This window comes from Virgibacillus byunsanensis (assembly GCF_042675965.1).
Lineage (GTDB): Bacteria > Bacillota > Bacilli > Bacillales > Amphibacillaceae > Virgibacillus_R > Virgibacillus_R byunsanensis.
In genome coordinates, this window is record NZ_JBHTKJ010000016.1 from 1 (window position 1) to 56987 (window position 56987).

Sequence of the window (56987 nt, forward strand, 5' to 3'; positions counted from 1 at the left end):
AATAACATTTTTGAATGCGAAACTTGGTCGCTTATCATTTAAGTTAGATAGGTTCCAAAAGCAGTTATTTTCTCTTGAAAATGACACGAAAAGTGCCGTTTTCGGTGGAAAGAAGTTGTTCAAACACCAATACACCTTGGACACTTATATTCAAAATCATGATAAGTGGAAAAGAGACTTTCATCAAAAACGATATAGTCGAATGACGATTAGTGGTCGTAAGGATGCAAAGGATGGAAACTTCGTTTTTCATTACAATACAGAGAGTAGCGCTCTTTCTTTTCAAACACCTGACGGTGTATATGTGGAGATTCCTAAGCTTGTATTTCCTTATGGACAAGAGCAAGTTAATAAAGCTATCGACACGCAAGTTTCGTTAAAAGATAAAAAGAAGTACGGAAAGCCTATTTCGTGGTCCGTCGAAGACCACGGTAATTATTATATTTTCAAGTGTATCGTAGATGTACCTGAAAAAGAAGGTAAAAACTACAGCAAAAGTGATGGAGTTATCGGTGTTGACCTGAATGTTGACCATATTGCATGGTCAAACATTAACGCCATTGGTCAGTTTATTAAAAGTGGAGTCCTCCGCTTTGAAATTGAAAATAAAACAAGTGGTCAAATGACAAAAATGATCGAAGCTGAAACCATTGCTTTGGTAGATATGGCTGTTCGTGAAAAGAAACCACTTGTATTAGAAAAATTAGATACGACAAAATCAAAAGTATCCCATGCATACGGCAATAAAAAAGCAAACCGTCGCATGACGGTTTTCGCATATGATAAATTCAATTCAGCCATTAAAAACCGCGCTGAAAAAATGAGGATTCACGTTTACGAAGTGAATCCTGCATACACCAGTCAAATCGGTAAAATGAAATATATGAAACGTTTCGGCATTTCGATTCATCAAGCAGCTTCGTTTGTCATTGCTCGAAGAGCAATGGGTTATAAAGAAAAACTTCCACCAATGTTGCATTCTCTATTACCAGAGAAGATGATAGGTCTGCATCACTGGGCGCAATGGAAGAAAGTCACTACCCTCCTGAAAGACATTCGTACGAGTACATACTATCAATCAGAACTTTTTGACGAAAACCAGTTTCGCGAAAGTGGACTCTTGTTTCGAGGGGCTCTTACAGACTACGAAACAAAAGGAATGGCTAAGTTGAAAAGTAGAAAAACCACAGCCTAGTTGAGCGGGCTATGGTATTCTAGGAATCTACTTGGGTTCTTAGTTTTCTCCTTTTGGGAATCCCCTTCCTCAAAATTTCGTTAGAAATTTAGGTGGGGGGGTAGTTCAATCCGAATACCTGTTACTGAAGTTACAATTCACTGGTTCTTTGCAAATTGTACAAAATAGTCTAATGAATTTGCGTTACTCAATGACCCCTTATTGACTACATTTTCAAGGGATTTTCCCATTAATATCTTTTTTACTGGGATTTCTAATTTTTTGCCGTTCAATGTTTTTGGTAAATCAGAAACTTCATAGATACCTGTTGGAACATGTCGCGGTGTGCATTGTGTACGAATGTGTGATTTTATAGTTTTTTGAATAGCCTCTGTCAATTCTTCACCCTCGGTCATTACGACAAATAGTGGTACGAACGAATCACCGTTTTCTCCTGGAATATCTACTATTAGACTGTCAGCGACTTCTTTCACTTGATCAACTACACGATAAATTTCACTTGTTCCAATTCGAATTCCACCACGGTTAATCGTTGCATCTGAACGTCCGTATATAACACAAGTTCCCCTGTCAGTTATTTTTAGATAGTCCCCATGACGCCAGACACCAGGGAACATATCGAAATAGCTGTCATGCAAACGAGTCCCGTCTTCATCATTCCAAAAATAGATTGGCATGGATGGAAAGGGTTCTGTTAACACTAATTCGCCTACATTCTCTATTTCTCGTTCACCGTCATCGTTATAGCTTTCGATTTTTGCACCAAGTCCACGACACTGTAGTTCACCAGCGTATACCGGAAGGGTTGGGGATCCCAATATAAATGCAGTACATACATCCGTTCCGCCACTTAGAGAGGCAATCCATAGATCTTTTTTTACATTTTCATAGCACCATACAAAACCCTCAGGTGGTAATGGTGAACCTGTTGAGCTAATATTCTTCAAATGACTTAGGTCGAACTCTTCACTAGGTTTAAGTTCATCTTTCATGCATGCAGTAATATAACTTGCACTTGTGCCAAAAACGGTCATTTTTGTTTCCTCAGCAAACTTCCAAAGCATCTTTTTATCGGGGTATGTAGGATTCCCGTCATATAACGTAATGGTAGTTCCTGTTAAAAGTCCTCCTACTAGGAAGTTCCACATCATCCAACCTGTTGTCGTAAACCAGAAAAAGCGGTCATCCTCACCCAAATTAGCGTGAAACGTTAACGCTTTTAAGTGCTCAAGTAATATTCCACCCTGGCTTTGTACGATTGGTTTGGGTTTCCCAGTTGTTCCGGATGAAAAGAGCACCCATAACGGATCATTGAATGGAACATATTCATATGTGAGTGTTAGTTCTCTGTTTGTGTGAATGGCATCCTTCCATCGTATTACATTTTTAAATTTGCTATCATCAGCGCTTTCATTTAAGTAAGGAATGACAACTGTTGCTTCTAACGTTGAAAGCTCGGACTGAATTTTTTCTATGATTGGAGTTCGATCAAAACTTTTCCCACCATAGCTATATCCGTCAACCGTAATCATTACTTTTGGTTCGATCTGTTTAAAGCGATCGATTACGCTTTGGGTACCAAAATCAGGCGATGCACTTGACCATATAGCACCAAGGCTTGCTGTAGCAAGAAATGCCACAACTGATTCATAGATATTAGCAACATAAGCAACGACCCGGTCACCTTTAGTAACACCGATTTTTTTTAATGTTTGTTGGAAGGCGGCTGTTTCCTGATAAAGTTGCTTCCACGTGATTTCAGTTGTCTGGCGTGTTTCGGAAGCATGGATAATAGCTGATTTATTTTCATCACGGTTTCTAAAGATATGCTCTGTATAATTAATCGTTGCTTCAGGGAACCATTTTGCACCAGGCATTTGGTGAGAGGTTAATATTGTTTTATATGGACTTTTGGCTTGAATTTTAAAGTATTCCCAAATGGATTCCCAAAAATGTTCTAGTTCATTCACCGACCATTCCCATAGTGAGTGATAATCCTTAAAATCTAATTTTTTATGTTCCTTTAACCATTTCATATAATCGTGTAGATTGGATTGTTCTTTCCAACTATTACTAGGTTCCCACAACAAAGTTCCTTCTTCTATACGGCTCATCCTAACCCTCCTGAACATTTGGACTATTATAACTATTATATGGAACCGCTTACTATGTGTAAAGTCGAGAGCAATTTGACGGGTTTGCATAGACAAAAAAGCGGCACTATTATAGGGTTTACCGTTTTGACATATTCATTAGCATCTTCAGGAATCGGACAGCTGATCACAACCATCCGGAAATTAAGTCTCTCATCTATTATTATTGTTATTATGGAACTTATTTTTTTGCAGGCCGTATTGTTTTGTTGAATATGCTCATCATAATAACAAAACATAGATTCTGAGGTGTTATTTTGAAAAATGTAACGAGCGTATTTTGGTATGCAATTGCAATTTGTGTAATCGTCGTTATTTGGGGTGCGACGGCTCCCGTTAATTTAGAGTCAGTTTCGGCAACGGCGACAGCGGTAATCTCAGACTATTTTGGCTGGTATTATATGTTGGTCGTTTTTGCGATGATTGTTTTTTGTTTATACTTGGTTTTTTCTAAGTTCGGTAAGATTAAATTAGGAAAAAAAGAGGATAAACCAGAATTTAGTTTACCAGCCTGGTTCGCCATGCTGTTTAGTGCAGGGATGGGAATAGGCCTTGTTTTTTTTACGACAGCTGAACCTATTTCACATGCTTTCACAAGTACACCCGGAGCAGAACCTGGATCAGCTCAGGCGATACAGGAGTCATTACAATACTCGATATTTCACTGGGGACTTCATGGTTGGGCGATCTACGGGATTATAGCATTAGTACTGGCGTATTTTAAATATTATAAAGAATCACCTGGGTTAATTAGTGCAACTCTTGTACCACTTTTTGGAGAAAAAGCAATGCATGGTACATGGGGGAGAGTAATTGATACACTTGCTGTATTTGCCACGATAGTAGGGGTTGCTTCTACACTTGGTTTTGGATCAGCGCAAATTAACGGGGGCTTAACATTTTTATTTGATGCACCTAAAACGTTTTGGTTTCAGCTTTTAATACTTGTTGTAGCAACAGCCTTATTTATTCTATCAGCATGGACTGGTCTTGGAAAAGGTATTAAGTATTTAAGTACGATCAATATGGGCTTAGCTACCATTTTAGTAATAACGTTGTTTATCGTAGGTCCTAGCATATATATCCTAAATATGTTTACGAGCACGATCGGTAATTACTTGTCGAATATTCTTGATATGAGTTTTCAATTAAAGCCTTTAGATGATGAAGATAGAGGGTGGATTGATAGCTGGACTATTTTTTACTGGGCTTGGTGGATTTCATGGGGACCTTTTGTAGGTATGTTTATTGCTCGAGTATCAAAGGGGCGTACAGTAAGACAATTTATTACTGGAGTGTTATTAGCACCTACATTAGTTACAATTATCTTTTTTTCAGTGTTTGGAGTATCTGCATTAAACTTAGAGCAAAATGGGATTGCAGAAATATCAAGTTTAGCTACAGAAGTCGCTACATTTGGTACATTAGAACATTATCCATTAGGTGAGATCATGTCGTTTATTACCATTTTGGTCATTGCTATCTTTTTCATCACTTCAGCTGACTCAGCGACGTTTGTATTGGGTATGTTCTCGACAAATGGCAGTTTAAATCCCAAAAATACAGTAAAGGTTATTTGGGGACTAACATTAGCAGCCATGGCAGCAATTGTAGTTTACTTTGGAGGCATACAAGGTTTCCAAAACCTCCTAATCATCGTAGCACTACCATTTTCCTTCATCCTAATCCTGATGAGCGTATCCTTTTACATCACAGCCAAAAAGGAACTATAGTAGTGCCTTCGAGATTTATGTCGAATCCAAAAACCCCTCGCAATGTGCGAGGGGTTTCCGAGTTTATTCTGCTAATTTATCAGCAAACGCTTTAACATATGGTGGTAAGTCTGGTGGTCGACGGCTTGATACAAGGTGTCCATCAACAACTACTGCTTCATCGACCCATGTTGCTCCAGCGTTTGTCATGTCATCTTTAATACCTGGTGTACTCGTAACCTGCTTGCCTTGTAAAATATCAGCAGAGATAAGTACCCAGCCTGCATGACATATTTGGCCAATTGGTTTTTTGGCTTGGTCCATCATGCTAATAAATTCTAAAACTTCCGGATAGCGTCTTAATTTATCAGGTGCCCATCCACCAGGAACTAGAATCGCATCATAGTCGTCTGCTTTAATATCGGTAAATGCATACGCTGATTCAGCTGGTACACCATACTTACCAATATATTTCTTATCAGCCTCTTTTCCGACTAGATGAACTTCTGCACCTTCCTCTTGTAGACGTAATACTGGATACCAAAGCTCAAGATCTTCAAAGTCGTGATCGACAAGTGCAATTACTTTTTTAGTCTTAAGTCTCATACAAAGTCTCCCCACACATATTTTGCCCTAGTGTAACAGAGAGAAATCGAGATATCGAAAAAAGTGTTTGTCATGATGATTGATACCTAATTCGAATACTCGGCATATTTTGCAAATGAATTCTCATCCTCAATAAGGCCACAGGAACCACATTGTATTCTGTACTTTGGACCATTATAAGCTACATGAAAAACCTCTAAGTCACCATTTTCATAACTGTTCGTTACCTCACCCGTTTGTGGATCTAATTTTACTGGGCTTGCAACTTGCTCAATTAGGTTAAACCGCGACCGATTTGTTTTACAATTTGGACATCGATATTGTTGTGCCAGTAGAAACACCTCCAAATCTCACTTTCCTCTTATATTGCCTTATGTGATGATTTATATTCGAGATGTTCTAAAACGCTATGTAAACCAACGTTTTATTCTGGAAGAGAATGTTTCTTCCTGAGTATTTTTTTCTTCTTCACTTTCCTCTTTGATAAAAATATCTTTTTTATCGATTGCATAATCATAAGTCAATACAGCCCCAATATCTGTGTCACTTTCCTCGTTTGTAATTGTCGTATAGGGTATGTTTTGCTTAGTTGCTAATGCTTTTTCTTCTGCTAAAAACTTATACGAAACATGCCCATTAATTAATAACTCAGTGTTTGGATGCTTTTGCATGGCCTCTTCTAACTTCACAAGACCTTTATCTGACATTATTTGCCCTTTCGTTAGTACAATTACAATACGTTCTCTCAGAGTGCCTAGATATTTTTTTCGTTCTGCTTGTTTTGGCTTTCTTGCTCCATATATTCCTTCTGTAAGATAATCATCTACATCTTTTTTGCTCATATCTATTCCTCGCTTTTTTAAGTAGATAAGAAATAAAACTTTCTTATCTGCATAAGTGCAACTAGGTCATTCGCCATATAGGCTTTGCGAATGCCAAGTTTTCTAAGAAAATCTACATTAATTGTACTAAGTTGGACTTTTAGAAGCAATTAAAAGTATATATTAAAAAACCTTAAGCGATTCACTTTTTACATGAATCGCTTAAGATTATGCTAGGAATTAACTTCGTTTTACGCGTCGATCAGCTGCACGACTTCTTGCCTGGGCTTCCTTGTCGTCATGATCAGCAAATTCTTCCGAAAACTCCACATCAATACCATCTTTAATTTGATTCTTAGGTGTTTGTGCAAGACGGTTTCTTCCATTTGAATTGTTGTGTTCGTCTCTTCCCATCGTATCCACCTCTTTTAAAAGTAGTTACATGGATAGTATGTGTAAAAAATAAAGTTGTACTACAGAAAAATGTTATTTGCGATCTCCGCCTAAAATATCAAATAATCCTCCAGCTACACTGCCTTCTCCTTTAGAACCACCTCTTTCTGGTGCAGCAGCAAATACTCTGCTTGCAAGTCTGCTGAATGGAAGAGATTGAATCCAAACAGTACCCGGGCCACGTAAAGTTGCGAAGAACAGACCTTCGCCACCGAATAAAGCAGTTTTGACACCGCTGACAAACTCCACATCATAGTTGATGTCTCCGGTCATGGCAACTAGACACCCAGTATCGACTCGTAATGTTTCTCCAACTCCCAGCTCTCTTTTATGCATGGTACCGCCAGCATGGACAAAAGTCATTCCATCTCCTTCAAGCTTTTGCATAATAAATCCTTCACCACCAAAGAACCCCGCACCAATTTTCTTTTGGAACTCAATTCCTACAGAAACACCTTTAGCAGCTGCAAGAAAAGCATCTTTTTGACAAATTAACTTACCATCAATTTCACTTAAATCCATCGGAATAATTTTTCCTGGATATGGAGAAGCGAAAGACACGTGTTTTTTTCCTGTACCTTCATTGGTAAAAGTGGTCATAAAAAGGCTTTCACCAGTGAGAACACGTTTTCCAGCACCAAGCAATTTCCCCATAAAGCCTCCGCCCTGCTCTTCAGAACCGTCACCAAAAATCGTATCCATACGAATTTGGTCGTCCATCATCATTAAGCTTCCTGCTTCTGCAATTACGGTTTCCTGTGGATCAAGCTCAACTTCAACAAATTGCATGTCATCACCGTGTAGTTTGTAATCAATCTCATGGTTATTCAATTTTTTCAACCCTCTCCAATGTGTATTAATAGATTGTACGTATAAACCATAAATTAGATTCGTTTATTACGTATCTTCACAAATAATTATATGCTTTATTTCATATACTAGGATAGTATACGTAAGTATAAATAGGAGGATAAGTTATGGCACAGAACATTACGCAAAAATTAATAAAAGACCATCTTGTAACAGGGGAGATGACCCCGGGTGAGGAAATTGGGCTTAAAATTGATCAGACATTAACCCAGGATGCAACAGGAACTCTAGTTATGTTAGAACTAGAAGCAATGGAATTGGAACGTGCTAAGACCGAAGCTTCAGCACAATATGTAGATCACAATGTGATACAAGAAGACAGTAAGAACCCAGATGATCACTTATTCTTACATAGTGCTACTCGAAAGTTTGGAATGTATTATAGTCGACCGGGAAATGGGGTAAGTCATCCTGTTCATATGCAACGGTTAGCGAAACCAGGTAAAACATTACTCGGCTCTGACAGTCACACATGCGCAAATGGGTGTATGGGGATGCTTGCAATGGGTGCTGGTGGAATAGATGTTGCTTTAGCTATTGCAGGAGAACCCTTTTTTGTTAAAATGCCCAAAGTTTGGGGCATAAAGCTAACAGGTGAGCTTCCTGAGTGGGTAAGTGCTAAGGATATGATTTTAGAGCTACTTCGTCGTTATGATGTAAAAGGTGGGGTTGGGCGAGTTATTGAATATTACGGTCCTGGAATTGAAACGTTAAGTGCAATGGACCGTCATGTAATAGCAAATATGGGTGCTGAGCTCGGAGCAACTGGAACTGTATTCCCTTCAGATAAAGAAATTAAACGATTTTTAAAAGAGCAAGGCCGTGGTGATGATTGGATGGAACTAGTTGCAGATAAAGACGCAACGTATGATATCCATGATGAGTTAAACTTGTCTGAAGTGGAGCCGATGGTAGCTAAGCCTTCTAGTCCTGGTAATGTCGTGACTGTTAAAGAGATTGCAGGAACACCAATATACCAATCCTATGTGGGCTCTTCTGCAAATCCAGGATTTCGGGATTTTGCAATTGCTGCAAAAATAGTCAATGGCAAGCAAATTGCGCAAGATTTGTCATTTGATATCAACCCGACATCAAGACAAATGCTGACAGATTTAGTGAAAGAAAGCCATATCGCGAGTCTTCTTCAATCTGGTGCTCGTTTACATCAAGCAGGTTGTAATGGATGTATTGGTATGGGGCAAGCGCCTGCTACTGGGAGAAACAGTTTGCGGACTACACCAAGAAACTTCCCTGGACGATCTGGAACACGTGAGGATAGTGTGTTTTTATGTAGTCCAGAAACCGCAGCTGCCTCAGCTCTAACAGGGGAAATTACAGATCCAAGAACTTTGAAAATGAATTACCCAAAAGCGAGAGATCCAAAGAATCCAACCATAGACGTTAATTTGCTTGATGAACCATTACCTTTACAAGAAGCAAAGAAAATAAAATTGGAAAAAGGGCCGAATATTGCTTCCATCCCACAGATGGACCAAATGCCTGATGAAATAGAGCTGCCGATTCTGTTAAAAATGGGAGATAATATTTCCACAGATGAAATACTTGCAGGAGGGGCGCGTGTGCTACCGTACCGTAGTAACCTTCCTGAGATTAGTAAATTCACCTTTGAGATAATTGATGATACGTACTATCAACGTGGAAAGGATTCAGTGGAAAAGGGAGGACACGCAATAGTTGGTGGATTTAATTATGGTCAAGGTTCAAGCCGTGAGCATGCAGCCTTGGCGCCAAGATACCTTGGGCTTCGTGTTGCGTTAGTGAAAGATTTCGCTCGGATTCACTGGCAAAATCTCGTTAATTTTGGAGTTCTTCCATTAACGTTTGTTAATGAAGAGGATTATGACCTTCTTAGCCAAGGAGATGTAATTGAAGTAAAAGGGTTAAGAGAAAAAGTAAAACAGGGGACAGATTTCTCGGTTAATATAAAAGGTAAAAATCAAGAAATTAAAGTGAAAGCAGCATTATCGGATCGTCAAATCGACATTATGTTAAAAGGTGGAATAATAAACTGGGCAAAAGATCGACAAAAGATCTAATAGCCATATGAGGAGGGTTGTAAGTGGATAGACAGCATACATGTAAGGCATGCGAAGGAACTGGAATGCTTTCAGATGATGAGGGCTGGCAATACAAGTGCAGTGTTTGCAATGGAGATGGATCGTATAGTCAAGCTGATACGACCAGATCTGCAAGAGTTATGTCAGTGGATGAAAATAATCGATTGCTTGACTAGAACATAAGAAAAACTACCTGTTCACATATGTGGGCAGGTAGTTTGTTTTTCGTAAGCCATGTTGCAGTTCACTTTTGATTTAATGTGGCATAGTTCCTTGTATTGGTGCAAAGCTATTCATAAGACCTTGCATGTCTTGCTGTTGTAATTGTGGAACTTGATAATATTGATTTTTGTTTTGGTATAAAAATACTTCATAAGCCATTTCTACTAGGTTAGGTACGCTGTCTGCGAATACTCTTCTTAAAACAGGATTGGTAGTCTCAAGTGACGCCATGGTAAAAGCAGAAGCTGAAGATTTCAGTACACCCATCATATAGCTTGAAACACACTGGTCGTTTATTTCATTGACAGATTGAGCAGGTGCTTTTGGTTGAGATGGCTGCATGCCGTATACAACATCATTATTTTGAGCCATGTGATAGGTTTGCGTTTCTACTTGTGGCTCCTGTCCTGTTTTTAACGTCTCGACGCATGTGTTGTATAGCTGGTTTAAAAATGCCCGGTGCTGTTGAAGCATGGATTTTAATTCTGGGTCCTGAATGTGCTGCTCATACAATAAGTATTGTTCTAATCCCCCAGTTAAACCTGACATCGCTTCATGGGCATCAAAAAGCTCATGCCCTCCGTGACTTTGGTTAGCGGGCATTTGCGATGATCCCTGTAGATTTTGTTGATTTTGATTTTGCACTATATATAACCTCCTAAAGTATAGTCTTAGTTATTTTGAGCTAAATTGATGAAGTTATTCATGTAGTCATAATCCAAAATCTAATTTCTACAGCATGACGATTGAAGAAATTTTTGGGATATATAAACGTAAAATAGGGTTATTTTGATTTGCTTGTTAGGTAGGATTAGCGGACGTGGAGAAGTGTGTTTTTAGTATATAGAGGGAGTATAAAACTTTCTTATCTACATAAGTGCAACGTTGTCTTTCGCCATTAAGGCTTGGCGATAAGCCGAGCTTTCTAAAAAGTAAAGAAAGTATATAACTTAAAAGTTTTGTACATTTATCTACAGAATCAGCCACGTCCAGCTCCAGCGCCCAACGACTAGTGGGCTTCCTGATCCTCCTTACGATAAGTCAACATCGATTCGCTTACGCTCTTCGTGTTTCCTTTATCTCATGCGGATAAGTCCAGCCCATACGTCGCTATACGGGCGCTTGCGCTTTTGTCCTTGTCTAGGAAACTATAAAATTTTATGGTTGTGGATAACTTTTTGTGTTATGATTCAGGCATCATATCATGGGAGAAGTGAAATGGCTAAAAATTCTGGGGTAATAAAACAAATGCTTCAAGAACATTTTGCAGGTTTTTGGTATCTGAACTGCGATCGTTTTCCTGAAAATTATCGCGATGATATAAAAGAAACAGTTGAGAAAACAATGAGTTGTGGATCAAGAGATATTGGTTATGCTCGATATGAATGTTTTGGGTGTGAAAATTCGATTCCTAAATTTGTCTGTTTTACTTGTAAAAGCAGATTTTGTCATCGTTGCGGAAAGAAATATACAGACGATTGGGCAGATAAACAACAGGAAATGATCTTTGATGTTCCGCATCGCCATATGGTATTCACTATCCCAAAAGAATTACGTCAGTTATTTTATGATGATCGTAAGCGGCTAAATGAATTAAGTAAACAAGTTGCGGATGTATTTCAGTATCATCATGATCAAAGAAATAAAGAAAAAGGTTTACGTTCAGGTGTCATTACAGTTATCCATACGTTTGGAAGAGATCTTAATTTTAATCCACATATACACGCTCTAGTTACAGAAGGAGCATTAGATAACGAGAACAACTGGGTACATACTGGATACATACCATATGAGTATTTAAGAAAATCATGGCAAAAAGTTGTATTAGATTTGGTGAAAGAATGGTTTCCAATGGACCTAAAAGTTAGAGAGCTAATCGATGATTTATATCGAAGATATCCGAATGGTTTTTATGTGAATGCAGAAAAAAAGATGAAGAATGCAAAACAAGTAGCGAAATATATTGGGCGTTATTTAGCACGTCCAGCAATTGCAGAGTATCGTATCGTTGAGTATGATGGGAGAACCGTTCACTATTGGTACGAAGATCATCGCACAGGAAAACGGGTAGAAAAAAAGGCATCCGTATATAAATTCTTATTTGAATTACTTCAACACATTCCCCCAAAACATTTTCGGATGGTTGGAAGGTATGGATTATATAGTAGAAGATCTCATCGTAAGGCTCAACAAATACTAAGTTTACATGAATTTATGAGAACCAAACAAATTACATTATTACTGCAGACGAAACGTAAGAAAAAAAGATATCGTGAACGTATGATAGAGTCTTTTGAACAAGACCCTCTCAAGTGTCCACGTTGCCATCAGGAGATGGATCTTGTAGGGATATGGCATAAGGATTACGATTGGATGTTTCACTATATGGAGGACATAGAAAAGGAGAGATGTAAAAGATATGGAATTTCCAAAAGACAAAAAGCAGGATGACTCCTCTAAAGACCTAGATTGGTTAAATGAGGAAGACCCTTTTGGTTTAGACGAAGAAATGGAAATTGTCACATTTAAATGTTTAGACTGTAAGAAAACGGATGAAGTACCTGAATACATCATCGGTGAATTTAGTGTGGATTTAAACAAAGGGGAAGAAGTAGAACTTCATTGTCCTTACTGTAATGGCACTATGATAGAAGCGAGAGACGTCCCAAGTGATTAGTTCTCACTTGGGACGTGATAGAGGCGCGTTAGCGCTTTTGTTCTAGTTGTTTGGACTCTAATTGTGGGTTGTAGTAATAGCACCAAGGATGATGCTATGACAGATACACTAACCGGTATGTGGGAGGGTGTGATTAATATACCTAAACAACCGCTAAACATTATGGTTAATTTTGGAAAAACGAGGAATGGAAAGAGACGATTAGTATTCCCGCTCAGGGGATAAGTCACTACCCGTGGATACACCAGCATTTTGTTTTCGATGAAAATACAAGGAGAACTCATCACATTTAATGGAAAACTAGATGACACAACAATAGAAGGTACGTTTAAACAGATCTTCCTTTAGCTGGAGAGTTGATAGAGGGCATTGTGGGTTTTTTAAGTAATAGTAATTTTAAAAAATAAGTATAAATATTAATTTTATCGTGTAAAGCATGTTTGAAATTATCATTTTGGTCTTGGGGAAACTTCTATTACTATATTCAAAACAACTTGGAAAATATTATTTTGCTCATTCGTTAATAAATTAGTTCCTATGTATAATTTTCTGTAATCATGATAGAAGGTAGTGTTCATGAATTACGGATGAAAGGAGCGATTTATGTGCATTTAAGTGAAGAGGAATTTGAGCGCGCAATGAAATGGTATGAGGGGGTTGATAAATATGAAACAAGATGCTTTAAGTGTAAAGAAGTAGTTTGGGAGTCGGACTGCACATTAGTGACTGATGGAAAGGAGGTTTTTCTGGAAGTATGTAAAGAGTGCGTTGGGTATTATATTGACCTTAAGAAACAGCTTGAGGATGAACAAAAAGAGTCATTGTAAAATCTTTATCAAAAATAGACGATAAAACCCCCATATTCAAGGAATGAGAAAGGCGTCATCCCAGTAAGTAAGCGGGGGATGAATCGTCTTCGGACAAGGAATGACTTTTGCCATCTAATAGGTCGGACATACAACCAGAAGAAACAAACGTCTTTTTCTGCCTCCTTTTTGGTATAATTGGATAGAGGGGGTGAAAATCACTTTCCTCTAATAGTCGAAAGAATTTAGGGTTTGGATAGATGTAGGACTAAATGACTTTGCTACTCTTTCAGATGGTACAGTTTAAAGCCATTATCTGGCAAAAGCAATTAGTGAAGTATCATGGTCACAATTTTAGAATAATGCTAGAATAAAAAGCGAAATGGTACGGAAAAGAAGTCGTTACCGTAGCTAAAAACTTTGCATCAAGTCAGCTATGTTCTAATTGCGGTCACAAACACAAAGACGTTAAAAATCTTGCTTTGCGTGAATGGACGTGTCCAACGTGCAACAGTCATCACCAAAGAGATATTAACGCAAGTATCAATCTTCGTAATGAAGCATTACGATTAACCGCAGGAAATGCGGGGAAAGCCTAAGCAGACCGATAGGTTGGTGTTCTTAGGAATCCCCTACTTTAATCAGACCGTAAGTCGATAAGTGGTGGGTAGTTCAAGGTACCATGAAAGAAAGTGATTCAGGAAATACTTTATAAACATGGGGGAGGTTAAAATCATGCATGAAAAAGAACCCACTCAATTGGATAACAGAATACATTTAATCGATGGGTTTGATTTGACTGTACCAGAACGTACAGGTACATATGTCATTGATGAAGCGGAATTAACCATCGTAGAAACGGGTCCAAGTCCGTCTGTGAAGTACATAAAAAATGGGCTGGATTCATTAGGGTTTTCACTTGATCAAGTGAAATATATTATTGTGACGCACATACACCTTGATCACGCTGGTGGGGCAGGCTTATTAATAAAGGAATGTCCGAATGCGGTTGTTGTTGTTCATCCAAAAGGGGCCAGACATTTGGAAAACCCTAAGAGATTGGCTGCAGGTGCTCGTGCCGTATATGGTGACAGCTTTTCTGAACTATTTGATCCAATTATCCCTGTCCCAGAAGAGCGCTTATTGATAAAAGGGGAAGGCGATACACTTGAAATTGGAGCAGATTGCACACTGCAATTTTTAGATACACCAGGACATGCAAAACATCACTTTAGCATTTATGATCCAGTAAGCAACGGTATGTTTACTGGTGATACTGTTGGGATCAGGTACGAGCAATTGATTCGGGAAGGAGTTCCCTTATTTTTGCCATCGACCTCACCTAACCAGTTTGACCCCGAAGCAATGCAAGCGGCTATTAATCGAATGCTAGCTATGAATCTTGATCGAATCTACTATGGGCATTTTGGTATGACCAATAAGACAGAAGGTGCATTGTGTCAAGTATCCCAGTGGCTTGAGGTGTTTGTGGAAGTAGGAGAACAGGTTGTTGCAGAACGAAAAGGGTATGATGAACTTTCACAACGGTTGCTTGAACGTGTAAAAAGGCATTTACGCACACTTAACGTACCCGATGAACACGAAGTTTATGTTTTGATTAACTTAGATATGCAAGTTAGCGCACTTGGAATTATTGATTATTTTAAGACTTTAAAGCAGTAGATTTGAAGCTATATATGAGAAAGCCTGTCGTTTGTCAATATTTGACAAGTGACAGGCTTTCTTTACTTTTGGCTGTTTTTGTAAAGGTTGTAGCTTTTGAGGGAATAGATATATAATGCGATTTTATTGCCGCAGATTGATTCAGAATTCCCAGCGTCTATGTCAGGTAAAATTATTCATGATCTTTTAAGAGAGAAGTTAGGTTATAGTGGTGTTGTAATCACAGATGATATGACGATGAAGGCTATAACAGATAACTTTGATATTGGAGAAGCATCCGTTAAATCTGTACACGCTGGGAGCGATATAATTATGGTTGCTCATGATTTTCAAAAAATAATGTATGTATTTGAAACACTAAAAGAGGCAGTTGAAAATGGAGAAATAACTGAAGAAAGAATTAATGAAAGCGTAAACAGGATTCTTCGATTGAAAAGTGAATATAATATTGCAGATCTAGACTAATTACCTGTCACACGATTCGCATGTGACAGGTTCCTATCAATCTTCAGTTCTTGTAAACGTTAAAATTAAAAAGAATAGGAAGCTTAATAATAAAATGGATCCTCCAACGATAAAGAATACAGTGATAAAAGGCTCAGGGATGTCGAATGGTTTTAGATAATAAAGCCACATGCCAACTGTTAATCCAATTGAACCAATGATTGCTGTAAAGACATGAAACGTGGCAAGAAGCTTATTCGCTGGTGTAAATAACTTATAGTATACGGCCCAAGCGAATAGGGTAAGCCAACCGACAACTAATAGGTGTGCATGTACGGTTCGAAACTCATAACCACCAGCACCTGCCATATGTGATCCTAAAAATGCTCCTATAAATGCAAAGACTGCAGAAAAACGAAGCAATGTTTTACTATACGAATTCAAAGTTATTCTCCCCTTCATTCCAACAAGCTTTATATGTTCAAAGCATAACCTATTATAGGGACGCTTGTCATTCTCAAGAGATTATTTTCAAAATACCAGTTGACTTCTAAAGTGTATTAAACGTATAATACACCTCAAGGGTGTATGAAGCTATTAATACATGGATTATTTTGCGGACGGTGTATTAATCGCCTAATACAGTTTTCGGGATAAAAGAGGTGTAGGAGTTGTGTATATGAAGGTGAATTTTAATAATAGGGATCCTGTTTATGTACAGGTTGTTCATCATTTTAAAGAACAGATCGCAACAGGGATGCTAGAACCAGGACAGGAGATCCCCTCACGTCGAGAATTAGCTAATAAGTTGAAAATCAATCCAAACACAGCACAGCGAGCATATAAAGAAATGGAGGAACAAGCTTTGATTCATACAGAGCGAAATTCACCAAGTCGTATTACGAAAGATGAACAAATTTTAAGCTCAGTCAGAGAGGAGCTTATTATACAAGCGGTGGATACCTTCATAAACTCCATCCGTTCGATAAACGTCCCAGTTGAGGAAGTGGTGGAAATGGTCAAAGAAAAGTATGCGAAAGAGAACAATGAATGGAGGGAGAAACATGATTGAAGTAAAAGATATTATAAAGAAATTTGGTCGAAAAAAAGTGTTAAATGGCGTTTCATTCACAGCCAATAAAGGCGAAATCACATGTCTTATTGGAATAAATGGAGTAGGCAAGACAACCATTCTAAATGCTATCATGGCGCTTACTCCCATTAATAGTGGAAGGATCACAGTTAACGGTGAAAAGTTACATAAAGACAGTTATGAAAATATTACCTTTATTCCTGATGCGATTACCATGCTCCCTCAGATGACGATAGCTGAATCGATGCAATTTATGCAGGATTTTTATCAAAACTGGAATCAGGATCGAGCAGTAGAATTACTTGGATTCTTTAAGTTAAAGGAAGATGAAAAAATTGCTCACTTATCAAAAGGTAATACGGCAAAGGTTAATTTACTTCTTGGCCTTGCACTGGATGTTGATTTTCTCTTAATGGATGAGCCATTTTCTGGTATAGATATTTTCAGTCGTGAACAAATTGCCGAAGTATTTACAAGTCATTTGGTGGAAGGCCGTGGTGTTATTATCACGACACATGAAATAAGTGATATTGAACATTTGATTGATAAAGTAGTGTTACTTGATAACGGAGAAGTATTAAAAGAATTCAATAGCGAAGAGGTTCGTGAAAAGGAAGGGAAATCCGTTGTTGATGTGATGAGAGAGGTGTACAGACCATGAGGAAATATCTAAAACTTGTAGACTTTGAACTAGGTCGTTTTTTTAAAATTTATCTTGTATTAATAGCAATCACAATCGTAACTCAAATTGCAGGCGTCATCGTTAAATCAAACAAATATTTGAGTCAGGCTGATAAGCAAATTTATGAAGAACTAATACCTAAAGCACAATTTCTAGAACAGTATGGGACGATGTCATTTATGCAAGTGATGACAAGTGCTTGGTTTATGGGACCAATTGCATTATGTATTGCTGCACTCATCTTTTATATATTTCTAATCTGGTATCGCGATTGGTTTGGAAAAAACACATTCATCTACCGGTTATTAATGCTTCCAACTGCACGATTAAATGTGTTTCTGGCTAAGGCAACTTCTATATTTTTAATGGTTCTTGGCTTAATATCGGTGCAATTATTATTGTTACCAGTTGCAAGCACCATTTTAAAGTGGATGGTACCTAAGGACTTTAGAACGGACTTAACTGTAGGTGCTATTACAGATTTTGATTACTTACAAATGCTTATACCAAATACGTTTATTGAGTTTGTAATAAATTATGGTCTAGGTTTTATGGCAGTAACTGTATTGTTTACAGCTATTTTATTTGAGCGAAGCTTTCGCTTGAAGGGAATCTTGTTAGGGATAGCGTATAGTGCTATCGCAGTTATCATCATTATTTCGCCTTTGTTAATACAAGAATTCCTGTTGGGTGGTTTTTTCTACCCGATTGAACTGCTGATATTGGAAGTAGTAATGGTTATTATAGTGATTGCTGGCTCTATATGGATAAGTAATTATCTACTAAATAAAAAAATAAGAGTGTAGTGGAGGAGATTATAAATGGAGCGTTACTGGAAATTAATTTCAATTGTGTCAGTTGCCGTTCTAACGATCGGGACATTTTATATCCATTCAGTGATAGCAGCTGAAGACTATCCTGAATTTGTCATTACAACAAAAAGTGGTGATGAAGAATTAATAAATTCCTTAACCCTGCGTGGTGATTACGGAGAAGGTTCTCGCAATCGCTTTGTGGGGGAGACCCTTCAATTGTCAAATGAAGGGACAAATTATGCTAGCGAAGCATCTTTTGTGGATAGATGGATCGGAGTAATGTATCAAAATGAAGAATTGAAACGACTTCAGGAAGATTACCGTAATTTTATGAGAGGAAAGAGTGACATTTCAGCAATCTATGAAGATCAAGACAACGTAATATATGCTAATGCTCATGCTACCGTCGTGAATTCGAGTGATTTTTCATTTGACGTGGCAACACTAGATAAGAATGATAATTCTACAACATCATTTGAATTAAAAGTACCGGATTTAAAATACGGATATGTTTATGTAGAAGATGTACAATTGGTAGATGAGAATATAAAAATAATTACGCGTAATTATCCAAAGTATCAGTCAGGGCCTAACACTGAATTTCATGCCTATACTATTGATGTATCTGAGCAAAAAATAGTAAGTGATGAAGTAATAATGGCTGTTGAAGAAAATAATAATAATAGGCATTCGTCTATTAATGCCGTCCAGCAAAGTAACACGACCGGGTCAAGTAACTATATTATTTTTACCAAAGAGGTAATCGAAGAAGCTCAACATGGAGATGGGACGTACACTGCAGAAGTAATTGAAAATGAAGTAATTGTGTACAACATAGAAACTGGTGAACAAGAAGAGCTAGAATTACCTGTGAAGATATCCGGTGCCGTTCCAGAAAATCAAAGAGCAGCCATAAATGGATCAACTGTATATTTTAATGAATTAAACCAAGAGGGTCTAATGATCACAGGCTATAGTCTAGAAAGTAAAGAAATAGAAACTAAACAAACGTTTGATCTAGAAAAAAAAGATAACGACCGAGGAATGGAACAACCTCTAATAAAGATAACGGAGGGTAAAGTTTTTATAGTAAATCGATATAAGGATTTAGATACAGAAGCAACTATTGTTGTGGCTGAGATCGAATCTGGAGAAACATTATTTGAAGGCAAGATCGAAATGAAATATCCAACTCCGGATCAATCTGATTATTCATTGTATTTTTATGATATGGAGATAGCGGGGGATCATCATTGATTGAAGTAAAACGACTGAGTTATGATTTTACATTAGGGAAGGGCAAAAAACAACGGTGCCTGTACTAAATAATGTTTCGTTTCTGAGAAAGGTGAGATTGTATCTGTTGTAGGGAAAAGTGGCTCAGGAAAATCAACGCTATTAAATCTAATTAGTGGATTATTCGTCCAACAAAGGGTGAAATATGGATAGAATCTCAAAAAGGGAATGATTTTTCAGAAGCAAATTTTGCAGACTTAGGCTGAATCATATTGGGTTCATCTTTCAAAGCTTTCAGTTTATTCCTAGTATGACTGCTTTTCAAAATGTTGAATTACCATTAATTTTTAAAGGGGAAAGCGAGTCTAATAGAAAGCAGCAATGGCTTTTGAAGAAGACCTTCCGGAAAGATTGCAATTTTCTTCCATACCATTAAGCCTGGTGCTTATTTCAGTTGGAATTTGTTTAGTTGTTACCATTTTAACTGGTTTTAAAAGCAATGAGGTGTGAGATTTAATAATAATTGTCGAATGTGGTTGGATATGCTAATCGTATCCAACCACATTTTTGTATACTTTATATAGATACTACAAAAAACCAAAGACTATAATCAAATAGCCTTTGGCAGATAATTTTTCATAGTTAACCTGGGAATTCAGAAGAAGGTAGAGGTGTAACTGGGTCTATACACTGAATAGCACAGAAGCAGTCTAAGTCAACTGTTAAACAGATTCCCGTTGCAAGGAAATCGCGTCTGCTATTACCAGGGAAGAAGTCACAAACTCGATCTCCCTCTTCTACAAACGCACCACCCTCTGTAACGGCTACTAGCAATTCTAATTTCACGCAACATTCATCTTCATCAACAAATTTTTTAGCACGGAAAATAGGTGTTTCGAAGCAACCAAAAAAGGTATTACCTGATCTTCCTAATTCATCTTGGAATACTCCACTTGCAATAAATGGAAGGCAATCACCTTTACAATAAAGTATAAACGGAATCGTTGTAGCACCATTTCCATTTCCGTTTGTTGTTGGGGACAGAAGTTGGTCGATTGAACGCTCGCAACTAGTAGAACAGCAGTTATCGTTATTAGTAACCTGATCTTGTGCATCTATGATATCTCTTACCACATCACAAACACAATTCTCATTCTTACTTTTAGTTTTACCACCACTAGCACCAGCTACATTTTTACTACTACAGCCCATTGAAAATCACTCCTTTAGTAATTTTAATTTAGTTTGTTCACTTACTAATGTATGTAAATTGTTGAAGACTGGTTGTTTAAATGGTCTAGTTCTATAAAAATAATTAAGTTGTCTCTATGTAAAAAATGTACACCCGCGTCGGGTGATATGACTGATGCAGAGCAATGATTAGCAACATATAAATATTATGAATCTTCTATACAAGTCTTGTAAGAGATTCAATCTATCAACCCATGAACCACTCCTTTGAAGGCCAACTGATCACTGGCTTTCTTTTTTTGCTAAAATTGAGTCAGATAACTTTAATAACTCCACCTAAAAATGCTTATCACTATCCATGGCTAGTGATAAGCATTCCTATCCTCGTCTAATAGACTAATCCAATTGATCAAACGTTTGATTAATAGATATTCTTCCATTTTCCTTGGTGATTCATTGCTAAAGTACTCCATCATACCATTTAAAGTAGCCTAGTTTAACAGATAATAATACTGCAGATGTAAAGACTACTAGCATAATCAATGGAAAGAGCCAATCTGATGTTGAAGTGTTAAAGCTGCGATAGAAAGTTCGCTGTTTATTACCGGTAAATCCTTTTGACTCCATTGCCATTGCGGTTCGTTCCGCCTTACGGATTGCACTTGCGAGTAAAGGGATAGCAAAACGTTTGTATTGGCTAACCTTTTCTTTAAGCGTACGGGCCTGATTAACCCCTCTTATACGATGAGCAGAGTTAATGATTTTTAATTCATCTTTCATCATTGGTAAAAATCGGTAACCTGCTAATACACCATAGGCAATTTTAGGTGGTAACTTTAGTTGTTGGATTAAACTTAAGATGAAATCTACAATATTTGTAGTAAAAATAAACAACAATGATAACGAAGCAACACTTAATACCCTTAACGAGAGTGCCATTCCATTTAAAAATGATTCTTTAGGGATATCAAGTCCTAAAAATGTAACAATATCATTCGGGTTTTCTGGTGCATCAGCAAAAACGATAGTAGTCCAAAGCATTCCAAATGCCAAGACGGTGAAAGGCAGAAAATACAACAGATATCTTTTCCATTCGACCTTTCCACCAATAAAGGTAACAGCGATTGTACAAATCATAAAGATCAGTGGTGTAATGGGGTCGAAAATCAATGCCAGTAATAAAACAAGTAATACAATGGTCAATGCCTTTATACTTGGATTAAGATGATGTAGAAACATAGTAAGCTTCCTTTTCACTATTTTTTAATTGAACAAAAACTGGGAGGTCTAACTGCCATTGCTGTAATAGACTTATTGATTTCTCCCATAATTCAAGAGGGGAACAATCAGCAACTACTCTTCCCTCGTTTAATACAACCACCCTTGTAGCATAATGGTGAACAATTTCCATATCATGGGTTATCACTACCATTGTTGTCCCTTGACTGTGGCGATCTTCTAAAAGTTTCATAAGTTCTAAGTTTGATTGTGCATCCTGGCCAAAAGTCGGTTCATCCAACAGCAGCATATTTTGATTATCAATCATCATGGTCGCAACACTCAGACGGCGTTTCTGTCCCTGACTAAGGGAATAAGGATGATCGTCTTTATGTTGTGAAAGCCTGCATGTTTCCAATATACCCTCGACTTTTTCTGAAATGTCCTTTTGAGGATATTCTTTTAAACGCAGGCTAAAAGCAACTTCATCAAAAACAGTATTGGTAATAAATTGATGCTCTGGATTTTGAAACACATAGCCAACTTCCGCGCGTAAATGGGATTCCTTCCAGCTTTTTAGTGCTTTTCCTCTAACATGAATTGTTCCAGTTGTAGGTTTTTGAATACCAGCTAATATACGAGAAAGGGATGTTTTTCCACTTCCATTTGCGCCTATTATGGCGATGAATTCTCCCTTGTATATTTGTAAGGAAACATCTCGTAAAATATCACGGTGTCTGTTTGACCATGAAATAGTGGAAGCATCTATGAAAATATCATTTGTTTGACGTACATTTTTTACTGTTTCCCAACCAGATGAATCGAGGTGATAAGGGCGGTCTAAAAACTCCTGAATAGTTAAAGGGATAAACTGATTAGGAAAGCCCTTTTGGTTTAAAACATATTGTGTCACTTTCGGAAGCCAAACCCCTTGTTCTTCTATTTGCGGTAACATCGAATCAACTGCATGTCTTAATGAACCATCGTAAAAAACCTCACCATCCCGATTTAATAGAAGACTTCTATCAGCTAATTCAACCCAACCATCTAACTGATGTTCAATAATAATGAGCGCGCAATTAGTTTTATTCTTTAAAGCATGGATAGTTGAAATTAAGTCCTTTGATGCAATAGGGTCTAAGTTTGCAGTTGGTTCATCTAAAATAAGAAGTGACGGCTCTAGAGCTAGAATACATGCTAGGGCAAGCTTTTGTTTTTGACCTCCGGAAAGGGAAGTTATGGTTGATCTTTTATAGGAAAGCATATTAACAAGACGAAGTGCTTCATCAACCTTTTCATCCATCACCTCGTGGGGAACACAAATGTTCTCTAAACCGAATGCCACCTCATCTTCAACAGTTAGCATACAAAACTGTGTTTCCGGATCCTGAAAAACAACTCCAACAGACTGGCTAATTTCACCTGGTCGGTAGTTTGTTGTTTTTCGACCATTTATAAAGATATCCCCACCCATTTCGCCATCTAATTCACGTGGATAAAGCCCGTTTAGACAAAATGTTAATGTACTCTTTCCACACCCACTGGGACCAAGAATAAGCATACTTTCGTTATGTTCCAATTGAAAACTTACATTTGACAAGGTGTTCTTATTTTGTTGATTCTCAAAATGTAGATAGAGGTGGTCAACTTTAATCAATGGATTCATGCTGAACGTTTCATCTTTCGGTATTCTTTTCCTAACGCAAAGTTTGATAAGACACCTGTCCTTGCTAAACCATCACTTAATGCTTTACCTAATAGACCTGCTATCAATGCACCGCTTACCATACGAACGATAAACATCGCTAGTACATAGCCGCTATCTAATGCTGCAAATCCACTTATGAAATAGCCGTAAACAAAACTAGTTATAGCGGCACCAACACCGGCACCCATTAATACCCATAATGAGTAATTTTTCCATCTTGTTGCCGCAAATGCAGCCTCGGCACCAATCCCCTGAATCATTCCAACAATAATTAACATCGGTCCAACTACACTTCCGAGTAAGACTTCGACCATAGCTGCTATTGTTTCGGATAAAAATGCTGCACCAGGTTTTCGTATAATATAGGCAGCGATAATGGAAACGATAAACCAAATACCAAAAATGAGATCGTAACCAATTGGACCAAAGAAGCCAACTAAGATATTACCAACTGGAAAAAAGGCTAAATATACAACACCAAAAACAACTGCAAGTGCAGCCATAACAACGATTTCTTTAAAGCGCCAATTACTCATTGAAGACACCTCCTTTATGTGATGGACTATTTGCTGAAATGGAAACGGTCATAACCGTATGGCTGGACCCTCCTTCAACAGTTGCTGTAAAGACACGCTCTAGTCCATCGAATATAGAAACTGCTTCTCCATCTAGACGAGTCGAATAGTGAGCAGAAGAAACAGTTACATGTTGTTTCATTGCTTCGATTTGTTCATAAATAACATCCATATAATTTCCACCACCTAACGGGTAAAGCGAAAATTTTGCACCTACCGGTTGTTTCATTGTTTTCACTTTTTCTGTATTAATGGTCTGTTCATCTTCTGCCATATAAGCATCACCCGAGGAATCACCAGGACACCCTAATGAGTAGGTTGCTTGAAATGCTACATGTTCACCGGTCTTGGCAGCATGCATGAAAGTAGCTTTTGTCACATCAAATACATGTGTGAGCTTTCCGCGAACCGTCGTGGTGACATCGTCTGTTTTCATATAAACCTTTGATGTGTCCACCTCTTTTAAAGCATCTTTAATAATATCTACAAAGCCGTCACACATTGGGTATACCGAAAAGCTCACTCCAGCAATGTTTGTAGTTCCACAAGTTTGTTCTGTCATACTAAACTCCTCCTGTTTTATGGAAAATTTTCAATATAAAAAGACTGCATCCCGTGGGGAATGCAGTCTGGTTGTATGTTTTGATTGCTTAAAAAGTATAGATACCATACGACGACTGCACTTCCCCACGCTAGTATTATCTAGTTCGGGTACAAAGGGTCAGAACATAACAGTTCTTCTCAGCCGTTGTTTCACAGCTCCCCTAGTGCAACATTCTTTATGCAGTTTTCCTACATCTATCTTAACGAGGATAGTAAACATTGTAAAGCATATTAAAATTTTTACTTTAAAAAATGTGACCTGCGTCACGGAAATGATTGTAAGCTCTTCTTATACTGAAATTAGAAACAATGTATTTGGAGGTGGCTTCATTGAAAAAAGTACTATTCATTAGTAGTAATGAAGACCGTAAACAAGATTTATCTGCATTGTATTTGAATCCGCAACACATTTGTAAACAGGTTCAAGAAGAATATGAGGTTTTAGCCCTGTTAAGGGAAGAAATTTTTGAAATAGTTTTACTTGACCTGACGATGGTGGAAGTGAATATATCGAAGTTTTGCAGTAAAATCAAAGACGTTTCTGATATTCCTATAATGATTGTAGCGGCATGTGAACAGCAAGACAAAATTGTTAAAGGCTTACAATCAGGTGCAGATGATTATATTATTAAGCCATTTAGTGCAGAAGAATTGTTAGTTAGAATAGAGATATTGACACACCGGAAAAAAACCGATAATCACATTGAAATAAATGGTTTACTATGGGATGAAGATCGACATGTTTGTTCTTACCATAAAAAGGCGATTAAGTTAACACCTAAAGAATTTACTATAATGGGTCACTTAATGAAGCATACGAATCAAGTATTTGCTAGAGAGCAATTAATTGACTTGATATGGGGCTATAATTCAGTCACAGATGGTAGAACAGTAGATTCACATGTACAAAATATGAGGGTGAAGATTAGGAATTCAGGCTTTCCAATTGATGATTATGTTAAAACGGTATGGGGTGTAGGGTATAAATGGACTAATCGAACGGATATTAATAATATAAAAAGAGCTGTTCCTAGTTGAGCAGCTCTTTTCTTATCTATCGTAATTATACAACAACCAATGTAGTTACCATTTCGCCATGTCCTTCTCCACACATGATGTTACAGTAGATTTTATATTCCCCTGGTTCTTCAGGTGTAAATGTTGCTTGACCTTCGCCATCGATTTTTACATCAAATTCATCGATACTAATACCGTGGTGACCTTCTTCATTTGTAAGTGTTATGGTAACTTCCTCGCCAGATTGTACTACATATTCTTCTTGGCCTAAATCAAAGTTAGTTGCTGTGATGTTAACTTCGTTGTTAGCTTCAGCTTCTAAAGAACTGTTGTCGTCGCTTTGCTCTGTAGTATCTTTATCTGATTTTTTAGTATCTGCGTTAGCACCACTGTCATCTCCGCCACACGCTGCAAGTACTAAAATTAAACTTAAAAATAATGTTAATAATAAACTTTTTTTCATCATTATTCCCTCCAATTAATTTCTTATTTATTACCTTTACAATAGTGATTATAGAATAAAAGTATCCATTTTTTATGGAGAAAATGAGACGAAAAAATGAACAATAATAAATTATAATTAAATACCTAAATTTACCTGTTACAAGCAATTAACAATTCATTCATCTATATTTTTTAGGGGTAAAATTCATTTATAATTGAATTAGAATAATATCGGCTAAGTTAATTTTTATCAAAGCAGGTGAAATAGTGAAACAGATGACAGTAATCATTACAACAATCCTAGCTCTGAATATAATGTTCGTGCCAAAAGCCCTAAGTTCACCGGACACAAATCCGCCACTGGTAAATAGTGAAGCGGCGATCATGATAGATTCCGATTCTGGTACAGCACTCTATGAAAAAAATGCAACTGCTCAAATGTACCCAGCTAGTTTGACTAAAATCGCTACAGCTATCTTTGCAATCGAATCTGGTAAACTAGATTCTGTTGTCACAGTTAGTCGTAATGCTAGAGAAACAGAAGGAACGAGAGTCTATTTAGAAGAAGGGGAAAAAGTGCCCTTAAAAAAACTTATACAAGGTCTGTTGATTAATTCCGGAAATGATGCGGGAGTAGCGATTGCAGAACATATGAGTGGAAGTGTTGAGGCGTTTTCTGCAGAAATAAATGATTATCTGGAAAACGTAGTCGGCATAGAAAATACGCATTTAGAAAATCCACATGGACTTTATGATCCTGACCATGTCACTACTGCAGAAGATTTGGCTAAACTGACCCAATATGCAATGAATAATGAAATATTTCGGGAGATTTTTGGAACAAAAGAATTGAAGTGGAACGGAGAGAAGTGGGACACGTTGCTTATTACGCATCATAAATTAATGCGGGAGATGCCCTATGAAGGAATAACAGGTGGAAAGACTGGTTTTGTTAGTCAATCAGGTTTTACATTAGCAACGACAGTAGACAGAGAAGATCTAAGCCTGATTGTAATTACTTTGAATAGTAATATGCAAAAAGTAGCCTACAAGGACACCACTAGTTTATTAGATTTTGGATTTGAAAACTTTAAAACAGGTAGTATTTCAGAGGGAATAACATTTATGGTTGGAGACCAAGAATACAGAACTCCCGAGGAACTATTTTTTACACATACTAAAAATGAGCAGGTGAATAAAGAAATAACAGAAGATGGGGATTTAAAACTTATCGATCAAGATGGAACTGTACTAAATTCCTATCATTTAGATACAGTAAAGAAAGATAAAAGAGATGACCCAAAAATGACCATGTCAAAGTCGCAGGATGTTCAGACAAGCTCTTTGTTCGGAGATGATTTTTCCAAACTAATCCTTGTTGTGGTGATCTTAACTATTGGAATAGTTGGTATAATTTACCGACAAGTTCGTAAATCTGAGGAATAATTTCATGAAATATTTTTAGGGTGCAGATAATTATCTGCACTCTATTTTAATTAAGCCCTAAATACACAAGTGCAATTATGAATAGTAACCAAAAAGGATAGTTCAAAAAGGGGAATATTGATTTATTAGATTCTTTACGTATAGAGTTATCCGCTGTATATAAAACTAGAAGTAAAGTCATCGTAACTATTAACGACAATATTCTAATCATGGCATCAGGATTGGACATCGCAACCATCTCACCAAGCATGGCACCCATCATGCCTCCCATTAATCCAGAAAGCGTACCGTCAATAACTGCAAGAAGCCCAAAAGGAATGCCTGCAATAAAACCAATGGTAAACCCAATTATGATAGAATATACAGTTGATTCAAACAGGTTACCGTGTAATACCACTCCAAGAATGGTACCAATTAGTATTCCTGTTGTCATACCTAATGCCATTGAAATGATCATTCCATTCATTTTTGAGATCCACATTCGGTAATATGTTACAAAGAATAAAATGGAAATACTTTGTATGGCAAAAATTCCGAGGATAAAGATAAGCGTATATGACATAATTCATCTCCTAATATAATTTGTCCACTAATTATAGATATTCCATGAAAACAGAAGATATGATATACCCGATGGGGGTTTTACATCCCTTGAATCTGTGCTTAAAACATAAAAGAAACGGATATGGTAATAGTGGAAGGAGGTTACGAAATGTCTATATTAGCTGAAAGTTATATTAGATTTGGGTTGTCCATTATTATTGCAATTGTTCTTTTAGGAATTTTGTTACGATTTAGAGCTAAAAGAAACCCGAAAAAAAGTTCACTTGATATATTAAAAGAACGACTGGAAAAAGGTGAAATCACAGAACAAGAGTATGAAGAAGCAAGGAAAAAACAAGAAATAGAACATTAAATTAATAAAATTAGAAAAACAGGTATAAAGTTGTTGCACATTGCGTAGTATTGGAATATACTCTTCATATAAACTATCTAGTCAGTTTTTATCCTACTATACAAAAAGCAGGTGTTTTAGATGCCGAAAATTTCAGAAGAGGCAAAGGAAGAAAAAAGATTAGCGTTGCTCGAAGCGGCATTGGAGTGTTTCTCGACCAAAGGATATTATGCATCCTCTGTTGATGATATTGTGCAATATTCTAACTTGAGTAAAGGGTCTGTATATAATTACTTTAAAAGCAAAGAAGAAATGTTTATTACCCTACTGCAATATCAAACTAAAACTTCTTTAGAAAACTTAACAGTAGTATTAAATGAAATTGAAAGTCCACTAGAAAAACTAAAATATTGGATCAACATGGATATTCCATATAACTTGAAGAAAAAGAAGATGATGCGCGTACATTTGGAGTTTTGGTTATATTCAACGGATTCACCAGAAATAAAACGCGTTCTAACCGATCGGTTTGATATTGTACTAGGAAAAGTGAAGGATATTATTGCTGAAGGCCAACAAGCAGGTGAATTCAAAAAAGATATCGATCCCGAGAAAGCAGGTGCCATGTTTTGGTCTTTACACGACGGGGTTTGGTTACATGCACTAGTTCGATATAATGAAAAAGAGTTAGAAGCGCTAATAAAAGAGATGGAAAAAACAATGCTATCTTATTTGTTGTAAACAGGCATTATTACTTTTAAGATTTCATAAACTAAACAGTCAGTTTAAAAAAAGAAGGTGAGAAAATTGATTTCCATTAAGAGATTATCAGAATGTAGCTTAGATGATGCACTAGCAGCATGGAATTTGGGTTTTGAAGATTACTTTGTAGATATTTCATTTACACTAGATGTTTTCTTAGGAAGAATGGCAATGGAAGACTTATCCCCGAATTTATCAATTGTTGCATTTGATGGGGAAAAACCAATCGGAATTGTTAAAAGTGGTATTCGTGAAATTAACGGTAATAAATTTGCCTGGAATGGCGGAACAGCAGTAGCAAAGGATTATCGTAAACGTGGTGTTGCAAAGCGATTAATGCATTACCTGCTAGCGATGTATACGGAGGAAAATGTAACTTCAGCAAGCTTAGAAGCTATAAAAGAAAATAAAATGGCGATAGCGCTGTATAAGGGTTTTGGATATGTAGAAAAGGATGAACTTGCAAATTTTTCACTAAAAGGTTCCAAACCCGTTCGGTTGTCGTATGCTCTGCATGAAGATGTTTCTATTATAGAAACACTGCCACAAAAGGTAGGGGAGATCTCATTTTATAAATCGTCCTATTCATGGCAGACCCAATGGCAAAGTGTACAAAATGGGGAAGCAATTATTGCAATAGATAGTTCGCAAAGAGAAATAGGCTATGCCTATTTCAAGCGAATCTTTAATAAAAAGTTTCAACATACCACAACAGTACTTTACCAATGTGAAGCAGACCCTTCCCATAGTAATAGGGAAGAGGTGACTAAATTTCTCTTAACAAAAGTATTTGGAGATTTCTCAGATGATATTAATAGGATTGTAGTTAACCTACCTCGAAAAGCAGGAGCAACGACATATAAATTAATTCAGGAAATTGGATTTGAAATAACGGTTAAACAGGTTTTTATGAAGAAAGAGTGGAGTTGATTTTTTTGTTAATAAAAAAACCGACTAGTCACTTTAATAGAGAAGGGAGGAATTGTAATGCAATTAAGCGAATATAAAAATAGTGTAAAGAGCTTCGCGGTTCATAGCTTTGTTAAAACAATTTTAACGTGTATGCACAGTGTAATTAAAGTTCAATCAAAATCAATAAAAAGTGACCATAAAAATAATGCATCCTATTTGTCAAAACACGAAGAACAGATGATTAGAAATAAGGTTATGATGGATTACGAACAAATTCGTGCAGGTTTAATTAACAGGTATTAATCAAAAATCAAAAAAAGTGTCTGCCATTCTAAGGTGTCCCCAAGTTGGATTTCATACTAAATTTTGGGGTACAACATTCCAGGCAGACATTTTTTTATCGAACTTAGGCGAGAAGACTCCTTCCTCAAAACACGTCAGTGTTTAGGTGGGGAGGATGTCAAATACTTTCTTCAATTAATTTCTTAATTTCCTCTGATTTATCATTATGAAATAAATCGACAATCTTACTTCCTACGACAACACCGTCACAATACTTTCCAAGATCATTTGCTTGTTGTGAGTTGGATACACCAAATCCAGCTAACACTGGTGTTTTAGTCATCAATTTTAAGTTTTGCAGATATTCTTTAACTTCATCTTTATGTGTAGCTCTTGCTCCTGTAGTCCCGGTTACAGATACAGCATATAAAAAACCTTCCGTACGTTCAGTTATTTTGTTCAGCCGTTCTTCAGGGCTTGTTAGCGCGGCAAGTCTAATTAAAGCGATGGAATGGTTCTGAAAATGCTCGACGATAAGTGCTTCTTCCTCTAATGGCAGGTCTGGAACAATAACGCCATCAACACCAGATTTCACACAGTCCCGAGCAAAAGCTTCGATTCCATATGTGTAGATAGGGTTAATATAGGTCATGAGAATAATTGGAATAAAACGCCTTTGGCAACTATCTTGTAACGTTTCTAATACATTTGTAAGGGTGGTGCCATTTTCTAATGCACGTTTCCCTGCTTCTTGAATAGTCGGTCCATCTGCAACGGGATCAGAAAAAGGGATACCCAGTTCGATTGCAGAAGCACCGCATTCCTCTAAAAACGTTATCCGTTCTTCTAAAATATTCAATCCACCGTCTCCGGCCATTATATAGGGAACAAATAACTTTTGCTGGTTATCCAGTTTTTCTTGAAATGTACTTGTTAGTAGGTCTCTACCCATTTGACTCACTCCCTATTAATAGATCTTTGACTTGTTCCACATCTTTGTCACCACGTCCAGATAAACAGATCACCAACGTTTGATTATGTTCCATACTCTTTGCTAGCTTCATAGCATATGAAACGGCATGAGCACTTTCAAGTGCAGGTATTATTCCTTCTGTCCTGGATAGAAATTGAAATGCCTCAAGTGCTTCTTGGTCTGTAATCGATGTATATGTTACTCTTGATGTTTCATGCAGGTGGCTGTGTTCCGGCCCCACACCTGGGTAATCAAGGCCCGCAGAGACAGAAAATGCTTCTTCAATTTGTCCGTGATTATCTTGTAATAAATGGGTCATGGTACCGTGTAAGACACCTACTTTTCCACTTGTTAATGTTGCAGCATGCTGATTTGTTTCAATACCAGCACCACCTGCTTCTACCCCATATAGTTTTACAGATTCATCATTTATAAAGGGATAAAACATTCCCATTGCATTACTACCACCACCAACACAAGCAACAACGGCATCAGGTAATGCTCCAGCTTGTTTCTGGATCTGTTCACGTGTCTCCTCACCAATTACTGATTGGAAATCACGCACGATTTTCGGAAAAGGATGTGGTCCAACGACTGAGCCAATTATATAATGTGTATCATCCACATGACTTACCCAATAACGAAGTGCTTCGTTTACCGCATCCTTCAATGTTCCACTACCGTGTGAAACACTCTTAACTTCAGCACCTAGTAACTCCATTCGAAATACATTTAGTTTTTGACGACGAATATCTTCTTCGCCCATAAAGACGACACATTCCAAGCCTAGTAAGGCACAAACAGTAGCTGTTGCAACCCCATGTTGGCCTGCACCAGTTTCAGCAACCACTTTTCGTTTCCCCATGCGTAGTGTTAATAAAGCTTGCCCAACCGTATTATTAATTTTGTGCGCCCCTGTGTGGTTAAGATCCTCGCGTTTTAAATAAATTTGAGCACCCTCTAGTTTTTTCGAAAGGCCTTCTGCATAGTAAAGCGGTGTTTCCCGACCAACATATTGCTTTAAATAACAGTTCAATTCATCTATGAAACTAGGATCTGCCATCGCTGTTTCATATGCTTCTTCTAATTCAAGTAAAGCAGGCATAAGCAATTCTGGAACGAATCGTCCTCCGTAAGTACCGTATCTCCCTTGTGCATCAGGCATATTATATGGTGTCAATTGAATCATCCTTTCGTGTCTTTTTTGCATTTGCAATGAAGTGCTTGATTTTTTCGTGGTCTTTTTCGCCGTTTGTTTCAATACCACTGGAAACATCAACACCAGTAGGGTTGACGATTTGGATTGCTTGTTGAACGTTTTCAGGATTTAATCCACCGGCTAGTAGTATTCTTTTGGAATCTAGTGATATCTTTTTAAGCAAATTCCAATCAAATGTCGTGCCATTTCCTCCTCGGTTTCTTCCAAATGGACTATCAAGTAAGTAATAGTCGCAAGGGTAATCCTGAATCATTGCAAGTGACTTCGTTTCGACTGGGAAAGCCTTAATGATTTTATATGGTAACTGTTCAGCTATCTCAGGTGGTTCATCACCATGTAATTGAATGAAATCCAGACCTACTTCTTTTGCCGTCTGTAACATTTCTTCTAAGCTAGCATTGACGAATACACCTACTTTTTTTACAGATGAGGGAATTGTCTTGGCAATAGTTGCCGCCTCCTCAGGTGTTAGTTGTCGCTTACTTGGAGCAAAAATGAAGCCGATAAAGTCTGTCCCTGCTTCAACTGCATAACCGGCAGCCTGTTTTGACTTAATACCACACGTTTTAACGAGCATAATTACCGTACTCCCTTCACGTTAAGTGGTATTTTCAATTCCCGGAAAGTAGCATCTAGATTAGTAGAACGCATTAACGTTTCACCAACTAAAATACTTTGAGCTCCTGCATGTGCCACCCGTATTACATCATCACGACTTTTTATTCCACTTTCACTTATAACAATCGTCTTAGGGTTATTAATCATAGATACAAGTTTTTCGGTTGTTTGGATATCTACTTCAAATGTTTTTAGATTACGGTTATTAATACCAATAATTTCAGCTCCTAGTTCAACTGCGCGAATCATTTCATCCTCGTTATGAACCTCGCATAAAACTTCCAAATTTAAGCTTTTGGCATATTCATATAATCTTTTTAATGAGGCATCAGGTAACGCAGCTACAATTAGTAAGATAATATTCGCGCCATTTGCATTTGCCTGATCAATTTGGATAGGGTCAATTATAAAATCCTTACACAATATGGGTACGTTCACTGCTTGACGTACTGCACGTAGATCATCCATAGATCCATTAAAAAAGGTTTTATCTGTTAAAACAGAAATAGCTCCAGCTCCTAATTCTTCATATTCAATAGCTTGTTTTACTGGATCAACATTCATCTGAATAGCTCCCTTTGATGGGGAAGAACGTTTGATTTCTGCAATCACATTCATTGAAGTTGATGCAGTTACTGTAGCCTTGAAACTGGTGTTGTTAGGAACGTTTATGGGTTCAAAGGTTTGTTTTTTTAACTGTGCAACTTCTTTTTCTTTTTCTACTAAAATCTTCTCTAAAATAGACATCTATATCACCTCACTGGGGAGTTCTTGACTATACGTAACTAAGTGTTGTAATTTTTCTAATGCTGCTCCTGATTCAAGACTTTCTCTTGCCATGGATACACCGTCACTGATTGTTTTTGCTTTACCGTTTGTATATAACCCAAGTCCTGCATTTAAAAGTACAGTATCGTAATATGCTCCAGGTTTTCCGTTTAAAACATCTAGTAGAATAGCAGCGTTTTCCTTGGCATCACCGCCCTTGATTTGCTCGTTTGAATAAACGGGTAAGCCAACCTCTGAGGGATGGAGGGTGAATGAGGTGATTTCACCTTTTTCTAATAATGTAATATGGTTCTCACCAGCAAGGGATGCTTCATCCATATATCCAGCTCCATTTATAACAAGAGCTCTTTTTCTGCCTAGCTGTTTCAGCGTTTCTGTAATCATTGGTAACATGTCACGACGATAAACTCCGAGGAGCTGCGTATCTAATGTCACTGGATTTGTTAATGGCCCAATCACATTAAAAATAGTTGGGATTCTCAAATCCTGTCTAACCTTCATGAACCGTTTCATACTTTGATGAACATGTGGTGCAAATAAAAATGCAATGTTATTCTCGTGCAGTAATTTTTCCACATGGTCTTTTGAAAAAGCTAAAGAAACTCCGAGATGATCGAGAACATCAGCACTACCCGTTTTGCTTGAAATACTGCGATTCCCATGCTTTGCAACTTTAACACCAGCTCCAGCGAGTACAAAAGCTGCGGTTGTACTGATATTAAAACTATGTGAACCATCTCCACCTGTACCACAGTTATCCATTACGTCTGGTATACTGGTTAGGTTTTGATTAGATTGTGACCTGATAACCTGAACAAGGCCAGCTATTTCTTCCGGCGTTTCTCCTTTTGCTCGTAATCCTGTTAAGAATGCAGCGATTTCACTATCCGTAATTTCATTTGTGAAGCAGGTTGCAGCTGCTTGTTTCATTTCCTCTGAGGAAAGATTTTCTTGGTTCAGTAATTTTTCAAGATACTGTTTCATGTCGAAACCCCTTTCTGATTTCATCTAGAAAATTTTGAATCATGCTCTGTCCGGTTTTCGTGCCAATTGACTCGGGATGAAATTGGACGCCATATACAGGATACAACTGGTGTTTTATGGCCATTACCTCGTTATCATCCATCGATGTTGCAACAACTTGTAATTCTTCTGGTAATGTCAATTTATCGATGGAGAGTGAATGATACCGCATTACTTCGAGTGGCTGTGTTAAATAACTGAATAATCCTTGGCCATCGTGTGTAATAAGCGATGTCTTCCCATGTTTGATTGTTTTCGATTGTATAATGTCACCGTTTAATGCAGCGGCAATTATTTGATGACCTAAGCATATGCCGAGAATCGGAATCTTTTTATAAAAGGTTCTTACAATCTCTATACATTCGCCTGCTTGTTCTGGAACTCCTGGACCAGGTGAGATAATGATTGCTTCTGGATTTAGATCAGAGACAGCATCGATACTAAGTTGGTCATTCCGAAACACCCTTACTTCGAGCCCAATTGATGCAAAATAGTGATAAACGTTGTACGTAAATGAATCATAATTGTCGATAAGTAAGATCATAGTTTATTTACCTCCATTAATGATTTTGCTTTGTGTAACGTCTCGTTATATTCATTTTCTGGAACTGAATCATAAACAATGCCTGCACCAGTTTGTAAGTAAGCTTGATGATCTTTTACAACCAGAGAGCGGATGGTTAAGGCCATATTTAAGTCGTGATTCACGTTTATATATCCAATTCCACCACCATAAGCACCGCGTTTTTTTTCTTCCAAATCATTTATAATTTGCATTGCTCTAATTTTAGGCGCCCCTGAAACAGTTCCAGCAGGTAAACATGAAATTAAAGCATCAATACTGGATAAATCTGCACGTAATTTTCCGTGAACCTCCGAAACCATATGCATAACATGTTGATACTTTTCAATCCCCATATATATCGGAATTGATATACTGTTTGGCTCACAGATACGACCAATATCATTTCTGCTTAAATCAACTAGCATGTTATGTTCTGCAATCTCCTTTTCATCTCTAAGAAGGTCATCTATATGTGCTTGGTCTTCCTGTTTTGTTTTACCTCGAGGTCTTGTTCCGGCAATTGGATTGGTAATGACATTCCTTCCAGTTGTCTGAATTAAACTCTCAGGGGAAGCACCTAATATTAAATAGTCGTTAAAATCGATATAAAACATATATGGCGATGGATTAGCTTTTCTTAGTTTTCGGTAGAAAGAAAATGGGTCACCAGTAAAATTTGCTTTCATTCGTTGTGACAATACAACTTGAAATATATCCCCATTTATAATATGTTCTTTTGCAGTTTCTACATTTTGCATAAACTCTTGTTTGTTCATATCAGGTGTGAAATGAACAGCTTCATCATCAAAAGTTTCCACTGTTGAAGAAGTGGTTAACGACTTTTTAAGTTCTGCCAGCCTTTTATCTAAAATGTGCTCAGGATGATCGTCTGGGTTTAATGTAATTAAATAAACAGACTCATCACTGTGGTCAAAAACGATAACATTCTTGTATAACATCAGGTGAATATCTGGCATATCAAGTTCATCCTCGAGTACTTCACCGATCTGTTCATAACTGCGTATTGAGTCATAACCGATGTAACCAATCGCCCCACCGACAAAAGGAAATGGTAGATCTACTTCTTGCTTGGGCATATACTGCTGTAAAATAGATAAAGCTGGTTGTTCTTGTTGTTCGGTTGTTTGACTTTCGTGGTCGATAATGGTTGTTCTTCCTTCTTTACTAATTATCTCTTCATATGGATTTGCACCAATAAATGAAAATTTACCTTTTTCTTCATGTTCAAAGGAACTTTCCAAAAGGAATTTTTTCACACCTCGAAGTCCTTTATATATTCCGATTGGAGTTAATGTATCCGCATTTTGCTTAATCATTTTGTGTGGAATTGTTTCCTGTGTTTTCAGTTGCATAATATGTTAAACCTCCTTTAATTTTATTGAGTATTATTATCGAGCGACAGCTTATTAAATTGATCAACGATTCCTTAAAACCGATCAAGTACAGCCGATTTTCGATCAACAGGCAGTAATTTCGAGCGACAGCAAACATTTTCGGATCAACAGCCACTATTTCGATCGACATCATCCCTATTTCATCCCCGAAAAATGAAGGTATAAAAAAGTCCTCTATAAACACATGGATTATGTGTTTATAGAGGACGATTATGACCGCGGTGCCACCTCAGTTGAAAAGAAACAAATTCTTTTCATCTTATTCAGATACAGGATTTATTACAAGTAATTATAATCCGATATCCTATCCGTGTAACGGCGGAACACCGTGTTTCCCTACTTAACATTCAGGAAACCTCTCGTAAGGCCATTCAGCTTTTATTCACGTACCGGAATTTCACCACCACCGGTTCTCTGCAACGCTTCATGAAAGCATACTCTTCTTACTCATTGATTTTCGTGTATATAAGTTTTAAAAAAATACAAAAAAGCCCCCCATCCGAAAAGGACGAGGAACCCGTGGTACCACCTTTATTAGCTGAAAATTACAGCTCACTTTAGCAATATCAAGCAAGATTGCTTAATATTCGTCTCGTATAACGATGAGACTTGATCGCCAAAGCCTACTGAATTGTTAAGTTCGGTTTGGAAGCTCAGAAGTCCATTCATCTAACCTTCACACTGATTTACACCAACCACCAGCTCTCTTTTGTGAACTATTAGATTACTACTCTTCATCATAGCTTGAATCGATTAAGTTATTGAAATCAATATTAAATTAGATTTCAGGTGATGTCAAGATTTATTTTAGATAATCGTTTGACAAAATTCGAGAAGTGCCTGTCACTTGTCGAATAAAAACGCTTGAGGTGTCTGGATTCAATAATTCTTTTCACTAAATACTGTTTCAAACAAGCTAATTTATGCTATTTTAAATATATAAGATTTTTCAATAAAAGGGAGTTCTGATGATGAAAAAAACAAAGGTTGGTATTATTTTTGGTGGGAAATCTGCAGAACACGAAGTATCTTTACAGTCAGCTAAAAACGTTGTAGACGCAATTGATCGAGATAAATATGAAGTAATTCTAATAGGTATTGATAAACAAGGGAAATGGCATGTTAATGACCAATCTTCTTACCTGATAAATGAAGAAAATCCAAAGCTTATCCAATTAAATAAATCAAATGAAACGTTGGCTGTGGTACCGGGACAAACGGATAACCAGTTTATCTATAAGTCAAACGCTAATGCGCTGGATCAATTAGATGTTGTATTTCCGATAGTGCATGGCACCTTGGGAGAAGATGGTAGTTTGCAAGGTATGATGCGGATTGCGAATCTTCCATATGTCGGTACGAATGTCTTAGGATCTTCTGTATGTATGGACAAAGATATAGCAAAACGCCTTCTTAAAGAAGCAAACATTAGTGTTGCTAACGGTCTTGCGTTTTCACGTTCTAAACGCAACCAAATTAATTACAAGGAAGCTAAAGAAAAATTAGGTGTCCCAATGTTTGTTAAACCTGCTAACCAGGGATCTTCTGTAGGTGTTAGTAAGGTGACAACGGAAACTGAATTTGAAGATGCTGTCGATACAGCATTTCAATATGACCATAAAGTTATAATTGAAGAAAATTTAAATGGTCGGGAAATAGAGTGTGCGGTGCTAGGAAATGAAGATCCAAAAGCTTCTATTCCAGGTGAAATTTTACCGCAGACAGAATTTTACTCGTACGAATCAAAGTACATTGATGAAAGTGGGGCAAAGCTTGCTGTACCAGCTGACCTTTCTGATGAAATTGTTAAAAAAGTTCAGGAAGTGGCGGTTGAAGTGTTTCAAACGCTTGAATGTGAAGGTTTAGCGAGAGTAGATTTCTTTTTAACTGAAAACGGAGATATTTATGTAAATGAAGTTAACACTTTACCTGGTTTCACACGTATCAGCATGTACCCTAAACTGTGGGAAATAAGTGGTGTTTCATATCCAGAGTTAATTCATCAACTAATTGAACTCGCTATTGATCGACATGAAAAAAATAATATGTTGAAAAGTGCAGTATGGGATGAAGAATAGTGTAACAAAGAAAAGACACCCATTAACAGTTGGTGTCTTTTCAATTTTCAGTTACCCTTGAAAGATTGAAAATTTATCGCTGATGGATATCCTATCTTTCTTTATTGGTGGTTCGTCAAAGTATCCTAGGTGTAAAAACCCAACAATTTTCTCACTGTCATTTACTTTCAGAAGTTCTTTTACATGTGGGTCATAAATATGTGGGTTGGTCTTCCAAACCACACCTAGTTGCTTTTCCCATGCCAGGAGCTGAAAGTTTTGTATCATACATGCGGTTGCACCGAAGTTTTCATCCCATTGTTTTTGGTTGTCAGGTTCATCCATAATGACAACAAGAATGGCGCTAGGCTCATTAAGATATTCTTCACGGTTTACCTGTTTCTCCTCTGGGTATGTTGACGCTACGCTTTTTGCAAATGTTCCTAATTGATCTTCTCCTATATAAAGAAAGCGCCATGGCTGACGTAACCCGTGAGTTGGTGCCCACTTTGCATCTTCTAATAGTCCCAAAACTACAGTATCGGTCACTGTTTGATCACTGTAATTTTTCTTAACTGATCGTCGTTCCCGAATAACTTTTGCCAATTCGGTCTGGTTTTTTGTTTGTTTCAACTTGGTGTCCTCCTCTTTGTTATGTCAAGTATCTATATGGATTAATTATGGATTAATTGATAATTATTTTCAATTAAATTGTAGCGAATAAAAGGGTTAAAATCAACTAAAACTTTAATAAATTTGTTCATGTGATAAAATAAGATCTAACCATACAGGTAAGAAAAAACTTGATCAGTCATATGAATCACTCTTAATAATAGACAGGGGAAAAAGTCATTCTATCGATTGTAAGATAAGGGCTAACATGTGAATTATTTCACATATATATAGAGGGGGGCGAAAATTGAAGGCGTTTTTACATCGGAAAGGGGTATCTTTATCCTTAAAGGAGTATTTAATTACTGCACTTAGCTTTATGGCTTTAGGTTTATTTTCATCGCTAATTATTGGACTTATCATTCAAACAGTTGGAGAACAGGCTAATTTTCTACCATTATTTATTCAGGATGCTTTAGTGGAAATGGGTACATTTGCCATGGATACTAAAATCATGGGTGGTGCAATTGGGGTTGCAATTGCTTATGGTTTAAAGGCACCACCACTGGTTTTATTCTCAGCATTATTTGCTGGAGCGTTTGGGGCAGAATTAGGCGGTCCTGCCGGAAGCTATGTTTCCGCTTTATTAGCAACTGAATTCGGTAAATTAGTATATAAGGAAACACGAGTAGATATAATTGTTACGCCATTTGTAACGATAGGAATAGGTTTTATTACTGGAAGTATGATCGGTCCTCCAATTGATACGTTCATGGGATGGTTTGGTGAAGTGATTAATTGGTCGACTGGACAGCAACCATTTATTATGGGGATCCTTGTCGCTGTTTTGATGGGCTGGGGGTTAACAGCACCAATCTCAAGCTTGGCTATCGCAATTATGCTTGGGTTGGATGGACTCGCAGCAGGTGCAGCAACTGTTGGATGTGCCGCACAAATGATTGGATTTGCCACAGCAAGTTACCGGGATAATGGATTTGGCGGGTTTTTAGCACAAGGAATAGGGACATCTATGTTACAGGTTGCTAACGTTTTGAAAAAGCCAATCATTATATTACCACCAACTATAGCTGGGGCAATTTTAGCACCATTTGCAACAGTCTGGTTGGGACTGACCAATAATGCGTTGGGTGCGGGAATGGGTACCAGTGGTCTAGTTGGACAAATTATGACTTTTGAATCGATGGGTTTTTCAATGGAAGTGTTCTGGGCCATTCTTTTTCTACATATTATTGGACCGGCTATTATTAGTTTGTTGATCTCAGAGTGGTTTAGGAAAAAAGGATGGATTAAAGCTGGAGACATGAAAATTGAATACGAATAAATTCCACAACGTGACACTAATCACATTATAAAGATTTAAAGATCGCTATACTCATGTAGGGAAATAAGGAACTGTTATTTAAAATTTTTAAATGAGGTAGCAATAGGTTTACAAGTGGAAGGAAAACGAGCAATTATTGATGTCAGAGCACGAATTTTAAACGGGGAACATCCACGTAACGAAATTTTTGAGTATATTAAACAAGCTCCATTAGGTACGATCTTTGAGATTCATGTACCACATCAAGCACAGCCTTTTGTAGGTGGTTTAGAAGGAATGGGCATGAATGTTATTATAGATGAACTTGAACCAACGCATTATCCTTTGATGGCAGTTAAACTACTAGAAGTCTAATAATCCAAAAGCAGTTACTTGATAACCAAAAATCGAGTAACTGCTTTATTAATAGTAAGAAAAGTATAACTTGAGAATTATGTATATTTATCTACAGAATCATCCACGTCAAGCTCCGATGTACAGGACAAGAGGTCAAGGAAGACTTCGACAGCGATGAAAAAGCGAACTCCTTTCGAGGACATACTAGTGCCGGTAACGCTACAGGATAAGGAAAGCTTCCCTAAAAAAACATCGCACGAAGAAAAAGCGCTTTTCTTTTCGAGGAAGTGACGTTTTCATCGGCCAGCGCCTAGACACTCGAGACATAAGTAGTTCGACCTTGGTAAAGGCATCCAAACTACGCGATCTATACTTATGCTTGTCGTGTCATCAAGGCATTTCTGGCTTTTGTTCGCAGATAAGAAAGTATAAAACTTTCTTATCTGCATAAGTGCAACTAAGGCTTGGCGGTAAGCCGAATTTTCTAATGTACGATCTATTAATGATATAATCTTAGAGAGGAGTTGATGTAATGCGGACGTTTTTCGTAAGTGATATTCATGGGAATTTTGCAGCATTTAATACATTACTCAACTATGTTAAATTTTCTCCTTCTACAGACCATCTAGTAATCGGTGGAGATATGATTAATAGAGGTCCCAAAAGCGCCCAGGTATTGCAATGGGCACGGTATTATATGGAAAAATATCCCGAGACAATTCATGTCATCGCAGGGAACCATGAGGAAATGATGGTTTGGTTTGTAAACGACTTTTTGGAGATGAGAAGAAATGGGATAAGATAGAGGAGTATGCGAGTTGGCTGGAGGAACTTCCTCTCCTTTATGAAGATAAGCATGCTATTTTCACACATGCAGGAATCGATCTTCGTTACCCTAAAAATACACAGCCCCGTAAGGTTGTATGGATGAATTTAGGTGAATTAACAAGAATTAACAAAGAGTAACGAAAAATTGATATATAGAGGTCATAATCCGCATTCTACTGTTTTCGTCAAAGGTACGTTTATTAATTGTGACTTAGGTAGTAGTTTGGATACAGTTGAGAGCCCAGCACTTGCTTTAGTCGAAGTTGGAGAAAACAAATATTTCCGTTGTGGTGTTGATGGAAAGTTTAGCGAGCATGTAGTGATGTGACACGATAACGATTTCAAACACAACTATTAAACCAGTGCTAGATAATTTCATGGTAAGATAGTTGTAATTATATAATAGGGGGTGATTGATATGTTGAAAAAACTTTACTATACCTCAGAAATTACGGCCGCATCCCTTATCGGTACAGTAATCATTCTTTTGTTTTATTTATTTGAGGGAATTGCAGCCCATGGTATGGAAGTATTCACTGTCTTCACACAATTTATCATTGTAATTGTGGTTTACTTGATTGTATTTTTAATAGCATTTTTCTTTTTAATCAATCCATTTTATGATTTTTTAATTGGGAAACTTAGCACTATCGCTGCTACGATCATTATTATGGGGATAGCAAATGTAATTTTGATTGCAGGTTTGTATGTCGATACATCACATACAGTGTTGGAAGTAGTGATCGAACATCTCATGTTATTTATAGCTACTAATATATCCATTGTTTACTTTGCTATGAAAAAATCATCAACTTAAGGTGCCATGCTACAATCTTGTTATAACTAGAACGTAAAATGTGTCGAATGTCACAGCCCTGTTTACAGTAAATAGATATAATAAAATAAATGTGAATTTGAACATGGGGGTTTTTACCGTGACATTTTATGAGCTTCTCGTTTTTATACATATTTTTTCAGCAATACTGGGTATGGGTCCTGGTTTTGTGATGATTTATATTGTTACCAAAGCTAACAACATGACAGAATTGAAACATGCTTACGTCATTCGTAATCGTCTGCACATTTTCGTTATGGTTGGTGGTACGTTGCTATTAATAACCGGAGTATGGATGGGTTTTATAAATATGTATCTCTTTGGGCAAGGATGGTACGTGGTTAGTTTGGTTCTGTTTTTAATCGCATTAGCTTTTGGACCAACTGTGTTATCACCTAGGTCTAAACCAATTAAAGCATTGTTAAAAGAACAACAGGGAAATGAAATCCCAGCTGAATATTTCATGCTTTCCAAAAAGTTATTTTTCTTTGAACGTATTGAAAATATGATCTTTATCATTGTGATCGCTTTGATGATTTTAAAGCCGTTTTAATTAAATAGCTAAAAAAAACGCACCATTCCATGTTAACTGGTTCCCTTTAAGGGTGCAAAACAAATAACTAGCATGTGAAATCGTAAAAAATCTCACATGCTATTATTTATTATTGAAGTATCAAGTGTTGTAGCGTAAGTGTCTTCTGTTTAGCATTAGGATTAACTTAAAAATAGGCAAATACTGATAAATATCGAAATTCGCTGATAAAGTAGTAAAAAGTGCTGATAAAACGCCTAAAAGTGCTGATAAATCTCAATATTCGATGATAAACAGCACACTCGCACAAAAATAGCAGGGAAACCTAGGTTTCCCTGCTATTTTTTATGTTGTTAGGTGATATCAGGGGAATGCAGAGCATATATAAACAAAATTACTTCCCATACTACTGATCTATCGGAACTGCACCCCATTATTGAATTGTGGTTGATTTAAATGTCGTTGACTTTCTGCGGTGGCAGAAAACCTTCTTTATCTGTATTCCAAATTTTAATGCTAAGAGAAACCGCTTTAATTCTATGTTGGTGCACTCTTTTCGTTTAGGCTGTCACTTTGATATTCTTTTTCAATAATCCGGCAAGCATTGCAGTGACAATTGTACCGGTAATGATTGCTAATGCATAAAGAAGGAAGCTTCCGAATCCTCCCTCGACTAACCCCATAACGAAAATACCACCATGTGGTGCGCGTAGGCCGATGTCAAATAGCATTGTTAGTCCACCGGTTACTGCAGCACCGGCCATTACAGAAGGTATTACGCGTGCAGGGTCTGCTGCTGCGAAAGGAATTACACCTTCAGTGATAAAGCATAAGCCAAGAGGGTATGCTGTTTTTCCTGCTTCTCGTTCTTGTTTGGTGAATCGTTTTTTAAATAACGTTGTTGCAACCGCCATCCCAAGTGGTGGTACCATACCAGCTGCCATTACCGTAGCAATAAACGTATAGTTTTGTGCATCAAGCATAGCAATACCAAAAGTATAAGCAGCTTTATTTACTGGTCCGCCCATGTCAAATGCCATCATAGCACCTAAGATGATACCCACTAGTATTTGGTTGGTTCCCCCCATACCTTCTAAGAATGCGGAGATCCCTGAATATATTCTTGTTAATGGTGGATTGATAGTCATCATAATAATGCCAGTAAAAGCAATGCTGAATAATGGATAAAATAATACCGGCTTTAAGCCTTCAAGCGCATCAGGTAAACCTGCAAACATCTTTTTGACTAGTAATGTAATATAACCTGCAAGGAAACCTGCAATTAGTCCTCCAAGAAAACCAGACCCACCACCAGCTTCCTCGACACCCGTTACTGTGATAGCAATTAAACCACCAACCATACCTGGTGCAAACCCTGGCCGATCAGCGATACTGGATGCAATGAAACCTGCTAGAACAGGAACCATTAGGAAGAATGCCTTTCCTCCACCAATTTCATTGAGCATGGCCGCAAATGCATTATATTCATCACTATTAGGATCAGCAGCATTTATTCCCCAGAAGAATGAAAGGGCAATTAAAATACCACCCCCAACAACGAATGGAAGCATGTTGGAAACACCATTCATTAAGTGCTTGTAGAATCCACTTCGGCCTTCATCGGATGATTCACTATCTGATTTTTCGTGTTCATATATAGATGCATCTTTATTTACTGCTCTGTTTAATAAGTCGGTTGTTTCGTGTATTGCTTTCCCAACACCAGTTTGTATAACAGACTTCCCATGGAACCGTGCCATTTCTACTTTTGTGTCGGCTGCAACTATAATGGTATCAGCATCTTCAATATCTTTGTCTGTTAGACGGTTCTTGACTCCACCTGATCCATTTGTTTCTACTTTAATGGGAATCCCCATTTCTTTTGCTGTTTCAGAAAGCTTTTCGGCAGCCATGTAAGTGTGCGCAATTCCGGTAGGACATGCTGTCACAGCAAGGATCTTTTTATTTGATTCGGTCGATGAGTCAGCCGGTTCCTCTGGTGCATCTACCTCTCTTTCTTTTTCATCCAGAGCTCGCATAATATCTTCTTTGGTTGTGGCTTGTAAAATCTTATCGCGGAATTTTTGATCCATTAAAAAGGTGGACAATCTCGAAAGTGCTTCCAAATGTGCATTGTTTGCACCTTCACTTGCTGCAATCATGAAAAATAAGTGTGCAGGCTGTCCATCAAGCGAGTCATAATCAATGCCATCAGTTGAACGCCCAAACGCAATGGCGGGTTTCTTAACTGCTCCAGATTTTGCGTGTGGAATAGCAATACCTTCACCAATTCCAGTGGTACTCTGGTCTTCACGTTCTAGTATATCTTTATGGAAACTCTCTTTGTTGTTTAGGTTTCCTGCTTGATCTAACTTGTCAATTAACTCTGACAATACATTTTGTTTTGATCGTGATTCTAAATCAAGAATGATCGTCTCTTCTCTTAACAAATCAGTTATTTTCATTTCGATCACATCCTATTCATGTAATAAATTAATTCTAATCTCGCTTACTAATGATTCGACAGATCCTTTATTGCATAAGTCAGTACGGAATGCTGTTGCGCTACCACTTGCCACACCATAACGAAAAGCTTCTTTCACATCTTTATACTGGATATATGAGGCCAAAAAACCAGATACTAGCGAATCACCTGCACCAACTGTGTTAACAACAGTTCCATTTGGAGCTTTTGCTGAGAATGCTTGATCTTTTGTTACAAGAAGCGCACCTTCACCACCCATCGAGACAATGACGTGTCGAATACCATCCTCTGTAAGTTTCTTAGCGTAAAATAATGCTTCTTCTTTGGTTTTTATTTTTGTATCAAATAAGCCACCAAGTTCTTGTTGGTTAGGTTTGACTAGAAAAGGCTTCGTTTGGACTAAGTCTTTAAGTGCTGTACCAGAGGTATCTAGTACAAAGTGAACACCATTCTTATGACAAACAGCAGATAGAGCTTGATAAAAAGCTTTTGGTATCGAATTGGGTAGGCTCCCTGCTAAGACAAACCAGTCATTTACTTGTAATGCTTTTACTTTTGATAACAATTCCCTTTGTTGTTCGTGATTGATACTAGGTCCTGGGCCATTTAATTCGGTTTCTTCTTCTGACTTTATTTTCACATTAATGCGAGTAATATCCTGTGTAGCTATAAAATCTGTCTCGATTTGTTCATTGTGTAAAAATTGTTTAATGTAATCACCGGTAAAGCCTCCAGCAAAACCTAAAACAGTACTTTTTATGCCCAGTCTTTGCAATACGCGTGAAACGTTAATTCCTTTGCCGCCCGGATAATAGTAGACCTCGTTCGTTCGATTTAATTTTCCGGTACGAAATTCAGTCAAATACGTTGTGTAATCAATCGATGGTGTAATCGTGCAAGTATAAATCATGTAGCTATACCACCTTTACGGTTGTAATTTTTGATAAGGCTTCTACTTCATGCTGTTGAATGTTAGTTGATATAATATCCGCCTCGTTTAAATCATTAATTTTAGCAAAACTTACTTTATTAAACTTTGAATGATCTGCTAATACGTATGTTTCCTTGGAAAGCTTACTTGCTGTTTGCTTAATATTAGCTTCTTCTGGGTCTGGAGTTGTATATCCAAACTCCAAATGTATTCCATTAACCCCTATAAAACATTTATCAAAGTGATAATTTTGTAAGGATTGAATGGACTGAGGACCGATTAGTGCGCTCGTTTTTATCTTTATCAATCCGCCGGTTAGGTATGTTTTAATGTCATGTTCAATTAATGAATCTAAATGCGTTAGTCCGTTTGTAACGACCACGACATCTTTATGCTTTAAATAGGGAATCATCTGCAATGTAGTTGTACCAGCATCAAGAAAGATACAATCCCCATTTTGGACCAAGGTTGCACTGTGTTTAGCGATGTTTATTTTTTCTTGAAGGTTTTTGGTTGATTTTTCTATAATACTGTATTCTTGTAATTTACGTTCGCTTAACGTGGCGCCCCCATGAATACGTTCTAGTTTTTCCTGTTTCTCGAGTTCTGTTAAATCTCGTCGGATAGTTGAATCTGAAGCAGAGGTTGCTTCCGTTATATCTTGTATGGTGATCGTTTGCATTTCTTTTAATAAGTTCATAATAATACTGTGTCTTTCAGCAGTTAGCATATAACCAACACCTTATAGTTAATTTACTAATTTGAGTATAAAGTAAACGGTTGCAAAAATCAATCAAAAATAATCATAATCGATCAACCTCGTTCAAAAGATCATTTAATTTAGGAAAGAAGAAGAAGGAATAAGATAGGGACTTACTTTTTATTAGTAAAAAAAGTAAAAATTGAAAGATATCTATATTAATAGAATTAGCCACGTCCAGCTCCAACGCGTTAGACAATCGAGTTATCAGCAGTTCGGCTCCGTGTAATAAAGGCATCCACACTACGCGATTTGCTTATGCTTGTCGTGTCTTTCAGGCGCTTCTAGATTTTACTTCGTGTTTAGAATGGAATAAAAACGGTAATTATATATTGAAAACGTAACAAAACAGTGGTATAGTCGCATACAATATAATTTTAATGAAGAAACTTTATCAATAAGGAGTTGATATAAATGGAAAAGGTAACATTAGAACAAATTTTCACGTATCCTACAACTCAGAAGCATTTGAAAAGATCTGGTATAGCACATGCAATTTCTGTTGCAGAGTATGCTTATATATTTGCTAAAAGGTTTCAAGTTAATCCTGATCATGCTGCAAAAGCCGCATTGCTTCATGATGTAGGTCACTATACATGGTACCGTGATGGGGAATGGGATTATGACCAATATCAGGAAAATGATATTCATGCCATCAAAGGAGCGAGTCGTGCGCATAAATTATTAATTAAAATCGGAGAGGATCGACATGCTGCAAAGGAAATTGCTGTCGCTATTTTATTGCATACCGATTCTTATTTGCCAGGCGAGCTTAAATTAAAACCATTACAGCGAGTTGTTGCACTTGCTGATGAAGCAGACGAACAGTCTGGGGGAAATCATCATTACAAAACGATTGAAGAACATATAGCGTTAGAACGTATTCGTGCACTGGACAAGCAAATTACTAATGAATTAAGCAATACGCAAATTAAGAAATCAAAAGAAACTGTATAATGAAGTCACATGCCTCACTACACCCCAGCTTTACTCACCTAGATCTTCTATTGTTCATCTCCTCTTTTTTTTGTCAAAATTCTAGTAGAACTCCACATTTGTAAAATCAGTTCATGAATTATGATAATATTGACAATATATTGTTTGGTATAATTAATAGAAAAATTTTAAATGACGTTATAGATGGAGGATACTAATGAAACAATGGTCAAAAGATACCGAAATAAATGCCCCTATAAATAATGTATGGGAATTGTTTAATGGGTCGCTTGAGGATATGCAAAAAATAATGCCGAATGTTGTAGAGAATACTCCTATAACAGAAACGGTTGAAGGAGTCGGCAGCGTCTTTCGGCAAAAATACCAAGAAGGTAAGCGTGTTCAGGAATATGATGTTGAGACATTAATATATACGGACCAACCAGACTATAAGGAACTGAAAATCGGCTTTACACTTGCAAGATTATCTGAAATCACAGCACATTATGAGTTGAGGAAGATAGATGACGAAACGACATTCTTTCGTTACACAACGACAAATAGACCATTGAAATGGCTATTAAGAATATTGATGCCTTTAGTAGGGGATAGAGTAGTAGTTAAATTTGTTGATCGTGTAAAACGTGTAGCAGAAGAAGATAACGAATAATAAAAGGAGCTTAGGAGTAACGGGTTATTTTTCCTATCACAAACATTAAAAATGTAACGTAAAATGCCCATCAAGTTGTATGCAAATTTGATGAGCATTTTTTGTTGGTATAATAGAGATTTACTGTTTAAAATCCATTATAATTGTCGTGTGATTTGTACCCCCGATTTGTTTGGTAACAATAGCAAGTGTAAGTCTACATTTTGACCTGCAATTTCGTATGCAAATTAGCATACATAAATTTACCAATAAATTGGGAATCGTTTCGTTCCCCTTGATTCTACAAGGTATTCTGAATATTTATGGATGGCACAAGAAGAGCAGTCGCTTCTTGTGAAAAGAGGTAGATAATGGACGGAGAAATTTTAAGCGGACCCCAGTGCCCTTATTTGTGTCCAAAACAGTGATTTTTAAGGTCGAGCGGACTCAGGGGATCTTATTGCATGGAAAAACAGCTATAACTCCTAGCACTGTTACAAATAAGGTCTGCTGTGTCCGGCAACAGCGATAATTATACATAATGAAAGAAAATAAGGTCCAATGAGTCCGCAAAAAAGATAGGCTGTCTCCATGTTCAAGCAGTGTAGTTTCTAATCAAGTAACGAGGATGCTTTAGTTCAAAAAGAGTTGAAAATAAATATTAGAAAACTTAGCATTTGTTAAAGGGAATCTTAGTAAGCGAACTTTGCTTTCTTAGAGTCCCTTATGCTCTGGAGTGCAAGCCTTTATGGCGAATAACTTAGTTACACTTATGCAAATAAGGAAATTTTATGCTTTTTTATTTGCCAAGAAAAATCTCAGTCCAGTGAACAGAGAATTTTAAATTTTTAATTACGAAACACCACTTCTAATACAATGCGATTAATTGTACAAATTTAGGTACATTTTATAGTGTGATTTCGAGTTTTGCGGTAGGTAATGGAACCCGTTAGCTTAGGAGCGCCTTTTATTATTTATTAATCTTCATAGGTTGTAGTATCTAGCTGTGGATCACTGCGTTCGAAATCACTTCGTTTACCATAACGAATTAAATCAAAAATAACTCTACCGCTACTTGGTTGTCCGTCAGGGTAATACATCGGAATGGCATCGAAAAGTACAAAATAAAAAGAATAAAATATAAATTGATTCCAAAAGGTAACCATATCCAACATGTCATTTGCTAATAAAGCATTTATGATGAAGGCTACTGACACATTAGCAACTATAGGGGATGAGTATATAATGATATGTGCTAATTTGGCATCCGTTCTTAATGAGTCATAGGAACACCAACTATACATGAAGTAATATTTTCTTACCTCTAACAACCAAAACTTGAAAAAGTGAGGTCCTGAACCAATCGTTATTTTCGTTTCTTTAGCACCGAATAACTTACTGGCTATTACGTATCCTAATTCTCTCGTTATAGATACAATTGGTAAAATAATAAATATAGATAAAGCCAATTTTAAGAAATCCAAAACGCCAAACATCCTTATTCACCACCCTTTAATCTATCAAATGTCATTTCCACATTTGTCTATTTACTAAACAAATATTTTTTTCAATTTGGCTGTTCTTTTGAGAGAATAGATATATATTGCGACGTAACTTGAGATGATGGTTGGTGCTTTTACTCGCTCTGGAAATACACTTCGCGTACCTTAGGGAGGCTGGTGAGTTTCTTCATGCTGACGCATTTTTAGAGAACAGCACGTGTCCAAAGACCCCGCATAGTACGCCTGCGTCTTCTAGGAAGAATAGAAAAGAAAACTTTGCTATTCTGCATAAGTGCAACTATGGGCCGTCGTAAAGGCATGCCGAATGCCAAGTTTTCTAATAACGCTTCGAAGTATGCTTCCTCGGCGCAAGGGAACTTAGAAGAGGATTCAAGTAGTACCCTGGCTGAGGCCGTGCCCACAAAAAGCGAAGTGTTCTGCCGAAGCGGTTGTATAGCACTCGGTGTCGGAAAAAGCAAATCCACGAATAAGTTACGTCGCAATATATATCAACTATGAAGATGAAAAAGCAACAATGCGTACAAAAACAGCCTTCAATATAAAAAGATCCTGTTCATATTGAACAGGATCTTATTTAATTAACCAAGTATTCTTCTAATGTAATCCCTTTTTCCGCCATTTCTGTAGCTGCCTTTTCTCCTACAAAACGTAAGTGCCATGGTTCATATTGATATTGTGTAATGTCTTCTTTCCCTTCAAGGAAACGAATGATAAAGCCGTATTCGGCAGCGTGCTCTTTAACCCACTTACCTTCGTCTGTTTCACCAAACTCAACAATCAACTCATAATTAACGTCTGGACTAGTAATATCCATTGTTAATCCTGTTTGATGCTCACTTTCACCAGGGCGTGCGCTGAAATTATTTGCGGCTTCTTCACCATATTGTCTTGCATTAGATGCGAAAATGCTATCCTGAGTGTTATAGGAACGGTAGCCAGATTGTGCAAATAAATCTAGTCCGTCTTGATCTGCTGCGTCAAACATTCTTTCTAAAGCGTCTGCAGCAACTTGACGCATTTGTCTCTTCGGTATCTCATCAGGAAAAGGGAATCGAACATTTGGATATACTAAATCACTAGGAATATAGTCAGATGGTAATGCATTCTCTTTATTTACTAATGCTAATTGATCGTAAGGGTTATTTAAGATTGCAGCCCCTTCATCTGTAGTGCTAGTCTCCTTCGCTTGTGGAAGGCCTAAACCTGGCTCTATGTCTCCATTACCGGAAATAGTTTCATCAAGAGCCTTTCTGGTTTTTTTGTTATAAACACCAGTCACCTGTAATTCTTCATATTGTAGTTGGAAATCAGTAATGGCCCAGGTTGTTGTCTCTTCATATACTCCATCGGCTGTTATCGAATAACCAATTTCATTTAAAGCTTCTTGGAGAAGCTGAACTGATTTTCCTTCATCCTTCTTTTGGAGATTTGAATCTGGAGCTTCTACAATGATTTCCTCCTTTTCCTCAGGTTCCTTTGAATCAGGTATTGTTGTATCATCTTCCTTCTTTTCTGGAGGCTTTGTTTCAGGATCTTCTTCTGTATTACATGCCGTTACCAAAAATGCTATTGCTACTAATGCTAAGGCAATTGTTAGGCTGTTTTTAAACATAATTAATATCTCTCCTATGCCTTTCGTGTAAGTGTGTAACTGTTTATATCTTCTCATAGAATAGCATAAAAGAGAACGGGTTAGAAATAGAATAGTTGATATAGATTACCCTATCCTATACAATATTTTTACATTCATATACCTATTAATGATTACCTAACTATAGAAAGGAAGATAATATTGAAGCATATATTTAATGAAGGATCGGATAAAAATAAGCCAACGCTCCTATTGTTGCATGGAACAGGTGGAACGGAGAATGATTTATTACCTCTTGCTGAGATGATTGACAGCACTGCTTCTGTGCTAAGTGTTCGAGGGAATGTAACTGAAAATGGCATGCCCCGTTTTTTTCGTCGTCTTGCAGAAGGTGTTTTTGATGAAGAAGATTTAATATTCCGTACAAAAGAACTTTACGAATTCCTGGATCAAGCTGCACAGGATTATGGGTTTGATCGTGACAATATTGTTGCTATCGGTTATTCAAATGGAGCAAACATTGCCGGAAGTTTATTGTTCCATTATAAAAACGCTCTAAAAGGAGCTATCCTGCATCACCCTATGGTGCCAAGAAGAGGCGTTGACTTGCCTGAACTTGAGAACACACCAGTATTCATTGGAGCGGGAGATAATGATCCAATTTGTTCACCAAAAGAAACTGTAGATTTGGAAAAACTACTAAGTGAAGCAAATGCTAATGTTCAATTACATTGGGAAAGTCAAGGTCACCAACTAACAAAAGGTGAAGTTGAACAGGCTGCGAAATGGTATCAAACGTATTATGGTTAATACAATGCAGAGCTTATCGTTAGAATGATAAGCTCTTTTTTTGGCTTTAAAAAAACGGAAAATTCTTATAAATCATGTTAAAATAAAGGCGGAAGTTGCGAATTAGAAATAGGAGTGACCAACATCCATACAAAACTGAAACAAGCAATTGATGCTACAGCACTAAGTGCAGATTTTTCAGGTGTCGTTTATGTAGATGAAAACGAAGAAGTAGTACACAAATCTTCGCACGGGTACATTAACGATCAGACCAATTTATAAACACCATTGGTACAAGGTTTGGGATAGCCTTTAGGTTGTAAACTATTTACAGGTTAGGGATTTGTCTACTCGTTGAAAGAGGGGACATTACCTTCTAGACACCTTTGCAGGAATGTCTAGATATATCATTTCCTCATTTTGATAAAACGATAACCGTTCATCATCTCTTGACACATAGTTCTGGAATACCAGAATACTTTGACGAGTCGATTAGGGGTGATTTTGAGGAGCTTTGGAGGTCGCCTATGTACAACATAAACCAATTACATAATTTTCTTATAAAAATGACGGGGAAATTTCCAAGTATCATATAATGGGATATGATCCGGGTGTTAGTTTTCATGCTGCAGTATATTCATCTAAGGGTGTTAAACTTGCTATACCGTCAAATAAGGGTGAAGGTGCCTATAATGTAATGCAAGCAGTAGAAGGTATACTATTATAGTATAGTTAACAATCATCACCTATTTTTCATACGCTTATTAGAAGGAATGTCTAAGGGAGGGTATGCATGTGGGTGAGGTGATGAGTACACCAAGACAAAATTATCGGTTATTAACATTATTGCTATTTTGGTGTGCGTTAATTGTCGTTTCAAGTGTTTATGTAACAACACCACTAATTCCAGTATTTTCGACTATTTTTCAAATCACTCCTGCAATGGCTGCATGGACTAGTAGTGTTTTCTCTTTATTTTATGCGATTGGTTTCTTAATTTTTGGGCCACTAGCTGACAGGTTTGGACGAAAACAAATCATAGTTTTTGGATTAACATCACTAACGATCATAACGTGTTTGATTGGTTTTGTTGATCACTTTTTTTGGTTAGTGGTTTTACGAGGGATACAAGGATTTTTTGCAGCTTCGTTTGCTCCCACAGCAATAGCGTATGTATTTGACGTGTTCCCGAAAGGAAAACTAGTAACTGCTATTGGATTCATAAGTTTTGGATATGTAACAGCAGGTATTTTCGGTCAAGTAGTTGCTGGAATTATTGATCAAACGTTTGATTGGAAAATTGTCTTCTTCGTATTTGGGGTTATCTATTTTGTTACAGCGCTCGCTGTTTTTTTCATACTACCTAGGGCAAGTCTCCCCAAGACACAAGGGTTAGGTTACTTTTTTCTCCAAGTCAAAAGAATCTTTCAGCAACAAAACTTTCTTTTATGTTATGGCATTACCATTATACTTTTGTTAACGTTCATTGGAATGTATACGGTGTTAGGAGATTACTTAAGTAGCTCACCATTCCATCTAACAGCCAAGGAAATATTATATGTTCGAGCGTTTGGTATAGTGGGAATGATAATTTCCCCGTTTACAGGTATCTTTGTTGAAAAATATGGGTTACTACCTATACTTAGGTTTGGTCTTTTTATAGCAGTAATTGGTTTGTTATTTTTAGGGCTTGTTGCTAACATCATATACCTCGTCATTATGAGTGTGTTATATGTAACAGGCATATCCCTGATCTTCCCCGCAATTATGATGTTAGTTGGTGAATTAGGTGGCCAACATAGAGCAGTTGCTGCTGCATTTTACGCATTTATTTTATTTATTGGAGCAACGCTAGGTCCTGTTACAGCTATAGCTTTAATGGGAATAGGGAGTTATGTACTAACGTTTGTCATATTGGCATTACTGCTTGTAACTGGGTTGGTAGCTTCATTATTTATTAAAATATAATAATGTCAGGTTCCAATCCATGGAACCTGACATCTGTCATAGGTTATTTTTCTTCAAATAAACGGCAAATTTCCACGATTACATTGGTTGCTTTTTCCATGTTATTTACTGAAATGTACTCGAATTTACCATGAAAATTCTCTCCACCAGTAAAAATATTTGGAGTAGGTAATCCCATGTATGAAATCTGTGAGCCATCTGTTCCGCCACGTACTGGCTTTACTAATGGATCGATTTCAAGGTTAACCATAGCTTGATATGCAATATCTACAATTTCTTTTACGGGTTCGATTTTTTCCCGCATATTGTAGTACTGATCAGACATTTCTAGAACAACGCTATCTTCACCATACTTTTCTTTAACATCCTTTACAGCCTTTTTCATGAATGTTTTTCTTTTTTCAAAATTATCCTTTTCAAAATCACGAATGATATAGGTGACTTCTGTATTTTCAACATTCCCATTAACGGAATTTAAATGATAAAATCCTTCATATTTTTCTGTATGTTCTGGTGACTCTAGGTCAGGAAAATGACCAATGAATTCAGCAGCCATTTTCCCGGCGTTAATCATTTTATTTTTAGCAGTACCGGGATGAACACTGTTTCCCTTAAACGTAACTCTAGCAGCAGCTGCATTAAAGCTTTCATACTGCAGTTCACCAAGTGGCCCTCCATCTACGGTATAAGCATATGATGCATTAAAGCGTTCTACATCAAATTTATGAGGTCCACGCCCGATTTCTTCATCAGGAGTAAACGCTACACGGATTTTCCCGTGCTTAACTTCAGGGTGATTAATTAAATACTCCATAGCAGTCATAATTTCAGTAATTCCTGCTTTGTTATCTGCTCCAAGTAGTGTTGTGCCATCTGTAGTGATCAGTGTATGCCCTTTGTAGCTAGGTAGCTCTGGAAACTCTGTTGCAGATAATATGACATCCTCATTCAGATTTAAATCTTTGCCATCAAAATTTTCAACAATTTGTGGATCAACATCCTTCCCTGTAAAGTCAGTTGATGTATCCAAATGTGCTAAAAAGCCAATTATTGGGACATCTCTTTGGGTGTTGGCAGGTAGTGTCGCCATGACATAACCATAATCATCAATTGTTACGTCTTTCATGCCGATTCCTTTTAGTTCGGTTACTAATAATTCAGCTAACTTGAGTTGACCTCGTGACGATGGAGTATTCTCATTTTTTTCATTGGATTGCGTGTCGATTTTTGCGTATGTAGTGAAACGCTCCATAATTTCTTCCTTCATTTATAACCCCTCCTATATGAATAATCGAATCCTACTATAAGTATATCGTAACTCGAAGTATTTTCTAAGAGGAAAACACTACTTCATCTCGAATGTATTATATAACGAAGTATTTGAAAAATAATAAGTTAGTTGGTTATAAGACTGCTATAGGAGGTAATACAATAAGAATCAGGTAGCATGTAGTCAAATAAATGGTAGCTAGTACGAATTATGTGAGAAGATTGTTTTGGAGTAAAAGTAAAATCAATTAAATGAAATTTCATGGAGGGATAACATGTCTTTTTTAATTAGCATAAGTAGACTTAAAAAAAGGTTGGAAAACAAACAAAATAATACGGTTAT

63 protein-coding genes, 2 pseudogenes, 1 riboswitch and 2 other annotated features (1 of these 68 running past the window's edge) are annotated in these 56987 nt (G+C 37.1%); of the genes and pseudogenes, 36 read left to right on the forward strand and 29 right to left on the reverse strand.

The genetic code is table 11. The features are described from left to right. Positions 1-1195, forward strand: a 1195-nt coding sequence (locus ACFQ3N_RS07265; protein ID WP_390360984.1) for an IS200/IS605 family accessory protein TnpB-related protein, incomplete at its 5' end; no start/stop codon positions are given. A gap of 137 nt (positions 1196-1332) precedes the next feature. Here ACFQ3N_RS07265 and ACFQ3N_RS07270 read toward each other — a convergent pair. Continuing rightward, on the reverse strand, positions 1333-3309 hold the full coding sequence (locus ACFQ3N_RS07270) for an acetoacetate--CoA ligase (RefSeq protein ID WP_390360986.1): 1977 nt from the start codon (positions 3307-3309) through the stop codon (positions 1333-1335). A gap of 296 nt (positions 3310-3605) precedes the next feature. On the opposite strand from ACFQ3N_RS07270, the gene ACFQ3N_RS07275 reads away from it, so the two are divergent. Next, on the forward strand, positions 3606-5081 hold the full coding sequence (locus tag ACFQ3N_RS07275) for a BCCT family transporter (protein WP_390360988.1): 1476 nt from the start codon (positions 3606-3608) through the stop codon (positions 5079-5081). Positions 5082-5144: 63 nt separating this feature from the next. Here ACFQ3N_RS07275 and ACFQ3N_RS07280 read toward each other — a convergent pair whose 3' ends face one another. The 5 genes from ACFQ3N_RS07280 to ACFQ3N_RS07300 form a co-directional block, all read right to left on the reverse strand. After that, the gene (locus ACFQ3N_RS07280; protein ID WP_390360989.1) at positions 5145-5666 is read right to left on the reverse strand and encodes a type 1 glutamine amidotransferase domain-containing protein; all 522 of its coding nucleotides are present in this window, start codon (positions 5664-5666) and stop codon (positions 5145-5147) included. Between the two features lie 86 nt (positions 5667-5752). Beyond that, the gene (locus ACFQ3N_RS07285; RefSeq protein ID WP_390361230.1) at positions 5753-5998 is read right to left on the reverse strand and encodes a DNA alkylation repair protein; all 246 of its coding nucleotides are present in this window, start codon (positions 5996-5998) and stop codon (positions 5753-5755) included. 75 nt (positions 5999-6073) lie between these two features. Beyond that, positions 6074-6508, reverse strand: coding sequence for a YueI family protein (locus ACFQ3N_RS07290; RefSeq protein WP_390360991.1), 435 nt, complete (start codon positions 6506-6508; stop codon positions 6074-6076). Positions 6509-6727: 219 nt separating this feature from the next. Next, complete coding sequence (locus ACFQ3N_RS07295) at positions 6728-6901, reverse strand: YfhD family protein (RefSeq protein ID WP_390360992.1); 174 nt, start codon at positions 6899-6901, stop codon at positions 6728-6730. A 72-nt stretch (positions 6902-6973) separates the two neighbouring features. Next, on the reverse strand, positions 6974-7771 hold the full coding sequence (locus ACFQ3N_RS07300; RefSeq protein ID WP_390360994.1) for a TIGR00266 family protein: 798 nt from the start codon (positions 7769-7771) through the stop codon (positions 6974-6976). A 146-nt stretch (positions 7772-7917) separates the two neighbouring features. Here ACFQ3N_RS07300 and ACFQ3N_RS07305 point away from each other — a divergent pair, with 146 nt between their 5' ends. After that, positions 7918-9867, forward strand: a complete 1950-nt coding sequence (locus ACFQ3N_RS07305) for an aconitate hydratase (RefSeq protein ID WP_390360996.1) — start codon at positions 7918-7920, stop codon at positions 9865-9867. A gap of 23 nt (positions 9868-9890) precedes the next feature. Continuing rightward, entirely contained in the window at positions 9891-10064 is a 174-nt protein-coding gene (locus tag ACFQ3N_RS07310) for a hypothetical protein (protein ID WP_390360997.1), read from the forward strand. Between the two features lie 79 nt (positions 10065-10143). Here the strand turns inward: ACFQ3N_RS07310 and ACFQ3N_RS07315 are convergent, their stop codons facing one another. After that, positions 10144-10755, reverse strand: coding sequence for a spore coat protein (locus tag ACFQ3N_RS07315; RefSeq protein ID WP_390360999.1), 612 nt, complete (start codon positions 10753-10755; stop codon positions 10144-10146). 573 nt (positions 10756-11328) lie between these two features. Between ACFQ3N_RS07315 and ACFQ3N_RS07320 the strand changes: the two genes are divergently transcribed. The 6 genes and pseudogenes from ACFQ3N_RS07320 to ACFQ3N_RS07345 all read left to right on the forward strand — a co-directional run bounded on the left by ACFQ3N_RS07320 (position 11329) and on the right by ACFQ3N_RS07345 (position 15741). Next, positions 11329-12561, forward strand: a complete 1233-nt coding sequence (locus ACFQ3N_RS07320; RefSeq protein WP_390361001.1) for an IS91 family transposase — start codon at positions 11329-11331, stop codon at positions 12559-12561. After that, on the forward strand, positions 12530-12787 hold the full coding sequence (locus ACFQ3N_RS07325; RefSeq protein ID WP_390361002.1) for a hypothetical protein: 258 nt from the start codon (positions 12530-12532) through the stop codon (positions 12785-12787). The genes ACFQ3N_RS07320 and ACFQ3N_RS07325 overlap by 32 nt, the downstream gene beginning before the upstream one ends. Positions 12788-13344: 557 nt before the next feature. After that, complete coding sequence (locus ACFQ3N_RS07330; RefSeq protein ID WP_390361003.1) at positions 13345-13614, forward strand: hypothetical protein; 270 nt, start codon at positions 13345-13347, stop codon at positions 13612-13614. Positions 13615-13900: 286 nt separating this feature from the next. After that, positions 13901-14192, forward strand: a pseudogene (locus ACFQ3N_RS07335) (zinc ribbon domain-containing protein); the annotation flags it as partial. Between the two features lie 136 nt (positions 14193-14328). After that, positions 14329-15276 (forward strand): MBL fold metallo-hydrolase, encoded by a 948-nt coding sequence (locus ACFQ3N_RS07340; protein ID WP_390361005.1) that lies wholly within the window; start codon positions 14329-14331, stop codon positions 15274-15276. A gap of 126 nt (positions 15277-15402) precedes the next feature. Next, the gene (locus ACFQ3N_RS07345) at positions 15403-15741 is read left to right on the forward strand and encodes a glycoside hydrolase family 3 N-terminal domain-containing protein (protein ID WP_390361007.1); all 339 of its coding nucleotides are present in this window, start codon (positions 15403-15405) and stop codon (positions 15739-15741) included. A gap of 36 nt (positions 15742-15777) precedes the next feature. On the opposite strand, the gene ACFQ3N_RS07350 is transcribed toward ACFQ3N_RS07345, so the two are convergent. Continuing rightward, positions 15778-16164: a hypothetical protein gene (locus ACFQ3N_RS07350; RefSeq protein ID WP_390361009.1), complete on the reverse strand. Its 387-nt coding sequence runs from the start codon at positions 16162-16164 to the stop codon at positions 15778-15780. 235 nt (positions 16165-16399) lie between these two features. Here ACFQ3N_RS07350 and ACFQ3N_RS07355 point away from each other — a divergent pair, with 235 nt between their 5' ends. From ACFQ3N_RS07355 to ACFQ3N_RS07380, 6 genes and pseudogenes are all read left to right on the forward strand, one after another. After that, positions 16400-16792: a GntR family transcriptional regulator gene (locus ACFQ3N_RS07355; protein WP_390361011.1), complete on the forward strand. Its 393-nt coding sequence runs from the start codon at positions 16400-16402 to the stop codon at positions 16790-16792. Then, positions 16785-17474 (forward strand): ABC transporter ATP-binding protein, encoded by a 690-nt coding sequence (locus tag ACFQ3N_RS07360; protein WP_390361012.1) that lies wholly within the window; start codon positions 16785-16787, stop codon positions 17472-17474. Before ACFQ3N_RS07355 ends, ACFQ3N_RS07360 begins: the two co-directional genes overlap by 8 nt. Further along, entirely contained in the window at positions 17471-18301 is an 831-nt protein-coding gene (locus ACFQ3N_RS07365; protein ID WP_390361014.1) for a hypothetical protein, read from the forward strand. Before ACFQ3N_RS07360 ends, ACFQ3N_RS07365 begins: the two co-directional genes overlap by 4 nt. A gap of 15 nt (positions 18302-18316) precedes the next feature. Continuing rightward, positions 18317-19567, forward strand: a complete 1251-nt coding sequence (locus tag ACFQ3N_RS07370) for a hypothetical protein (protein ID WP_390361016.1) — start codon at positions 18317-18319, stop codon at positions 19565-19567. Then, a pseudogene (locus tag ACFQ3N_RS07375) lies at positions 19564-19928 on the forward strand (ATP-binding cassette domain-containing protein); the annotation flags it as partial. The gene ACFQ3N_RS07370 and the pseudogene ACFQ3N_RS07375, both read left to right, overlap by 4 nt. Continuing rightward, complete coding sequence (locus tag ACFQ3N_RS07380) at positions 19928-20056, forward strand: hypothetical protein (protein ID WP_390361248.1); 129 nt, start codon at positions 19928-19930, stop codon at positions 20054-20056. The pseudogene ACFQ3N_RS07375 and the gene ACFQ3N_RS07380, both read left to right, overlap by 1 nt. Before the next feature lie 132 nt (positions 20057-20188). Here the strand turns inward: ACFQ3N_RS07380 and ACFQ3N_RS07385 are convergent, their stop codons facing one another. The 5 genes from ACFQ3N_RS07385 to ACFQ3N_RS07405 form a co-directional block, all read right to left on the reverse strand. Continuing rightward, positions 20189-20758, reverse strand: a complete 570-nt coding sequence (locus tag ACFQ3N_RS07385; protein WP_390361018.1) for a CotY/CotZ family spore coat protein — start codon at positions 20756-20758, stop codon at positions 20189-20191. Between the two features lie 438 nt (positions 20759-21196). Then, positions 21197-21976, reverse strand: a complete 780-nt coding sequence (locus ACFQ3N_RS07390) for an energy-coupling factor transporter transmembrane component T family protein (RefSeq protein ID WP_390361020.1) — start codon at positions 21974-21976, stop codon at positions 21197-21199. Then, the gene (locus ACFQ3N_RS07395) at positions 21957-23621 is read right to left on the reverse strand and encodes an ABC transporter ATP-binding protein (protein WP_390361022.1); all 1665 of its coding nucleotides are present in this window, start codon (positions 23619-23621) and stop codon (positions 21957-21959) included. Before ACFQ3N_RS07395 ends, ACFQ3N_RS07390 begins: the two co-directional genes overlap by 20 nt. Next, positions 23618-24199: an ECF transporter S component gene (locus ACFQ3N_RS07400; protein ID WP_390361024.1), complete on the reverse strand. Its 582-nt coding sequence runs from the start codon at positions 24197-24199 to the stop codon at positions 23618-23620. The genes ACFQ3N_RS07395 and ACFQ3N_RS07400 overlap by 4 nt, the downstream gene beginning before the upstream one ends. Further along, positions 24192-24800: a YkoF family thiamine/hydroxymethylpyrimidine-binding protein gene (locus ACFQ3N_RS07405; RefSeq protein WP_390361026.1), complete on the reverse strand. Its 609-nt coding sequence runs from the start codon at positions 24798-24800 to the stop codon at positions 24192-24194. The genes ACFQ3N_RS07400 and ACFQ3N_RS07405 overlap by 8 nt, the downstream gene beginning before the upstream one ends. Before the next feature lie 105 nt (positions 24801-24905). Next, positions 24906-25014, reverse strand: a riboswitch (TPP riboswitch). A 148-nt stretch (positions 25015-25162) separates the two neighbouring features. Here ACFQ3N_RS07405 and ACFQ3N_RS07410 point away from each other — a divergent pair. Beyond that, a complete protein-coding gene (locus ACFQ3N_RS07410; protein ID WP_390361232.1) occupies positions 25163-25879 on the forward strand; it encodes a response regulator transcription factor in 717 nt (238 codons plus the stop codon). Between the two features lie 25 nt (positions 25880-25904). On the opposite strand, the gene ACFQ3N_RS07415 is transcribed toward ACFQ3N_RS07410, so the two are convergent. Beyond that, positions 25905-26321 (reverse strand): cytochrome C oxidase subunit II, encoded by a 417-nt coding sequence (locus ACFQ3N_RS07415; RefSeq protein ID WP_390361028.1) that lies wholly within the window; start codon positions 26319-26321, stop codon positions 25905-25907. A 257-nt stretch (positions 26322-26578) separates the two neighbouring features. Between ACFQ3N_RS07415 and ACFQ3N_RS07420 the strand changes: the two genes are divergently transcribed. Next, positions 26579-27748: a D-alanyl-D-alanine carboxypeptidase family protein gene (locus tag ACFQ3N_RS07420; RefSeq protein WP_390361234.1), complete on the forward strand. Its 1170-nt coding sequence runs from the start codon at positions 26579-26581 to the stop codon at positions 27746-27748. 46 nt (positions 27749-27794) lie between these two features. Here ACFQ3N_RS07420 and ACFQ3N_RS07425 read toward each other — a convergent pair whose 3' ends face one another. Beyond that, the gene (locus ACFQ3N_RS07425; protein ID WP_390361030.1) at positions 27795-28310 is read right to left on the reverse strand and encodes a hypothetical protein; all 516 of its coding nucleotides are present in this window, start codon (positions 28308-28310) and stop codon (positions 27795-27797) included. Positions 28311-28460: 150 nt separating this feature from the next. Here ACFQ3N_RS07425 and ACFQ3N_RS07430 point away from each other — a divergent pair, with 150 nt between their 5' ends. The 4 genes from ACFQ3N_RS07430 (at position 28461) to ACFQ3N_RS07445 (ending at position 30620) form a co-directional block, all read left to right on the forward strand. Then, positions 28461-28664: an SHOCT domain-containing protein gene (locus ACFQ3N_RS07430; protein ID WP_390361032.1), complete on the forward strand. Its 204-nt coding sequence runs from the start codon at positions 28461-28463 to the stop codon at positions 28662-28664. A gap of 120 nt (positions 28665-28784) precedes the next feature. Further along, positions 28785-29384, forward strand: coding sequence for a TetR/AcrR family transcriptional regulator (locus tag ACFQ3N_RS07435; protein ID WP_390361034.1), 600 nt, complete (start codon positions 28785-28787; stop codon positions 29382-29384). Between the two features lie 66 nt (positions 29385-29450). After that, on the forward strand, positions 29451-30335 hold the full coding sequence (locus ACFQ3N_RS07440) for a GNAT family N-acetyltransferase (protein WP_390361036.1): 885 nt from the start codon (positions 29451-29453) through the stop codon (positions 30333-30335). Between the two features lie 57 nt (positions 30336-30392). After that, positions 30393-30620: a hypothetical protein gene (locus ACFQ3N_RS07445; RefSeq protein ID WP_390361038.1), complete on the forward strand. Its 228-nt coding sequence runs from the start codon at positions 30393-30395 to the stop codon at positions 30618-30620. Between the two features lie 157 nt (positions 30621-30777). Here ACFQ3N_RS07445 and trpA read toward each other — a convergent pair whose 3' ends face one another. The 7 genes from trpA to trpE are packed head-to-tail and all read right to left on the reverse strand — an operon-like array spanning position 30778 to position 37159. Then, positions 30778-31551 (reverse strand): tryptophan synthase subunit alpha, encoded by a 774-nt coding sequence (trpA, locus tag ACFQ3N_RS07450; RefSeq protein ID WP_390361040.1) that lies wholly within the window; start codon positions 31549-31551, stop codon positions 30778-30780. Continuing rightward, positions 31544-32782 (reverse strand): tryptophan synthase subunit beta, encoded by a 1239-nt coding sequence (gene trpB, locus ACFQ3N_RS07455; protein ID WP_390361042.1) that lies wholly within the window; start codon positions 32780-32782, stop codon positions 31544-31546. Before trpB ends, trpA begins: the two co-directional genes overlap by 8 nt. Beyond that, on the reverse strand, positions 32739-33368 hold the full coding sequence (locus ACFQ3N_RS07460) for a phosphoribosylanthranilate isomerase (RefSeq protein WP_390361044.1): 630 nt from the start codon (positions 33366-33368) through the stop codon (positions 32739-32741). Before ACFQ3N_RS07460 ends, trpB begins: the two co-directional genes overlap by 44 nt. Positions 33369-33370: 2 nt before the next feature. Beyond that, complete coding sequence (gene trpC / locus ACFQ3N_RS07465) at positions 33371-34156, reverse strand: indole-3-glycerol phosphate synthase TrpC (protein ID WP_390361046.1); 786 nt, start codon at positions 34154-34156, stop codon at positions 33371-33373. After that, entirely contained in the window at positions 34157-35182 is a 1026-nt protein-coding gene (gene trpD, locus ACFQ3N_RS07470; RefSeq protein WP_390361048.1) for an anthranilate phosphoribosyltransferase, read from the reverse strand. Further along, complete coding sequence (locus ACFQ3N_RS07475) at positions 35166-35765, reverse strand: anthranilate synthase component II (RefSeq protein WP_390361050.1); 600 nt, start codon at positions 35763-35765, stop codon at positions 35166-35168. Before ACFQ3N_RS07475 ends, trpD begins: the two co-directional genes overlap by 17 nt. After that, positions 35762-37159, reverse strand: a complete 1398-nt coding sequence (gene trpE, locus ACFQ3N_RS07480; RefSeq protein ID WP_390361052.1) for an anthranilate synthase component I — start codon at positions 37157-37159, stop codon at positions 35762-35764. The genes ACFQ3N_RS07475 and trpE overlap by 4 nt, the downstream gene beginning before the upstream one ends. 241 nt (positions 37160-37400) lie before the next feature. Further along, positions 37401-37661: a binding site (T-box leader), on the reverse strand. Between the two features lie 41 nt (positions 37662-37702). Beyond that, positions 37703-37951: a binding site (T-box leader), on the reverse strand. A gap of 221 nt (positions 37952-38172) precedes the next feature. Here trpE and ddlA point away from each other — a divergent pair. Next, a complete protein-coding gene (gene ddlA / locus ACFQ3N_RS07485; RefSeq protein ID WP_390361054.1) occupies positions 38173-39279 on the forward strand; it encodes a D-alanine--D-alanine ligase in 1107 nt (368 codons plus the stop codon). A gap of 51 nt (positions 39280-39330) precedes the next feature. Here the strand turns inward: ddlA and ACFQ3N_RS07490 are convergent, their stop codons facing one another. After that, on the reverse strand, positions 39331-39891 hold the full coding sequence (locus tag ACFQ3N_RS07490) for a nitroreductase family protein (protein WP_390361055.1): 561 nt from the start codon (positions 39889-39891) through the stop codon (positions 39331-39333). A gap of 286 nt (positions 39892-40177) precedes the next feature. On the opposite strand from ACFQ3N_RS07490, the gene ACFQ3N_RS07495 reads away from it, so the two are divergent. The 6 genes from ACFQ3N_RS07495 to ACFQ3N_RS07520 all read left to right on the forward strand — a co-directional run bounded on the left by ACFQ3N_RS07495 (position 40178) and on the right by ACFQ3N_RS07520 (position 43764). Then, positions 40178-41212, forward strand: coding sequence for a PTS transporter subunit IIC (locus ACFQ3N_RS07495; protein WP_390361057.1), 1035 nt, complete (start codon positions 40178-40180; stop codon positions 41210-41212). Positions 41213-41326: 114 nt separating this feature from the next. Beyond that, entirely contained in the window at positions 41327-41566 is a 240-nt protein-coding gene (locus tag ACFQ3N_RS07500; RefSeq protein WP_390361058.1) for an amino acid decarboxylase, read from the forward strand. Between the two features lie 514 nt (positions 41567-42080). After that, complete coding sequence (locus tag ACFQ3N_RS07505) at positions 42081-42353, forward strand: metallophosphoesterase (RefSeq protein WP_390361060.1); 273 nt, start codon at positions 42081-42083, stop codon at positions 42351-42353. A 168-nt stretch (positions 42354-42521) separates the two neighbouring features. Next, complete coding sequence (locus ACFQ3N_RS07510) at positions 42522-42704, forward strand: hypothetical protein (protein WP_390361062.1); 183 nt, start codon at positions 42522-42524, stop codon at positions 42702-42704. Between the two features lie 90 nt (positions 42705-42794). Continuing rightward, on the forward strand, positions 42795-43193 hold the full coding sequence (locus ACFQ3N_RS07515; protein ID WP_390361064.1) for a hypothetical protein: 399 nt from the start codon (positions 42795-42797) through the stop codon (positions 43191-43193). Between the two features lie 118 nt (positions 43194-43311). Beyond that, positions 43312-43764 carry a DUF2269 domain-containing protein gene (locus tag ACFQ3N_RS07520; protein ID WP_390361066.1) on the forward strand — a complete coding sequence of 151 codons (453 nt, stop codon included), beginning with the start codon at positions 43312-43314 and terminating at the stop codon, positions 43762-43764. 539 nt (positions 43765-44303) lie between these two features. On the opposite strand, the gene ACFQ3N_RS07525 is transcribed toward ACFQ3N_RS07520, so the two are convergent. From ACFQ3N_RS07525 to ACFQ3N_RS07535, 3 genes are read right to left on the reverse strand one after another with little or no spacing between them, the layout of a single operon-like run. Further along, complete coding sequence (locus ACFQ3N_RS07525; RefSeq protein ID WP_390361068.1) at positions 44304-46208, reverse strand: PTS fructose transporter subunit IIABC; 1905 nt, start codon at positions 46206-46208, stop codon at positions 44304-44306. Between the two features lie 12 nt (positions 46209-46220). Continuing rightward, a complete protein-coding gene (gene pfkB / locus ACFQ3N_RS07530) occupies positions 46221-47138 on the reverse strand; it encodes a 1-phosphofructokinase (protein WP_390361070.1) in 918 nt (305 codons plus the stop codon). Positions 47139-47142: 4 nt separating this feature from the next. Then, a complete protein-coding gene (locus ACFQ3N_RS07535) occupies positions 47143-47889 on the reverse strand; it encodes a DeoR/GlpR family DNA-binding transcription regulator (RefSeq protein WP_390361071.1) in 747 nt (248 codons plus the stop codon). A gap of 444 nt (positions 47890-48333) precedes the next feature. Between ACFQ3N_RS07535 and ACFQ3N_RS07540 the strand changes: the two genes are divergently transcribed. Further along, positions 48334-48876 (forward strand): HD domain-containing protein, encoded by a 543-nt coding sequence (locus ACFQ3N_RS07540; RefSeq protein WP_390361073.1) that lies wholly within the window; start codon positions 48334-48336, stop codon positions 48874-48876. 196 nt (positions 48877-49072) lie between these two features. Then, the gene (locus ACFQ3N_RS07545; RefSeq protein WP_390361075.1) at positions 49073-49525 is read left to right on the forward strand and encodes an SRPBCC family protein; all 453 of its coding nucleotides are present in this window, start codon (positions 49073-49075) and stop codon (positions 49523-49525) included. 956 nt (positions 49526-50481) lie between these two features. Here ACFQ3N_RS07545 and ACFQ3N_RS07550 read toward each other — a convergent pair. Beyond that, positions 50482-50988 carry a hypothetical protein gene (locus tag ACFQ3N_RS07550; RefSeq protein WP_390361077.1) on the reverse strand — a complete coding sequence of 169 codons (507 nt, stop codon included), beginning with the start codon at positions 50986-50988 and terminating at the stop codon, positions 50482-50484. 613 nt (positions 50989-51601) lie between these two features. Further along, positions 51602-52639, reverse strand: a complete 1038-nt coding sequence (locus tag ACFQ3N_RS07555; protein WP_390361078.1) for a D-alanyl-D-alanine carboxypeptidase family protein — start codon at positions 52637-52639, stop codon at positions 51602-51604. Positions 52640-52819: 180 nt separating this feature from the next. On the opposite strand from ACFQ3N_RS07555, the gene ACFQ3N_RS07560 reads away from it, so the two are divergent. From ACFQ3N_RS07560 to ACFQ3N_RS07575, 4 genes are all read left to right on the forward strand, one after another. Continuing rightward, positions 52820-53428 (forward strand): alpha/beta hydrolase, encoded by a 609-nt coding sequence (locus tag ACFQ3N_RS07560; RefSeq protein ID WP_390361080.1) that lies wholly within the window; start codon positions 52820-52822, stop codon positions 53426-53428. A gap of 114 nt (positions 53429-53542) precedes the next feature. Then, positions 53543-53689 carry a hypothetical protein gene (locus ACFQ3N_RS07565; protein WP_390361082.1) on the forward strand — a complete coding sequence of 49 codons (147 nt, stop codon included), beginning with the start codon at positions 53543-53545 and terminating at the stop codon, positions 53687-53689. A gap of 313 nt (positions 53690-54002) precedes the next feature. Next, on the forward strand, positions 54003-54134 hold the full coding sequence (locus ACFQ3N_RS07570; RefSeq protein ID WP_390361084.1) for a hypothetical protein: 132 nt from the start codon (positions 54003-54005) through the stop codon (positions 54132-54134). A gap of 68 nt (positions 54135-54202) precedes the next feature. Next, positions 54203-55375 (forward strand): MFS transporter, encoded by a 1173-nt coding sequence (locus ACFQ3N_RS07575; RefSeq protein WP_390361086.1) that lies wholly within the window; start codon positions 54203-54205, stop codon positions 55373-55375. Between the two features lie 43 nt (positions 55376-55418). Here the strand turns inward: ACFQ3N_RS07575 and pepT are convergent, their stop codons facing one another. Continuing rightward, entirely contained in the window at positions 55419-56642 is a 1224-nt protein-coding gene (gene pepT / locus ACFQ3N_RS07580) for a peptidase T (RefSeq protein WP_390361087.1), read from the reverse strand. Between the two features lie 277 nt (positions 56643-56919). Between pepT and ACFQ3N_RS07585 the strand changes: the two genes are divergently transcribed. Beyond that, on the forward strand, positions 56920-56987 hold the start of the coding sequence (locus ACFQ3N_RS07585; RefSeq protein WP_390361089.1) for a sulfurtransferase. Its footprint extends 775 nt past the window's final position; 68 of the gene's 843 nt are visible here — the first part of the coding sequence; it begins with the start codon at positions 56920-56922; its stop codon lies beyond the right edge, outside the window.

What these genes read in the sequence shown, in the direction of transcription:
- ACFQ3N_RS07270 (WP_390360986.1), bottom strand. Translation starts at nt 3,309, where the DNA reads ATGAGCCGTATAGAAGAAGGAACTTTGTTGTGGGAACCTAGTAATAGT.
- ACFQ3N_RS07280 (WP_390360989.1), bottom strand. Translation starts at nt 5,666, where the DNA reads ATGAGACTTAAGACTAAAAAAGTAATTGCACTTGTCGATCACGACTTT.
- ACFQ3N_RS07290 (WP_390360991.1), bottom strand. Translation starts at nt 6,508, where the DNA reads ATGAGCAAAAAAGATGTAGATGATTATCTTACAGAAGGAATATATGGA.
- ACFQ3N_RS07295 (WP_390360992.1), bottom strand. Translation starts at nt 6,901, where the DNA reads ATGGGAAGAGACGAACACAACAATTCAAATGGAAGAAACCGTCTTGCA.
- ACFQ3N_RS07305 (WP_390360996.1), top strand. Translation starts at nt 7,918, where the DNA reads ATGGCACAGAACATTACGCAAAAATTAATAAAAGACCATCTTGTAACA.
- ACFQ3N_RS07320 (WP_390361001.1), top strand. Translation starts at nt 11,329, where the DNA reads ATGGCTAAAAATTCTGGGGTAATAAAACAAATGCTTCAAGAACATTTT.
- ACFQ3N_RS07325 (WP_390361002.1), top strand. Translation starts at nt 12,530, where the DNA reads ATGGAATTTCCAAAAGACAAAAAGCAGGATGACTCCTCTAAAGACCTA.
- ACFQ3N_RS07330 (WP_390361003.1), top strand. Translation starts at nt 13,345, where the DNA reads ATGATAGAAGGTAGTGTTCATGAATTACGGATGAAAGGAGCGATTTAT.
- ACFQ3N_RS07340 (WP_390361005.1), top strand. Translation starts at nt 14,329, where the DNA reads ATGCATGAAAAAGAACCCACTCAATTGGATAACAGAATACATTTAATC.
- ACFQ3N_RS07355 (WP_390361011.1), top strand. Translation starts at nt 16,400, where the DNA reads ATGAAGGTGAATTTTAATAATAGGGATCCTGTTTATGTACAGGTTGTT.
- ACFQ3N_RS07360 (WP_390361012.1), top strand. Translation starts at nt 16,785, where the DNA reads ATGATTGAAGTAAAAGATATTATAAAGAAATTTGGTCGAAAAAAAGTG.
- ACFQ3N_RS07365 (WP_390361014.1), top strand. Translation starts at nt 17,471, where the DNA reads ATGAGGAAATATCTAAAACTTGTAGACTTTGAACTAGGTCGTTTTTTT.
- ACFQ3N_RS07370 (WP_390361016.1), top strand. Translation starts at nt 18,317, where the DNA reads ATGGAGCGTTACTGGAAATTAATTTCAATTGTGTCAGTTGCCGTTCTA.
- ACFQ3N_RS07380 (WP_390361248.1), top strand. Translation starts at nt 19,928, where the DNA reads ATGGCTTTTGAAGAAGACCTTCCGGAAAGATTGCAATTTTCTTCCATA.
- ACFQ3N_RS07385 (WP_390361018.1), bottom strand. Translation starts at nt 20,758, where the DNA reads ATGGGCTGTAGTAGTAAAAATGTAGCTGGTGCTAGTGGTGGTAAAACT.
- ACFQ3N_RS07390 (WP_390361020.1), bottom strand. Translation starts at nt 21,976, where the DNA reads ATGTTTCTACATCATCTTAATCCAAGTATAAAGGCATTGACCATTGTA.
- ACFQ3N_RS07395 (WP_390361022.1), bottom strand. Translation starts at nt 23,621, where the DNA reads ATGAATCCATTGATTAAAGTTGACCACCTCTATCTACATTTTGAGAAT.
- ACFQ3N_RS07400 (WP_390361024.1), bottom strand. Translation starts at nt 24,199, where the DNA reads ATGAGTAATTGGCGCTTTAAAGAAATCGTTGTTATGGCTGCACTTGCA.
- ACFQ3N_RS07405 (WP_390361026.1), bottom strand. Translation starts at nt 24,800, where the DNA reads ATGACAGAACAAACTTGTGGAACTACAAACATTGCTGGAGTGAGCTTT.
- ACFQ3N_RS07415 (WP_390361028.1), bottom strand. Translation starts at nt 26,321, where the DNA reads ATGAAAAAAAGTTTATTATTAACATTATTTTTAAGTTTAATTTTAGTA.
- ACFQ3N_RS07420 (WP_390361234.1), top strand. Translation starts at nt 26,579, where the DNA reads ATGACAGTAATCATTACAACAATCCTAGCTCTGAATATAATGTTCGTG.
- ACFQ3N_RS07425 (WP_390361030.1), bottom strand. Translation starts at nt 28,310, where the DNA reads ATGTCATATACGCTTATCTTTATCCTCGGAATTTTTGCCATACAAAGT.
- ACFQ3N_RS07430 (WP_390361032.1), top strand. Translation starts at nt 28,461, where the DNA reads ATGTCTATATTAGCTGAAAGTTATATTAGATTTGGGTTGTCCATTATT.
- ACFQ3N_RS07435 (WP_390361034.1), top strand. Translation starts at nt 28,785, where the DNA reads ATGCCGAAAATTTCAGAAGAGGCAAAGGAAGAAAAAAGATTAGCGTTG.
- ACFQ3N_RS07445 (WP_390361038.1), top strand. Translation starts at nt 30,393, where the DNA reads ATGCAATTAAGCGAATATAAAAATAGTGTAAAGAGCTTCGCGGTTCAT.
- trpA (WP_390361040.1), bottom strand. Translation starts at nt 31,551, where the DNA reads ATGGGTAGAGACCTACTAACAAGTACATTTCAAGAAAAACTGGATAAC.
- trpB (WP_390361042.1), bottom strand. Translation starts at nt 32,782, where the DNA reads ATGCAAAAAAGACACGAAAGGATGATTCAATTGACACCATATAATATG.
- ACFQ3N_RS07460 (WP_390361044.1), bottom strand. Translation starts at nt 33,368, where the DNA reads ATGCTCGTTAAAACGTGTGGTATTAAGTCAAAACAGGCTGCCGGTTAT.
- trpC (WP_390361046.1), bottom strand. Translation starts at nt 34,156, where the DNA reads ATGTCTATTTTAGAGAAGATTTTAGTAGAAAAAGAAAAAGAAGTTGCA.
- trpD (WP_390361048.1), bottom strand. Translation starts at nt 35,182, where the DNA reads ATGAAACAGTATCTTGAAAAATTACTGAACCAAGAAAATCTTTCCTCA.
- ACFQ3N_RS07475 (WP_390361050.1), bottom strand. Translation starts at nt 35,765, where the DNA reads ATGATCTTACTTATCGACAATTATGATTCATTTACGTACAACGTTTAT.
- trpE (WP_390361052.1), bottom strand. Translation starts at nt 37,159, where the DNA reads ATGCAACTGAAAACACAGGAAACAATTCCACACAAAATGATTAAGCAA.
- ddlA (WP_390361054.1), top strand. Translation starts at nt 38,173, where the DNA reads ATGAAAAAAACAAAGGTTGGTATTATTTTTGGTGGGAAATCTGCAGAA.
- ACFQ3N_RS07505 (WP_390361060.1), top strand. Translation starts at nt 42,081, where the DNA reads ATGCGGACGTTTTTCGTAAGTGATATTCATGGGAATTTTGCAGCATTT.
- ACFQ3N_RS07515 (WP_390361064.1), top strand. Translation starts at nt 42,795, where the DNA reads ATGTTGAAAAAACTTTACTATACCTCAGAAATTACGGCCGCATCCCTT.
- ACFQ3N_RS07525 (WP_390361068.1), bottom strand. Translation starts at nt 46,208, where the DNA reads ATGAAAATAACTGATTTGTTAAGAGAAGAGACGATCATTCTTGATTTA.
- pfkB (WP_390361070.1), bottom strand. Translation starts at nt 47,138, where the DNA reads ATGATTTATACTTGCACGATTACACCATCGATTGATTACACAACGTAT.
- ACFQ3N_RS07535 (WP_390361071.1), bottom strand. Translation starts at nt 47,889, where the DNA reads ATGCTAACTGCTGAAAGACACAGTATTATTATGAACTTATTAAAAGAA.
- ACFQ3N_RS07540 (WP_390361073.1), top strand. Translation starts at nt 48,334, where the DNA reads ATGGAAAAGGTAACATTAGAACAAATTTTCACGTATCCTACAACTCAG.
- ACFQ3N_RS07545 (WP_390361075.1), top strand. Translation starts at nt 49,073, where the DNA reads ATGAAACAATGGTCAAAAGATACCGAAATAAATGCCCCTATAAATAAT.
- ACFQ3N_RS07555 (WP_390361078.1), bottom strand. Translation starts at nt 52,639, where the DNA reads ATGTTTAAAAACAGCCTAACAATTGCCTTAGCATTAGTAGCAATAGCA.
- ACFQ3N_RS07570 (WP_390361084.1), top strand. Translation starts at nt 54,003, where the DNA reads ATGGGATATGATCCGGGTGTTAGTTTTCATGCTGCAGTATATTCATCT.
- pepT (WP_390361087.1), bottom strand. Translation starts at nt 56,642, where the DNA reads ATGAAGGAAGAAATTATGGAGCGTTTCACTACATACGCAAAAATCGAC.